Raw genomic sequence first — 57542 nt, forward strand, 5'->3', positions numbered from 1 at the left:
TCAGTAAACATACGAGCGGCTTTTACCGCGCAGGCATCAGAGCCATCTTGCGAATCCTGAAGAATGTCTTTTGCCGAACGCATGGCGACATTGAGCTGACCCTCAGTCATCCCAATCGCCTGATAAAGCACCGGCAGCCCGGTGCCGCTTAGAAACATCTCGGCTTCGATGGCCAGCGTATCACTGAAGAAACACTCTGGTACGATCTGACGTGCGGCGTTAAAAACCTCGACCTCATCCAGATGGCGCGGCGATAGACCCATATGGCCCCCCTCGCCAGACACAGTGTGAAAATGACCCTCGGAGTAGAGCAGGGCGCCTACGCCCAATCCTGTCCCCGGCCCGACGACCAAGCGCGTTCCCAGAGGCGGAGATGCCTCACCCTGCAGAACTTCGACATCATTCTGGGTAATTTCGGCAACTGACCAAGCGGCTGCTGTGAAATCGTTTATGACATAGGTGTGGTGCGCGCCTGTGGCTTTGGCCAGAGCGCCCTCGGAGAGATCGAGATTGGCGTTGGTCAGACGAATTGTGCCATTCTTAACGGGTCCTGCACCTGCGGCGACAACCGCGCGCGGCTGGGTGCCAATTTCGTCACATAATTCATGAAGCGCCTCCTGCAGATCGCTGACGGTCCCGGTGGGGTGCTTGCGCAGATCAGTCAGTTCCCCCTCAGTCACGACGCCAAGTCTTGTATTGGTGCCACCGATATCGGCAACAAGGTTCCAATGCGCGTGCAGCCCTCCTTTGGGGCGAACCCATGGCGCAGGTTGGCTGCCAACATTCAGGAGTAGCTGAAGCGCATCGGCTGTGCTGCTACTCTCGTATTCAAAGAAAGCCCCTTGAATCAAGCTGCCCTGTTTCAGAGCGATGTGTATCGCATCCAATCCATGGGTCAGGTCTGAGGCATCATTCGAAGCCACATTGATGAAAACCGGCAATGGCTTTTTGTGTTCAGGAATTATGTTCAGTACGGTGTCAACATCGACGTCCTGACTTACTGTCACGCTGAGCCAGTCAATCGGTTCTGCGATGGTTGCGAAATCATCTGACCAGTTGTCGGGAAGGTAGTCCTTCAATCGATCCAGCAGCACCTCGGGGTACTTCGCGTTCAGAATTGAAGCGAGCAAGACTGGTTCAAGCTCTGCACCTAGGTTGGTCAAACCATAGCTGCGCATTTCTTGACGAGCAGCGCCTTGAGCAAGAAGTTGATGGTGCAGACTGCGCGCTTCGATGCGTGGGCTGCCTTGGTTTTTTGTCCTCAGGCACGATGTTGAGACCTTGAATAGGTGATCGCCCATCCGCGCCACGATTGTTTCAGCGAAATCCGAGAAATATGCGGCTATTTCTCGATTGCACCAGCCGCCAATGTCTTCCAGTGCTGGGGGTAACTCTGAATGATCTAGCACCACACATGGCCGGAGGTTCAGAGACAGAATTTGATCGATCCGCTGTTCGCACTGATCCAACGCATCAGTATCAGGTGTGCGACCATCTGGCAGGATATCAATCCAACGGATCGACATGCGGTACATATCCAACCCTGTGACCATTTCAGCAGGGGCATTCGCCCCAAATAGGAAGCCATCGGTATAGTCTGAACGGGTGTATTTCATTGTCGCAACCTGTTGGAGCCATGACCTGCGTCATGCCCTGTATCAGGTTATGTTAGCGGTATCTATATTAACGTTGATATGAGCCGTTTTTCCTGAACAGGACATCACAACCTTCGATCTGAAGGCCGTTCCACGAAACCGGATGCGCATTGTAATTAATCAATACCTCATGCGACTGCGTCTCGCGCCGTCGTAGTCCAGCAGGCATTGGGTGGAGCACAAGATTGGTGTCCTGAGCAGCCATCGTAATGACCCGATCCCAAAGCACCTCATCCGGGAATCCGGCCAGATACCAAAGCCCCGCTTCACCGTGCAGGGCAGGGGTGCCATCGGTGAATGTTAGCAGGGTCTTGGCTTCACCCGACAAACGTTCAACCCAATGTTCCGACTTGCCACCCCCGTCGACGGTGCGGACCACACTGGGTGGTAGCGTTTCGATCAGGTTAACATGAGTATCAAGATAGTTGAGGCCGGGACGCCCCTCGCGAGGGATTTGAAAGTCTTCCGTGATTGCTCCGCTACGCGGACCCAGAATGGCCAGATCACAACCCTGTATCAGTCGCTGTTCCAGATCGCCCAGTACAGCCACGCCCGGCGCGAGGATCAGGTTGTAGTGCTTTTCGCCGACCATAGACGGAGAAAGAAAGTCCACTGACAATCCGGCTCGTCGCAATGCGCGGTAGGCTGAGAACACCAACTTGAAATAGTCGAATCCGGCACCCTGAGGCTGCGTGGACCATGCCCAGTCCGACGCATAGTCGAACACAATCGCTACAGGCGCGCGTGCCGGATGGGCCTCGCCCAGTGAGGCCAGATCGACGGCAGTTTGGCGCGCCTCGGCCAATCCGGGTGCGTCGTGGCCATTTGGGGTCATCAGGCCGGCATGCATCTGTTCCTGACCGAACGGTGCTTGTCGCCAGCGGAAGTAGCTAACAACTTCGGCCCCGTGTGCCACGGCCTCAAGCGACCACAGGCGCACCATACCGGGCAGGGGGGCTGGGTTATATGGGGCCCAATTTACCGGGCCCGGTTGTTGCTCCATCACCCACCAGCGGCCATGACCGACAGCGCGGTATAGGTCGTGGTGAAAGGCCTGCATGTCGGGATCGCCCTGCTGCAGAAACGCGGTTTTGTGCGCCTCATCCGCTTCCAGACGATCTGACAGGAAGCCAATCGGATAGCTGTCCCATGTGGCGATATCGAGATCATTCCCGACATCGAAATGATCAAATTCCAGCACGCGACCCATATAATTGTGCAACAATGGTGCATCCGTCAGCGGGCGCAGCGCGTCGACCTGGGCCTTGTTGAACGCCACCACCCGATCCGAACTGAACCTGCGAAATGCCAGAACATGCGCTGGGTTGGGCTCGGTCACGGTTTGGTTCGGCAACTCGATCTGATCGAAGCTATTATACTCCATCGACCAGAACACATTGCCCCATGCTGTGTTCAGTGCCTCGATCGAGCTGTAGCGGTCCGCGAGCCAGCGGCGAAACGCTTTCAAAGCGGCGTCGCTGTAGCTGATTGTCGTATCGTGACAGCCATACTCGTTGTCGATCTGCCACGCCGCGATATGCGGGTTACGGCCATAACGCTGACCTATAATCTGTGCGATCCGCGTGCATTCGTTGATATAGCCTGCGTGACTAAAACAATAGTGTCGGCGCGAGCCAAATTTGCGCGGATCGTCATTGGCGTCCATGGCCAGCATGTCGGGATACTTATCCAGCATCCAACGTGGCGGAGTTGCCGTCGGTGTGCCCAGCACAATCTTCAAGCCCGCAGCGCCCAGGGTTTCAATCGCGCGATCCAACCAGCCAAACTGTAGATCGCCCGGAGTGGGCTCCATCCGGCTCCAAGCAAATTCTCCGATCCTGACCCAGGTCAGGCCGGTCTCGATCATGCGTGACGCGTCTTTGGCCCAATTCTCTTCGGGCCAGTGTTCAGGGTAATAGCAGACGCCAAGTTCTGGCTTCATATGATAACTCTGTGCTCCGCTTGACCTTCGCCAACATTTGCGGCGGCGAGGGTCATGCCGTTTGTTGGTGTTTTTGTCAGTGTGTCGGCTTCAAGCCCTTGTCGGGCGGAGGTGCAAAACAGCGTTGTCAGATCGTTGCCACCAAAACTCGGGCACGACGTGTGTTTGGCGTTGAAATGGACTGATTTCAAGAATTGACCGGCTGGCGTATAGGCCGCGACTCGGCTTGCACCCCATTGAGCGATCCAGATATTGCCGGTGCTGTCGACAACAGCCCCATCCGGGTTCAAGCCGTCGCTTTGCAGGTCAAGGAACACGGCGGCTTCGCCGATGGGCCAGCCAGTCTCCGCATCCAGTTCCCAGCGCATGACCTGTTTGGTCAAAGTATCGCTGTAATAGGCACAGGCGCGGTCAGGCGCGAAACAGATCGCGTTCGAAATCGTCACATCCCGAACCAATGGCCTTAGCTCACCTTTCCAATACCGGTAAATCGATCCGGCGCCCTTTTCAGCATTCTTGCCCATGGTGCCAATCCAGAACCCGCCCCAAGGATCGGCGCGGCCGTCATTAGATCGAGTCACCGGGTTGTCGGCCTCAATCGGAACAATCAAATCCTTGGCGTGGCTACCCAGCTCAAATCGCCACAGACCTGTCTCTGATGCGATCAGCAGGGTTTCGTTGTCGAGCCAACCAGCGGCGGAGACATGTTCTTCAAATTCCCAGACCCGAGCTTGGTTGCCTTCTCTGGACATCAGGCGATTGCTAAGAATGTCAAACCAGAAGAGTTGTTTTCGCTCCGGGTGCCACAATGGTCCTTCACCCAATTCGCAGGGGCGATCATCGTAAACGTGGCTCATTTCGTTGACTCGTCATAGGCTGCCACGATCTGCTGGGCGTGGTCTGATACTTCAGCAACAGACATGCCAGGCTTGTAAAGCGCTGAGCCAATCCCGAAGCCATCGGCACTGGCCTTGATCCATTGATCAAAATTCTCTGGGCCCGCGCCACCGACGGCATATACCTGCGTGTCAGGTGGTAGTATGGCCCGCATTGCGGCCAAGCCTGAGGGGCCAGCCATCGACCCGGGGAACAATTTCAACCCAGTTGCTCCAGCTTGTAGGGCCGTGAAAGCTTCGGTCGGGGTGAAAACGCCTGGCCAGCTTTGCAATTCAAGTGCAATAGCACGTTGGACTACCGATACATTGCAATTCGGTGAAACGATAAGTTTGCCGCCAGCGTCCGCTACCGCATCAACCTGATCAGGGGTAAGCACAGTTCCTGCGCCAATAAGTGCCCGATCACCGATATCCGAGGCTAGGATACGGATGCTTTCCAGAGGATCGGGTGAATTCAGCGGTACTTCGATCCGGTCAATACCCGCTTGCACCAACGCGTGCCCGACAGGCCCCGCCTCATCAGGTGTCAGCCCGCGCAAGATGGCGATTATGGGACGGCTCATGCGGTTTGCCTCGTGAGTGTGCGGGCCTGTGCCAGCCCCGCAAGTGTTGTCGCGGTTGCTTCAACGGTTTCGACCAATGCGCCTTGTTGCTGTAGTGCGGTGGCGTAGGCCTTGGTTAGACTTTCCGAGCCGATGACTGCCAATTGCTGACCCAGCCAATAGGGCCGCGATGCGGCAAGCTCTGCACCTATCAGGAAGCCCGAAAGACTGGCATGCGCGATGTTCTTACTCTGACCATGCAGCAAGTCAGCCGCCCGTAACCCAAAGAGTCGCGCAGCAAGCTGTTCAGGTTTCGATAGCGTATCCGCCACAGCGTCAATGAAGCTTGCTTCGTCCCATCCATCATCGATCGAATGCCGAAGAACGGATTGCCCGCACAGCAGATCAAACATCTCACCGGTCATAAAGGTTCGGAAACTGACAACTTCACCAGCACTGATCTGGGCCCATTTTGTATGTGTGCCGGGCAGGCAAATCACACCGTCCCAATTCTGATGCGCACTGAGGAACCCTGCGATCTGAGTCTCTTCACCGCGCATCACATCGGGGGGGCTGTTCTGCTTTAGTCCCGGAACTACGAAGGCCCGAATACGCGGATCGGTGTTTGGAACGCGGAAGGGTACGACCGGGATTGGCTCGGACGGCACGGCGGAATAGGGCGCCTCGACCCAGCCCTGCCGCGCACCAACCATTCCGCAGGCGATCACGTCTACTGGCTTCTCAGGCAGCCAGTCTTTGATCAGAGCCAACAGGGCTGCCTGAAAATCTCCCCCAGCCGTGCGCGACATACCATCCTGCGAAACCGCCTGAGCGATCACTCTTTCTCCCTGCATGGCCCAGACGCGCAGATGAGAGGTACCCCAGTCAACAGCGATCCACTCAACATTCATAGCGTTACCCCGTTACCACAACGCCGCCGTCGACAACCATGCATTGACCCGTCATGGCACGGCTTGCGCTTGAGGCCAGAAACAGGGTTGGTGCGATCATGTCTTCGGGCGTTAGATGTTCTTTCAGGCATTGGCGATCCAAATGCGCGGCCAGATCTTCGGGCGTTGCCCACATGTCCAGCTGTTTCTGCGTCAGAACCCATCCCGGAGCCAGTGCATTGACCCGGATTTTCTGAGGCCCAAGCTCGCGCGCCAAAGAGCGAGTCATACCGGTGATTGCCGCGTTTGAGCTGGTGTAGATCGGATAGCCTGCGTTCCCCATCATGTAACTGATTGAACTGAAATTGATGATCGACCCGCCGTTGTCTTTCATCTGCCGCGCGGCTTCCTGACAGGCAAAGTAATAAGCTTTGAGGTTCACCTCGATCATCCAGTCCCAGAAATCGGGAGTGGTTTCCTCAAGCGAGTGACGCTTGTCGTTGGCCGCGTTGTTGACCAGCACTTTCAGCGGGCCGTGGGCCTCGGCTGCTTTGGCCATGGTGGCATGCAACAGCTCGGTTTCGGTCATGTCACCCTGCAGGAAGAACGGTGCGCGGCCATGCTTGTCACGCATCTCTTCGACGAAAGCGCTCGCATCGGAACGACCTATGAAGGCAACATTTGCACCTTGGCCCATGAAGCCATCGGTTAGTGCCGCGCCAACACCCGATCCACCGCCGGTAATGTATACGGATGCACCGCGCAGGTCTTGAAATGTAGCTGGTTGATCCATCAGTGGCTCTCTCTCGTCACAAGGCGCGTGTCTTTGCCCACAAGAAAATCAAGGTCGGCGCCCTGATCGGCTTGCAGCACATGATCGATGTAGAGTTTCGCGTACCCGCGCGTGAAATGCGGATCGTCCGGTTGCCACAGGGCGCGACGGGCGTCCAGTTCCTTTTCGTCAACCAGCAGTTCCAGTTCGCCTTTGCTGGCGGACACTCGGATGCGGTCACCAGTTTTGACCAAGGCGAGTGTACCACCGGCCTGCGCCTCAGGGCTCACATGCAGGATCACCGTGCCGAAGGCTGTGCCCGACATGCGCGCGTCCGAGATGCGGATCATGTCGCGTACGCCTTCTTTGACCAGCTTCGCAGGGATAGGCATGTTCCCAACCTCCGGCATGCCCGGATAGCCCTTGGGGCCACAGCCTTTGAGCACCAGAATGGTCTCGGGTGTGACAGGCAGGTCGTCGCGGTCGATATTTGCTTTCAAGTCCTCGATGCTCTCGAAAACATATGCTTCTGCCTCGGTTTCCAACAGTGCGTCTGTGGCCGCCGAAGGTTTCACGATCGCCCCGTTGGGCGCAAGATTTCCGCGCAGAACCCGCAGGCCAGCGGCGGGTTTTACCGGATCGTCGAAGGGGCGAATGACATCTGTGTTGAAACACTCAGCGCCTTCATAATGCGCCGAGATATCCTTGTTCAGAACCGTTTTAGCTGGGCGCAGGAAAGGTTTGAGTTCGCTCAGAACCACTGGCACGCCGCCCGCATAACAGAAATCCTCCATCAGGTATTTGCCTGAGGGCATGCAGTTGACTAGCAGTGGGATTTCTGACCCGATTTCAAAGTCTTTTAACGTCAGATCGACGCCCACGCGCCCTGCCAGTGCCAACAGGTGAACCACCGCATTTGTTGATCCTCCGACGGCCGCATTGGCGAGAATGGCGTTTTCAAAGGCTTCCTTGGTCAGAATGTCCGAGGGTTTGAGGTCTTCGTCCACCATCTCGACAATTCGTTTGCCGGTCAGATGCGCCAGTGCCATGCGACGGGCATCAACGGCGGGCAGGGCGGCGTTGGTGGGCAGAGACATGCCCATCGCCTCAACCAGCGAGGCCATGGTACTAGCGGTGCCCATGGTCATGCATACACCCGCGCTGCGCGACATGCCGGATTCCGCGCTCATGAATTCCTGCAGGGTCATTTCTCCGGCACGAACCGCCTCGGAAAACTTCCAGACATCCGTGCCCGAGCCGATATCCTGACCCCGGTACTTACCGTTCAGCATCGGGCCTGAGCTGACCACGATGGAAGGCAAATCGACCGAGGCTGCCCCCATCAGCTGCCCGGGTGTGGTCTTATCACATCCCCCCAGTAGGACAACGCCGTCGATACCATAGGCGCGGATGGATTCCTCAACATCCATCGCCAGCAGATTGCGAAATAGCATGGCGGTGGGCTTCATCTGAGTCTCGCCCAGCGACATTACCGGGAATTCGACAGGGAAGCCGCCCGCCTCCCACACACCCCGTTTGACACCCTCGGCCAGGTCACGCAGGCCCGAGTTGCAGGGCGTCAGTTCTGACCATGTATTACAAATGCCAATGATGGGGCGTCCGTCGAACGCATGGTCCGGAAAGCCCTGGTTCTTCATCCACGACCGATGAATGAACCCGTCCTTGTCAAGTTTTCCGTACCAATGTTGAGAACGGCGTTTTTTGGTCATTTTTGGCTCTGTCTGTCTGGCTTGCGATGGAGTTGATTGTTTTTCGAATAGATGAAGATCAGGCCGCACGGGCTGATTGGCACCAATCGGGTAGCCAGTCGCCATGGGCGGAAAGCAGATCGGTGACGAGGCTGCGAATTTGGCGCAGATCCAACTCCGCCGCAGTATGGGGATCCATCATGGCGGCGTGATAGATGTATTCTGGGTTCTCTTCGGTCAGTGCACGAACCGTCAACTCTTGCACGTTGATCTGGGTCCGCATCAGAGCGATCAGCTGCGGCGGGATATCCGTAACCACGGAAGGTTGGGCGCCATTTGCGTCGATTAGACACGGAGTTTCAACCGCGGCTCCCAGCGGCAGTTGCGGAATTTGACCCGTATTCGGTAGGTTGCCGTAAGCTGTGTAAGGCGTATCTGTCACGATTGCGTTCATAATGTCGGCGGCAAATTCGTGGCTTCGGGTTACTTCGATATCCCGACCATCGGTCAGTGTCTTGGCTTGGTCCTTCCAATTGGCCACCTGCTCGACGCAACGGGTCGGGTATTCGTCCAGCGGTATGCTGAACTGTTCGATCAGGTCATTGCGTCCGTCTTTGATGAACCAAGGAACGTATTCTGCAAAATGCTCGGAACTTTCGGTGCAGAAGTAACCGAGATGATCCATCACTTCGTACCGGACTTTGTTCGGACAACGAGGCATGAGAAGCGGAGGCTTGGGCAGGTGCCCGGCGTGATAGCCCTGTCGCAGAGCAGGATAGATATCGCGGTCCTCATGCTCGAGTTTGAGAAAGAAGGCGACGTGGTTAATGCCTGCAACTTTGTAGCGAATATCCGCCTTGGGCAGATCCAGATCATGCGCCAGTTCCTCGACTGTGTTCTGGACAGAATGACACAGTCCCACATGTTTCAGAGCAGGGAAGCGCTCGGCCAGGGCCCAGGTATTGCCCAGGTATTGATGGCCATCGGATTCACGTATTGCAGTAGCGTCGCATTGGGGCAGAGTTGCATCATGTCCTGCGCGACACCCCACAGAACGGGCACAGTACGTAGGCCGCGCATGATACCGCCTACACCCAGCGTATCAGCGATGGTTTGGCGCAGGCCGTATTGTTTCGGGATTTCGAAGTCAATCACGGTGCACGGCTCGTATCCGCCGACCTGAAAGGCAGTAATCACGAAATCCGCGCCGTCCAGCGCCGGGCGGCGATCCGTGTGGGTCGAGACGGTCGCACCCGTGCCGACTGATCGGATCATGGCCTTGGCCACAGCCTCGCTCTCGGCCAAGCGCACCGGATCAATATCCATCAACGCAAAATGGCTGTCGGCGAGGGCAGGGGTGAGCAGGGCGTCACCCACGATATTCTGCATGAAGATCGTGGAACCCGCACCTACAAAGGTGATCTTGGTCATGAGGTAAACCTCTGGTTTAGCGTTATTTTACAGCACCGAGGGTCAGGCCCGCGATAAAGTGTTTCTGCATCAGGAAGAACATGGCAACAGGTGGTAGGGCTGCCACAATTGAACCGGCACTCATCAGCTGATAGGCGGCGCGGAATTGGGCGTTGAAGCTGGTGATCCCGGCGGTCACGGGCTGACTTTCGGCGCCTTGGGTCAGGACAACCGCCCAGAAATAATCGTTCCAGATGAAGGTGAAGATCAGCACGCTGAGCGCGGCAATTGCGGGCTTCATTAGCGGTAGGACCACATACCAGAAAATCCGCCATTCGCTGATACCTTCAACCCTCGCCGCCTCGATGAGTTCGAAGGGTAGGGCGCGGATGAAGTTGCGCATGAAGAGTGTGCAGAAGCCGGTCTGGAAGGCGATATGGAACAGAACAAGCCCGGTTTTGGTGTTGTAGAGGCCCAGTTCCAAAGTCAGATCGCGTACGGGGACCATCAAAATCTGGAAGGGGACAAAGTTGCCCGCCACGAACATGAAGAAGATCCAAAGGTTCGATTTGAACTTGTAGATTCCAAGCGCAAATCCGGTCATGCAGCTGAGCGCCACGGCTCCGATCACGGTGGGTACGGTGATCAGGAATGAGTTCAGCAAATATCGAGGCATGTCTGAATTAAAGAAGACCTGCCCATAGTTGAAAGCGCCCTCAAAGCTGGACGGCATGCCCCAATAGTTCGCGTTGGTGAAGTCTGCCGCCGGTTTGACCGAGAACAGGGCGACCGCCAGCAACGGCCCCAGCCACAGCAACAGCGCCAGAGGCAGCATCGCCTGATAGGTGATCTGGGCCGCGCGGGGTTGTTTTTCGATGGGTTTGGGAAACATCTCAGTGCCCCTTTTCTTCGCGATACATCGACCACAGGAAATAGGCGATGAAGCAGAGCATGATGAGGAACAGGATCACCGCGATGGCGGCTCCATATCCCATGCGGAAACCGTATTCGGACAGGGCGACTTCGAACATGTAATAGGCCAGCACACGGGACGACCCAAAAGGCCCCCCCTGTGTCATGATCGAGATCAGGTCAAAGCTGCGCAACGCACCGATGATGGTTACGACAAAAGCGATGAACGTCGCGGGTCGCAGTTGCGGCAGGATGATGTGCCACAGCATCCGCCCACCTTTTGCACCGTCAAGCCGTCCGGCCTCGATTTGCTCGGGGTCAACGGCGTTCAGGCCGGTGAGGTAGAGGATCATGCAATAGGCGGTTTGCGGCCAAAGGCCCGCGAAGATGATGCCATACGTGACGAACCGTTCGTCACCCAGCACATTCAGCGGGCCCATTCCAAACAGGCCGAGGAATTCGTTCAGCAAGCCAAATGTCGGATCATAAAACCACGTGAAAACAAGGCCAACGACGACCTGTGAGATAACGAAAGGGAAAAAGAACAGAGATTTATAAAGGCGGATGCCCCAGACCGTTTGGTTCAGGAACAACGCGATGAACAGGCCCGCAGGGATCGCCGCAAGATACAGGATCAGCCAGATCAGGTTGTTCTTCAGCGAGATATAAAAGGCGTCGCGGTCAACCCATTCCCAGTAAAGGTCTTCGTAGTTGCGAAAGCCCACATATTCGGCGGCTCCCAGCCCATCCCACTCGTAAAGAGACAGATTGAAGGACTGAAACACCGGGATGATCACATAGACCATGAAGAACAGCAGGCCCGGAGCCAGAAACAGCCAAGGCGCGATGCGCTGCTGGTTTCTATGGAACCAGCTTTCCTGTTCTGGGGTGTCAACTACAGCGGTCATGGAACATCTCTGGTTAGGGGGTGAAGGCGGGCTGAAGCCCGCCCTACGATTTTGAATGGTTTAAGGCCGAACTGAGTTCGGCCCTAATTACACTTAGTTGTCGTAGATGCGCTCACGCGCGCGTTCCAGCTTGGCCAGAATCTTATCCGCGTTGTCAGGCTTGACCATGAATTCCTGGAAGCCCTCCATCGAGACCTTGGCCATTTCTGCTGGTGCGTCACGGTCCCAGAACTGGGCAACACCGCCAGGGCTGTTGGACGACAGCATCGTGAAACCTTGCTGCAGGAACTTGTCATCATCTACCGCAGATTGCGCGTTCACAGGCAATTGGCCGAGGTTTGCACCGTTGTTGATTTCGGTCTGCTCGTCCGCGGAAACCGCAAAACGCAGGAACTCACGCGCGGCTTCCTTGTTTGAGGCATTCGCCGGAATGTGGAACGTGTCCGTCGGCGCATCTTCGGCCAGTTCGACATCGGGGTTGATGGCAACGAACTGGTAGAAATCCAGCTGATCGTCCGTCAGACCCGCCTCACGCAGGGGCGCCACGGCGAAGTTGCCCATCAGATAGGCCGCCGCCTCGCCGTTGACCATGAAGGGCAGGGCTTCCTGCCAGCTATAAGTCTGGTGATTGTCGATGAACGCGCCCATGTCGATCAGCTGTTTCCAGTTGGCGAAGGTCTGCCTGACCCGGTCGTCTTCCCAGCTGATTTCACCATTTGCGAGCTGGTTGTGGAAATCGAACCCGTTGGTGCGCATATTCAAGTAGTCAAACCAGCCACCGGCGGTCCACAAGAACTTGGTGCCGATGGTATAGCAGGCACGGCCTGAATCAACTATCTTCTGGCAATTGGTCAGCTCTTCTTCCCAAGTGGTTGGCTCGCTCAAGCCAAGTTCATCAAAGATGTCTTTGCGATAGTAAACCCCCCACTGATAGTATGTGTACGGGACACCCCATTGCTTTCCATCAATGGTCATCGCGCCTTTGGTGGATGCCAGATTGTCGGCGATTTCAGGCTCGGCCCACAGATCCGAGACGTCCTCGAACAGGCCCGCCTCGACATATGGCTTCATCCGGTTGGCAGCGTACCACGTGGCAACGTCCGGCGTGTCTGCCGTCAGGAAGTTGCGGATCTGGGTCTTGTAAGCCTCACGGTCGATCACGGTGGTCTCGATTTCCAGACCGGGATGTTCAGCCGCGAATCGCTCGATCATCGCTTCCATCGTCGCGCGCGGCGCCGGGTTGGATGTATCGAGGAAGATTCGCAGCTCGCCGGTCAGCTCAGCTGCAACAGGCGCAGCAAGTGCCACACTGGCAGCCAAAGCAGCTGCTGTGCGCTTGAACATGGAATGCATAGTTTCCTCCCTTAAGCTTCCATATTGGTTCCAAATATTGAAACCTTGTTTTATATATTGAAAACTACACATCGACTCGGCTAGTCTTGTCAAGACCCTCGTGCCCATAGCCGGGGGAAAATGGAGGAGAACAGGCGCCCGTGGCAGGTGACGGAACAATAGGAAAAGCATGTGATGTGTTGGAACAGGTCGCGGCCTTCGGGCGCCCTGTGCGGTTTGGGGAATTGCTGGAAAGCAGCAAATTCCCCAAGGCGACGCTGTATCGCTTTCTGCAATCGCTGACCAATCAGGGCATGCTGCATTACGAACCGGAACGGCAAACATATTCTCCGGGGATGCGGTTGGTGCGGTTGGCTCATTCGGCATGGACCCAAAGCTCGCTTGCGCCCATTGCGCGGCCTTTCTTGGACGCCCTCAGCGCCGAGACAGGGGAAACGGTGCACCTGGCGCAGCTTGATTCCGGTCAGGTGCTTTACGTGGATAAACGCAATGCTCAGCGACCGATCGAGATGTATTCCGAGGCCGGCAAGGTTGGCCCGGCTTACTGCACCGGCGTCGGTAAGGCGATGATGGCTTATCTGGACGAGGCTCAGTTGGAGAAGACGATCTCGCAACAAAGCTTTCACCGGTTCACCGACAAGACACTGGCCTCGGAGAAGGCATTGCGAGCCGATCTCGAGCTGATCCGCAACCGGGGTTACGCGGTTGATGATGAAGAGCATGAGCCCGGCATCATCTGTATTGCCTGCCCGATCCTGACCTCCGGGGGCCGCATGTTAGGGGCTCTATCGGTGACGGGATCGACCGGAAGGATGGATTTCGAACAATTAAAATCTTGGGTGCCACGCGTCCGGCGCGTCGCTGAACAGATTGGCACAGAAGCACAGGCGTGGCGGTTCCCCGAGGGCCAACAGAATAGGATGCAAGCAACATGACAGGTGTAACCCTGAAAGGCGCGATCAAACGGTATGGCCAGACTCAGGTCATTCACGGGATCGATCTGCAGATTGAAGATGGCGAGTTTTGCGTGTTCGTGGGCCCTTCGGGCTGCGGCAAGTCTACGTTGTTGCGGATGATCGCGGGGCTTGAGGAAACCTCGGATGGTGAAATCCATATCGGCGCACGTGAAGTCACGCACGTCGACCCGGCCAAGCGGGGGGTGGCGATGGTTTTCCAGACCTATGCGCTCTATCCGCATATGACTGTGGCCGAGAATATGGGCTTTGGCCTGCGGATGAACGGTGTCGCCAAAACCGAGATTGACCAGAAGGTTCAGGAAGCGTCGAATATCCTAAAACTCGATCAATATCTGAAACGCAAACCCAAAGCGTTGTCCGGCGGTCAGCGTCAACGGGTTGCGATTGGGCGCGCTATTGTGCGCGGCCCCGAGGTGTTCCTGTTCGACGAGCCGCTTTCGAACCTTGACGCGGAATTGCGGGTTGAAATGCGGGTCGAGATTGCGCGGCTTCATCAGGAAATCGGCGCAACGATGATCTATGTTACGCATGATCAGGTAGAAGCGATGACCATGGCCGACAAGATTGTGGTATTGCGCGACGGCCGGATCGAGCAGGTGGGTGCCCCAATGGACCTGTATCGTGACCCCGATAACAGATTCGTGGCGGGCTTCATTGGCTCTCCGGCCATGAACTTCTTAGAGTGCGATGTCGTGGATGGCATGGTGCGGCACCCTGCGCTGACTGATGCGATCCCGGTCACCGAAAGCGTTCCGAATGGGGCAACGAAAGTGACTCTGGGCATTCGCCCCGAGCATATTCAGGTGGATCGAAACGGTGACACCTGCACAGTCGATCTGACCGAAGCGCTGGGTGGGGTATCCTATTCCTATCTGCTTACGCCCAATGGCGATAAGCTGATTGTGGAAGAGCGGGACGACCAGCGCAGTACGACCGGTGACCGTATCGGGCTTTCGATTCGGCCCGAACGCGCGATGCTGTTCGATCCCGAGACGGGTCAGCGGCTGCGATAGGGCTTGCCAGACCGAAGTTGTTTTGCATGACTGCGCATTAACCAGCGGCTTTCAGGAGGCCATATGCGCAGTTCCAAAACCATCCATGTGATCTCGGCCCACGCCGAAGGTGAGGTAGGCGATGTCATCGTCGGAGGGGTCGCCCCGCCTCCGGGCGAGACCGTGTGGGAACAGAGGGCCTTTATCGCCGAAGACCAGACCCTGCGGGATTTCATGCTGAACGAACCCCGCGGCGGTGTCTTTCGCCATGTGAATCTGCTGGTGCCACCAAAAAACCCCGAGGCCGATGCTGCTTTCATAATCATGGAGCCGGAAGACACGCCGCCGATGTCCGGTTCGAATTCCATCTGCGTCTCAACGGTTCTGCTGGATAGCGGCATCCTTCCGATGCACGAACCTGAAACCCATCTGACATTGGAAGCTCCCGGAGGGCTGGTTCGCGTTCGCGCCGAATGCCGAAATGGCAAGGCAGATCGCATCTATGTGCAGAACGTGCCAAGTTTCGTCGACAAGCTGGATGCCCGGATCGAGGTTGAGGGCATCGGGACGCTGCGCGTAGATACCGCGTTTGGTGGCGACAGTTTTGTAATTGTCGATGCAGCTGATCTGGGTTTTGACCTGACGCCTGATGAAGGCGCTGATCTTGCCAGAACCGGCGCGCGTATCACCGATGCGGCCAATGAGCAGCTTGGCTTCAATCACCCCACCAAAGACTGGAATCACATTTCATTCTGCCAAATCGCAGGCCCGCTGAATCGACAAGGCGATATCCTCACCGGTCGCAATACCGTCGCCATCAAGCCCGGCAAGCTGGATCGTTCACCCTGCGGCACTGGTGCCTCGGCCCGAATGGCTGTTTTGCTGGCCAAAGGTCAGATGTCGATGAATGACCGCTATCATGCGCGTTCGGTTATCGACAGTGAGTTTCGCTGCCGCATCGTGGATCAGCTCGATCTGAATGGGCGCGTGGCGATCACACCGGAAATCTCGGGGCGGGGTTGGATTACGGGTACACACCAGCACATGCTGGACCCGGAAGACCCTTGGCCCGGTGGCTACCGCTTGAGTGATACTTGGGGTGCATAAGTCGGGGCCAAAATTGACCCCGTACTTTGGTTGATCTTCAGCTATCGAGGTTGAACATCAGTCTTGCAGTCACTGGTACGGTACGGGTGATGCTGGGAAGTTGCGCCAGCTCCATTAGCTTGTCGACACCCGCTGAAACGCCCGCATCCTCAGTGCTGATGAAGATCATGTCGTTGGTTGACACCATGACAGTGTCTTCGGCCACGCGCAAAATGAACATATCGGTGTAGAACTCAACCTCGGTCCCGGCCAGAGCCAGTTTGGCATCCACTTCAACCGTGTTGCTGGAACCCACATCCAACTTGGATACCTCATACAAATCAATCTCTGCGGTCAGTGTGGCTGTTGCTGCCTTGCGGAACACATGTTCGATCATCCGCTCGTTGCGGATATCGATATTCGTTTCGACCGAGGACAAGTCGATATCAATCTCAACTTTGCCATCCTCGCTGACATGGCCTGATAGATTGGTGAAGGAATTGACCTCGCCCACATCGTCGATCTTAACCGTGCCATAGGCAAGATGAGAAGCGTCGGGGTTCAGCGTCCAATCAGCGGCCAGCGCAGGACCTGCAACAAAAGCCGACGCAATCGTGATTGTTTTGAACAGAAGTTTCATTTCATTCCTCCAGAGTCTATGACAGTTCAGACCAAGCGGGCCCGGTCCCATGACAAAGCAAACACACACAGGTCGCGATTTATTCGATGAGTGTTGAGATGAGCACCGAACAAGCCGTGCGCGGCGCGATCCAGACCCATTCGAAACGGGTCTGGCGGTTTGGATTGGCGCTGTCGGGTGCATCGGATGTAGCGGACGATTTGCTGCAGGCAACGGCATTGCGTGCGTTGGAAAAGCACCATCAGGTCACCTCGTATGAACGGTTGGACAGTTGGCTGATGACGATCTGCCGCTCGATCTGGTTGAACGAGATACGGGCACGGTCTGTGCGCAAGGCGCAAGCATTGTCGGTTACACCTGAGGCGGAATTGGTTGCACACGGGCCCGACTCAGAAACGAATATTTTCGCCGCTCAGGTGTTTACTCAAGTGATGCAACTGCCAGAGGCGCAGCGCGAAACGGTGATGCTTGTATTTGTAGAAGGGCACAGTTACCGCGAAGCTGCGGCCATGCTGGATGTTCCCATCGGCACAATCATGAGCCGGTTGTCCAACGCCCGGCAGAAACTGAAAACCGTAATGCAGCACGAAGCGGACGACGCGGTGCAACGGAGTGGCAAATGAAGTTTTCCGACGAAACACTTCTGGCCTATCTGGAGGGCAGCCTTGATGAGGCCGAAGTCCACGCCATCGAAGCGGCCGTGGCAGAGGATACGGGTCTTGAAGCCCGCTTGATGGCGTTGGATCCGTTTGCCCCTGTTGTGCAGCAGGTTTTTGATGACGTCCCGGCTGAGGTTCCTGAAATTGATCTGCCTGCGCCCACTCCGCAGCAATACAAATCAGGACCTCTTCGATTGCTGGCGGTTGCGGCTTCGGTTGCCGTTATCGCAGTATCCGCAACCTTCTGGGTGACGCGTCCGAAGGCTTTGGGCTGGGCAGAGCAAGCCGCAATTTATCAATCACTCTATTCAGCCGAAACGATTGCTGATCTGGATAACTCTCCGCAAAAACTGGACGCGCAATTTGCTCAGGCTGAGGCTCAGCTCGGCCGACCCTTAAATCGGGAGGTGCTGGAAAATCTTCCCGGCCTCGACCTGAAACGCACACAGGTTTTATCATTCAAAGGCAAGCCATTGGTTCAGGTTGTCTTTGCTGACGCGCAGGGAAATCCATTTGCGTTCTGCGTGATCCGGCAAGGTCCAAATGCCCCATCGAAGGCAGTCAATCTTGCAGTGCTGAGCGGCCTATCAACCGCGACATGGGCAAAAGATGGGTATGGTTATATGCTGTTGGGTGGCGATCGCGAGACAGATCTGAGTGGAGAGCTGCATGCTCTGACCGCAGCCTTTGCGGGTTGACTATCGGGATTTCGGGAAACCCCTTGTGAACTGCGGCAAATGCTCGAAGAATGCCAGATATGAAGCCGATCCCTCAAGAACCGGACCCAGAAGATGATGAGGCCTTGGACGCAGGGCCGCGCAGCATCTATGACACCGATCCACCGGATGAAGAGGATCTATGGTTTCTCCCTCCAGCGGATGAAGAAGATCCTGAAGAATTTCTTCCGTTTGTCTCAAGGCCTGATCAAAGCCTCCTTTTTGATCCAAGGGATTGGCGCGCGGCTCAATCTGAACTGTCCGCTGAACTTGCTGATCTGGCCGTGACTTTCGGGGCGCTGGATGAACGTTTGCGCGCAGGGCCGAAAGGATGGGGTCACCGTCTGGCCTTGATGGAAGTGTCGGATTTGGGTTGGTGGACCGGAGACCGGATCAGTGTCGACCGTCTCGCGCTATGGACCGGATTACGGATCGGTGCGACGAGTGATGACGTTCAGGCTTTGTACCGGGCAGGCTGGGCGGTGCGGCGACTATCCTCGGGTGCTGGGCCATCAGAGGGAGGATGGGACGCTGGGTTGACCGCTTTTCTGGATCGTCAAGCCCAGGGCATCGAGGACGCCCCAGAGACCGTGATAGATCTGGCCGAAGTGATGCGGAATGTAGCTGCGTTACACCCGGTGACTCAGGCTGCAATCGGGTTCCACGCGTGGCGCGCTCTCTCTCCGGGCATAGGACAGGATACCGAAGCTGCCGTTATTGCAGCCCGCCATGCGGCATCGATGGGGCGAGGTGGCGCATTGTTCATGCCGCTTTCCTTGTCAGGACCGGGTGCGTTGCGCGGTGCAGGCTCATTGGACGAGAAGCTATCCGCCTGGATAGGCGGGGCAGGTCAGGCCTCGCTTGCAGCTCTGCTGCATCTGGACCGGATCAGCGCCTGGGAAGGACGTGCCCGTGAGGCTGTATCAGATCTGAGTGGGCGAACTCCACCAGTGTTGATCGACGCGCTGACAGCTTGGCCGATGGTGTCGGCACCTTTGGCCGAAGAGCTGACCCAAGCCTCGCGCGCGGCCATACAGCGAAATCTGGACAAATTCAGCGACAGAGGATTGATCCGCGAGGTGACAGGGCAGGGCCGTTATCGAGTCTGGACAGCGGCATTATAACCGATCTTTCGAATTCCCCGTTAGCTTGCATTTGGCCGAGTCTTGCTGTTTCTGGAAGAACAACAGGCGAAGTAGAACCATCGGGGCGCAATCATGAGCAAATCAGCACTGATAACCGGTATTACGGGTCAGGATGGCTCTTACCTGGCCGAGCTGTTGCTTGCCAAAGGCTATGACGTTCACGGTATCAAACGTCGCGCATCGTCTTTCAATACGCAGCGGATTGATCATATCTATCAGGATCCGCATGAACCAGATCCCAGACTGCATCTGCATTATGGTGATCTAAGCGATACCTCGAACCTGACCCGGATCATTCAGGAAGTGCAGCCCGACGAGGTCTATAATCTCGGCGCGCAATCCCATGTTGCGGTGAGTTTTGAATCGCCGGAATACACTGCGGATGTGGATGGGTTGGGTACGCTACGCCTGCTCGAAGCGATCCGGTTTCTGGGGCTTGAGGGCAAGACCCGGTTTTATCAGGCCTCTACCTCAGAGCTCTATGGTTTGGTGCAGGAAACACCGCAACGCGAGACAACGCCTTTTCACCCGCGCTCACCCTATGGGGTCGCCAAGCTGTATTCCTATTGGATAACAGTAAATTATCGAGAGGCTTACGGGATGTATGCCTGCAACGGTATTTTGTTCAATCACGAAAGCCCCCGGCGTGGTGAGACCTTTGTGACTCGTAAGATCACTCGTGGCCTTGCAAACATCGCGCAAGGTTTGGATGACTGTTTGCATATGGGTAATATCGATAGTTTGCGCGATTGGGGGCACGCGCGGGACTATGTGAAGATGCAGTGGCTGATGCTGCAACAGGAGACGCCCGAGGACTTTGTAATCGCCACCGGCAAGCAGTATTCCGTGCGCCAGTTCATCGAATGGTCTGCCAGCGAGCTGGGTTTGGTGCTAGAGTTTTTAGGGGAGGGTGTCGAGGAATTTGCGATTGTTCGCGAAGTAGTGGGTGATAAGGCGCCTGCCCTGAAAGCTGGCGATATCGTGATGCGGATCAACCCGCGTTACTTCCGACCGGCCGAGGTTGATACGCTGTTGGGAGATCCGTCCAAGGCCAAGCAAAAACTAGGTTGGGAACCCGAGACCTCTGTGCAAGATCTATGCGCCGAAATGGTTGCCGAAGATTTGGAAATCGCACGGCGCAATGCCCTGCTCAAAGAACACGGGATGGCTGCGCCTGTCACGCGGGAAAACGGCTGAAATGGGCGGTTCGCGCAGAATATATGTAGCGGGTCATCGCGGCATGGTCGGAAGCGCGATTCTGCGAAGGCTGCAGCAGCGCCAGCAGGCAGGTGAAAAACTCGAGCTAATCACGCGGACGCGGAGCGAATTGGATCTGACCGATCAGGTTCAGGTTCAGAATTTCATGCGTGCAGAACGTCCGGACATCGTGATTTTGGCCGCCGCCCGTGTTGGCGGTATCTATGCGAACAACACATATCCGGCGGATTTCATCTACGAAAACCTGATGATCGAATGCAATGTGATCCATCAGGCGTTTTCGGCGGGTATAAAACAGCTGCTGCAACTTGGAAGTTCCTGCATTTATCCGCGCGCAACACACCAGCCAATGTGCGAAGACGCGCTTTTGACCGGGCCGCTGGAGCCGACAAATGAACCTTACGCCATCGCCAAGATTGCCGGGATCAAGCTTTGTGAAAGCTATAACAGGCAGCACGGCGTCGACTACCGGTCCGTCATGCCGACCAACCTTTATGGCCCCGGAGACAACTTTCACCCTGAAAACAGTCACGTGCTCCCAGCACTGATCCGACGTTTTCACGAGGCACAGCGTGATGGGCTAGATGAAGTTGTCATATGGGGAACCGGAAATCCGCGACGCGAGTTCTTGCATGTTGATGATATGGCCGAGGCGTCGTTGTTTGTATTGGACCTGCCGCGCGAGGTATATGAGGCAAACACTGATCCAATGTTAAGCCACATTAATGTGGGTACGGGCAGCGATACATCGATCGCAGACCTCGCAACGATCATTACGGGTGTCGTCGGTTTCACTGGCCGGATCACGTATGATCCAGACAAACCGGATGGCACGATGCAAAAACTGATGGATGTATCGCGCCTCGCAGGTATGGGTTGGAGTGCTGGCATCAGTCTTAACGACGGAATTCGCCAGACCTATGCGTGGTTTCTAGATCAATCAGAAACCGATCTGCGCGAAAGGTGACCGCCCGCGCAATGGCCCGGACGGTCTGAGCTGTCAGAACCAGCGGCCGATGGCGATCATTGATGGTTCAATATTTGTGGCATCCAAAATTGCCGCCAGCACCTGGAATGTTGCTTGTGTTTCAGATGGCGTGTCAAATCCTACAAACCGACCGAGCCCGCCACCATTCCCGCTAAGGGCTGGTTTACTGCCAGCGGCAAAAGCGATGGGAAAATCCCAGTTGGCAGAACCGCTGGTGAACAAGGCACCGGTTGCGGTCGTACATCCGACAGCATCAAGAGTTGTTGTACAAATTTGGGTACCGTCAGCAAATCGCGTGTAGTCTCCATTTGTATTACTGCCATGCTCGATCACAGCCCCAGAAGGTACACCACTGTTTTGTGACACTGTGCCCAGTACGTTGCCCGGTCCGTATCCATAATCTGCCCGCATCAGGCGACCAGGCGTGGTGTCATTGGCGCTGCTCTGTATGGCTGCGCCACCCGCTATACCAGATGAGGCGTCAAACCGTAGTGCTTCAACCCAGCTCCCGCCATCTGGCGAGACTTTGATCGAGAACTCCGTGTTGCCAGAAAGGCCCATCTCGGCGTGACCGGTCCAGTTGGATTGAAACAAAAGCGAGGCCGTGTCGCCGTCGCTGGCTTTGTTGACCTTCAACTGATGACCACCACCTTCATGGGTTAGCAACGTCGCAGGGCTACGCACCGCCAGCCGATTGGTGCTGTCGGATCCGGTTGCGACGCCAATTCCTGGCAGATTCTGCAAATCGACAGGCGGGTCGATCCAGGCGGATCCGTTCCAGATTTTCAACTGCTCCGAGCTTTGGTCCCAGGCCCGCCACCCCAATTCCGGCGCTAAGAAATGCCATCCGTGGTCCAACCAAGCTGCCAATTGGCCGTCGTGACCAGCCCAAGTCCCCGTAGGCGCCGTGCCGAGTGCATGCGTTTCCCCCTGATCGGGCGCAGCGGGCGGTATTGTCGCGTCGATGGAGACTACGCTCAGTTGGACTACAAGATCGAGTGTACGCAGCGCCTCGTTATGGGTCACGTGTTTCTGGGCCTGAGATGGTTGAATAAAGGGCAGGTTCAAACGAGGTGAGTTCTGTGGCACGGGCGTCCTCCTGAGATGTCGCTTTGACAATGATCGCGCGCCACCCTGCCTCAATCGGAGTGAAGCCCACCTGACGAACCCGGACGCTGGGTTTTTGATTTGTTAGGATTTGAGAAATGTCAAAAACCGCCTGCATTGCAGATAGCGGGATTTAATCAGAGATAAAGGGCTACTAGCACCTACTGACTTAGGTCAATTACGCGCATATACATCTTCATAGCGAATAATGTCGTCTTCACCCAGATAGGTCCCGGTTTGTACTTCGATCAGGACCATGGGGACTTTGCCGGGGTTCACCATCCGGTGAACCGCACCCAAAGGCACATAGACCGACTGGTTTTCTGACACCAGCTGAACATCGTCATTTATCGTCACTTCGGCGGTGCCCTCCACGACGATCCAGTGCTCGGACCGATGATGGTGAGATTGCAGACTCAGCGATGCACCGGGATGGACATGGATACGCTTGACCTGGAACCGGTCTCCGATGACGAGGCTTTCGAACCACCCCCAGGGTCGATGATCGACGGGCAGGGATTCCGCCTGCTTGGCGCCTTTTGCTTTCAAGGCTGCGACGGCCTGTTTGACATCCTGCGCGCGGTCCATGCTGGCCACCAGAACCGCATCGGGCATCGCGACTGCAATCACGTTTTCCAGCCCCATCGCTACGACCTCCTGTGCAGGAGATTCTGAGCGCACCAGCACATTGTGGCAATCAATGGCAGTGACTTCACCGGCGGTAGCGACCCCATTTGCATCAGGGTTGCTGAGCTCCTGCACCGCCGACCAACTGCCTACATCTGACCAACCGGCTGCATAAGGAACAACGCTGAGGTTGCTGGCCTTTTCCATAACCGCATAGTCGATCGATATGTCCTGAACTGAGTTCCAAGCGATGGGGTCAAGCCGCAGAAAGCCCAAGTCAGACTGCGCCTGATCAACAGCGTTCTGAACCGGAGCTACAAGATCCGGCGCATGTTGGTCATAGGCCGCAAGGATATCGCGGACCGCAAACAGAAAGATGCCGGAATTCCAAAGGTAACTACCTTCGGAAACCATCGTTTCGGCGCTCTTCAGGTCGGGCTTTTCAACAAATCGATCGAGATGAATCGACGCACCCGACGCGTCGGGAATCTGCCGAAGTTTGAGATAACCATATCCAGTCTCTGGCCGGTCAGGCGTGATTCCGAATGTAACAAGGTCTCCGCGCTCATCGATCGTACGGATACCTTCCGCAACTGCCTCGTGAAAGGCCTGAGCATCCGGAATGACGTGATCGGACGCCGCCACCAGCATCAATGCATCGGGATCGCTGGACGAAAGGTGCAGAGCTGCCGCCAGGACAGCCGGAGCGGTGTTGCGCCCTTCAGGTTCGATAAGGATCGGGCCTGGGTCAATTCCAACGGCCATCAACTGCTCAGGTACAACGAAACGAAATGCTTCATTGGTTAACAGCAACGGCTTTGCGTAAGGCGTTTCGACGGGTCCTTTAAGACGCTTTGCACATTGCTGCAAAAGGCTGGTTGCACCAATCAGCGGCACGAATTGTTTTGGGTAGCTTTTGCGTGACAGGGGCCATAACCGTGTTCCGGAGCCACCACATAAAATTACCGGATAGACGGTCCTCATGCTGCCCTCGCTCTCTGTGTTCTTGGGGTCGAGCTATTGCAATGAATGCCAACTGGTTGAAGCATCTTACCTATTGCGCGGCCTGGTCCGACGAAACGATATCATGCAGATACTGACTTAAATCATCACGAAGATCGTCGCGGGCCAGCGCAAACGATACCGTGGCCTGAAGGAAACCGGCCTTTGAGCCACAATCAAATCGTTGGCCTTCGAATTTGTAACCAAATACAGGAACGCCATTTCCGATATCCTCGGCGATCGCGTCAGTCAGCTGGATTTCGCCTCCGCTGCCTTTCTTCTTCTGGTTCAAATTGTACAGTACCGAGGGGCCCAAAATATAACGACCAATGACGGCGAGATTTGATGGTGCCTCCTCAGGTTTTGGCTTTTCAACCATACCCTTGGCTCGGACAACCGCACCGACATTTTGGCCTGTATCCAAAATACCGTAAGAGCTTGTCTTTTCGTTTGGAACTTCCATCGCAGCAACCATATTGCCGCCGGTTTCCTCATAGGCCTCAACCATTTGCTGCAGGCAGGGTTTGCCAGCAGCAATAACATCATCGGGCAGCATTACCGCAAAGGGCTCATCTCCGATCAGTCGCCGTGCACACCAAACTGCATGTCCAAGCCCCAGCGCCTTGTGCTGGCGAATATAGGCGATCGCGCCGCTTTCCATATTGGTCGCGTTCAATATCTCAAGCAAATCGTCTTTGCCCTTCAACTTCAAGTCCTGCTCCAACACAAGGTTGTGGTCAAAGTAATCCTCAAGCGCTGACTTCCCGCGTGACGTCACGAAGATAAACTCGGTGATCCCGGCTGCCCGCGCTTCGTCAATTGCATATTGAACCAGCGGTCTATCGACCAAAGTCATGATCTCTTTTGGCACCGATTTGGTCGCCGGTAAAAAGCGCGTCCCCATACCCGCGACGGGGAAAATAGCCTTTGTGACTTTGCGTGCCATGTTACCTCATGATTTCCATAGTCTGCCCGTGCGCTTTGTAGGCGCTGGGGTCCTCACATAAAACTTAAATTCGCATCAATCAATCTCACCCGACAGTAGTGCAGCGGGCACGATGGAATCTGCCATTAACCTGCACACAGAGTCAAAACGAAACACACCCAAACGTGGTTCTAGCCAAGGTACACAGAGTACTTGGTGCGCTGAAAAGTAGGATTCGCGCCCCTGAAACCTTCAAGCTTCGGGGCGCGAATAGTCAGGAGTTAGCCATAATCGCATCAAGCGGATCATGTTCGGCAACGAAATGGTCAGGAGCAATTTCGCTAAGCCGCGGAACATAGTCCGTTTCGCCCGAGGACAACTTGCTGGGTAAGAAACGCAATGTGGCCTTGGGATCCATTGGGGACGGTAATTCACCCGGTAATTTAAGCCTTTGACGGTTACGCTCAACATCCGGATCAGGAATCGGAACCGCCGATATCAGGGATTTGGTGTAGGGGTGTATTGGTTCAGAACATATCACTTCACCATCGCCCAATTCGACAATGCGACCCAAGTACAAAACCATGATTCGGTTAGACACTGCGCGTACAACTGACAGGTCATGACTAATGAAAATCATCGACAAACCGAACTCTTGTTGCAATTCTCGCAACAATTCCACGATCTGAGCCTGAATGGACACGTCCAGTGCCGAAACGGCTTCATCGCAAATGATCAACTTTGGTTTGTTGATCATTGCCCGAGCGATTCCGACGCGCTGATTTTGCCCACCTGACAGTTCATGTGGATAACGGTTGATCATATTGGTTGGCAGGCCAACACGTTCCATCATCTCGGCGACCAGGTCCTTGCGTTCGCGTTCCGTCAGGTCTGGGCGATAGGTTTTTAATGGTTCCGCGATTGAGGCCGAAATTGTCATCCGTGGATCAAGGCTGGCGAGCGGATCCTGGAATACAATCTGCAAATCCTTGCGGTATTTGTTCAACTCGGACCGTTTCAACCCGACGATCGGATGGCCCAGCCAGCTGACGTTGCCCGCACTGGGTTCGATCAATTGCAGAACCGCCCGCGCCAGCGTGGACTTGCCGCAACCAGATTCACCCACAACGCCCAGCGTTTCGCCCTTGCGAATATCAAAGCTGACACCATCCACGGCCTTGAGAGGCACCTTGTGGCCGAACAATCCGCCCGGAACATGGATTGGGAAATGAACCTTGACGTCGTCAACGCGCAGCAGCGGCTCTTCGGTATTGCCCAAGGCTTTGGGCGCGTCACCGGCGTCGATGCGAGGCATCGCCTCAAGCAGGGTGCGCGTGTACTCGTGTTGCGGTGCGCGAAAGACTTCACGGGTTTCCCCGGCCTCGACAAATTGACCAAGGCGCATGACCTGTATGCGGTCGCACATCCGCGCGACGACGCCCATGTCATGGGTAATCAAAGCAATGGCTGTGCCTTCGTCTTTTTGAAGTCGCACCATCAGGTCCAGAATGTCGGCCTGTACGGTGACGTCTAGCGCCGTTGTGGGCTCATCCGCGATCAGCAATTTCGGGTTGCACAGCATCGACATCGCGATCATGACCCGCTGGCGCATCCCACCCGACAGCTCGTGCGGGTACTGATCCAGTCGCCGTTTCGCCTCGGGGATGCGGACGCGGTCCAGCCATTCAAGGCATCGCGCTTTGGCAGCCGAACCCTGCAAACCCTTATGAACTTGCAACACTTCGCGCATCTGTTGACCGACCCGCAAATGCGGGGTCAGGGCGGTGAGCGGGTCTTGAAAGATCATACCGACATCATCGCCGCGGATGCGGTTCAGCTTGTTCACTGGCAAGTTCAGTATTTCCTGACCGTTCAGCATGGCAGACCCCGTTGCGCGGCCAGCCGGAGGCAATAGCCCCATCGCTGCCATGAAGGTCTGGCTTTTGCCCGACCCGCTTTCGCCGACGATGCCCAGACACTCGCCTGGATTGATGTCGAAACTGATGCCCTTGACGGCTTCGACGATGCCATCTGGAGTATCGAACTGCACGCTCAGGTCTTTGATGGAAAATAGACTCATATCAGCGATCCTTCGGGTCCAGCGCGTCACGCAAACCATCACCGATGAAAAACATGGTGATGATGATGGCGACGTAGAATGTCAGGGGATAAAGAAGCTGCCACAAAGTGCCATAGCCCATAGTCCCGGCACCTTCGGCGATCAGGCGGCCCAAAGAGGTGTAGGGTTCAGAGATCCCGAGACCTAAAAACGAAATGAAACTTTCAGTCAGGATCATTTCGGGGACCAACAGCGAGGCGTACACGATCACAACGCCCAACAGGTTGGGCAGAATGTGGCGATACATGATGGTAAACTCACTGACACCGGCGGCACGAGCGGCTTCGATGAATTCGCGGTTCTTCAGCGTCAGGGTTTGCCCCCGAACGATCCGCGCCATGGTCAGCCAACCGACTGCACCCAACGCGATGAACAGCATGAAAAAGGACCGCCCCGCCACGACCAGCAGAAGGATGATGATCAGAGTTGCCGGGATCGCCAGAAGTATGTCGACAAAGCGCATCATGGCGCTGTCGGTACGCCCTCCGATATAACCAGCGGCAATGCCATAGCAAGTGCCAACGATCAACGCAGTTGCAGCCCCAATCAGACCAACCAGTAGCGATGTGGTGGTCGCCTGAATGACACGGCTGTAAAGGTCGCGCCCCAGATCATCGACACCGAAATAGTGACCAGTCTCGATCGAGGGCATTCCCATGCCGCGTACGTCACCCATAACGTTCCAGTCGATCTCTTCGTTGGACCAGGCTGCAAAATATGGTCCGATAATCGTGAACAGCACGATCAGACCCAAAACAAAAACACTGGCCATTGCGGCCTTGTTGCGGACAAAACGCATACGTGCGTCCTGCCAGAGCGAGCGCCCCTGAATGACCGTGTAATCTGTGATTTCTTCGGCCAGATGGGCGGCTTTTTGAGATTTTCCTAGCATGAGCCTGCCCCTCAGTAACGAATTTTTGGATCAAACCAGGCATAAGCCAGGTCGGTCAGAAGGTTCACGACAACGGTCAATGCGCCATAGAGAATGGTGACCCCCAGCAGCACCGCATAGTCACGCGACAGTGCAGAGCCCACATAGGCCTGACCAAGACCACCGGTCGAGAAATAGATATCGACAAAGACTGAACCCGTAAGCACGTAGACGAACACCGGCCCGAGATATGAGACAACCGGCAACAACGTAGGTTTCAACGCATGACGCCAAATTACGGTTCTGGTCGGCAAGCCCTTGGCGCGCGCGGTACGGATGAAGTTCGAGTTCAGAACCTCGAGCATCGACGAACGCGTGATCCGTGCAATCGAACCCATATAGGAGGTTGCCAGCGCAATCACCGGCATGACCAGATATTGCCATTGGCCGCCGTTCCAGCCGCCTCCCGGCAACCAGCCCAGCCACAGGGTGAAGGTCAGGATCAGGATCGGCCCCATGATGAAGTTTGGCAGAGCTTGCGCCGCGATACCAAGGCCGACGGCGAAATAATCGATCCAGCTATTGTGTTTGATCGCGGCTGCGATCCCAAGGCTTACACCAACGGCTGTTGCGACAAGAAATGAAAGCGAGCCATAGGTCAGAGAAATCGGAAACCCTTGGGAGATGATGTCGTTGACGTCCCTATCCTTGAACTTGAAGGACGGGCCGAAATCAAAATGCACGACGATGTTGTACAGGTAGTCCCAGAGCTGTTTCCACAACGGTTGGTCCAACCCATAGCGCGCCTCAATATTGGCCAGAACCTGCGGCGGCAGCGGCCGTTCTGAGGTAAATGGCCCACCGGGTGCTACGTGCATCAGGAAAAAACAGGCGACGATCAGCAACAGGATTGTCGGAATGGCGATCAGCAGTCGCCGCAGACTGTAGGCAAGCATTTCATGCCCCCATGTTTATTGGCCCTGCCCCGGATACCTCCGGGACAGGGCGTGGTTCTATGGCGATTATTCGGCGACCTTGTACAGGTTCTTCGAATACCAGTTCTGCTCGACGTTGTTGACGGGCCAGTTCCCTACATCGCTGTCCATCATGTAAACGCCTGCATAGTGATAGATCGGGATTACAGGAGTTTCCTGTGCAATAATCCGCTCTACTTCGGTATAAAGCGGTGCCGGATCATCCGAAGTTTTGGCTTCGGCCAGCAGCTCATCAACGCGTGCGTTGTTGTACTTACCGTCGTTGTAACCGGAATCCGATTGCAGCAGATCAAGGAAGGTCGAGGCTTCGTTATAGTCACCACACCATGCGCCACGAGCCAGTTCGAAGTTCTGGTTACCGCGCTCTTCCAGGAATACTTTCCACTCCATGTTTGCCAGTTCGGCATTGACGCCGAGCTTCTGCTTCCACATCTGGCTGAGTGCCACGGCCACTTTCTTGTGCGCCTCTGAGGTGTTGTAAACCATCTCGAAGCTCAGCGGATTATCCGGACCATAGCCCGCTCCCGCTAGCAACTCTTTTGCAAGCTCATCGCGCTCAGCCTGGCTCATCGAAGCCATCTCCACGTCCGGAACCGTAAAGTTGGCAGTGGCGGCGGGTGCGAACGTGTAAGCCTGGGGCTGACCACCGGCCATCACTTTTTCAGTGATGATCGCGCGATCCACGGCCAGCGACAGGGCCTGACGGACGTTGGGGTCCTTGAACGCTTCGGGACCGCTGTCAGAGACATTGAAGGTATAGTAATAGTTGCACAAACGAGGGAAGCTGATGGCTTCATCCGGATGCTCCTGCTGCAGGCGCGGGAACTGACCAGCAGGAACTTCGGTGCGATCCAACTCGCCCGCAAGGTAGCGGGTCAGGGCGACATTCTCGTCATTGATGACCAATGCCACAACTTTTTCGATAATGGTGTTGTCATTGTCCCAGTACATCTCGTTGCGCTCACGCACCGAACGTTCCTGTGGCAGATGCTCGGTCAGGACATAGGCGCCGTTCGATACGATGTTTTCCGGCTTGGTCCATGCATCGCCGAATTCTTCAATGACTTTCTGCGGCGCAGGGAAGGTTGTCGAATGCGTGGTCATCTGAGGGAAATAGGGGAGGGGCGTGCTCAGTGAGACTTCTAGAGTGTGGTCGTCAATGGCTTTGACACCCAGATCATCGACTGATTTTTCACCCGCAATGATCTCAGCCGCGTTTTCAATCGACATCAGTTCCATGAACCACGCGTAGGGCGATGACAGCTCAGGATCGACAGCACGTTTCCATGCAAAAACGAAGTCACCTGCGGTAACCGGATCTCCGTTTGACCATTTCGCGTTATCGCGGAGGGTAAACGTATACACATCCTTGGTGTCATTGACCGAGTATTCGGTGGCAACGCCGGGGACCAGATTACCATCTTCGTCCTGGTTCATGAGACCTTCGAACAAGTCGCGCACGATTTCGGCGCCCGACACATCTTCAACCACTTGCGGGTCGACCGAGCTGTGCTCATCCAGAATGCGATAGATAAACGTCTGATCATCCGCCAGCGCTTCGCCGGTTTCGGGGTGGGTTCCTGCGGCGATTGCTGCGCCAGTTATGATGGTCGAGGACAACAGCCCCGCCAATGAAGTACGGACAATTTTGTGCATGTGATTACTCCCATTATTATGTGGCGTCGGGCTATCCTGCTATTGCAGCGGATACCCATCTACCTGTGTGTCTCCGACAATTGCCGTGCGTTCACCTTGATCTAGATCGCGGCAGAGTCCAAATTTCAGACCATTTCCATTGGGCAGCGTCGGAAAGCCGATTGCGAAAGTTCTCTTTCACTGCTGCAAAATCTGCTGGTTTTTGGAGAAAGGTAAAGGGTTTTAAGTCGCATTGCCGGCTCAAAGATCGATTGAAACCGTAACGTAAGGGAGCATCGAAAGATTATTCTGAAACGCTTTGCTTTGGTGACATTTTCGTGAAGTCATACAAATTGCAAAGGGCGAATGGGTTTTCGTCAACACGCGCAAATGGCGAATCAGGGCAAATTTCAGGGCTTCAGCGCTGCCTTCAAACGGTCATTTGGAAAACACGTCGGCGCACGGCCTGATGCGGCTTGCCAGCGACCGATCGAACGCCGGGTTTTATATCCAGGCAGACCATCGATGCCGCCGACATCATGACCCTGTTCAACAAGCACTTGCTGCATTGTTACGATATCCGACCGATAGAGGTTGCCGACGTCACCCCAGCGCCCGTGAAAATCGCCGACACCGTATTTGATGCGATCGCCGACATGGCCCACAAACAAAGCGTAGAGGTCACTGGTATTATAGTCTTTGAGGACATAAAAATTAGGCGTGACGATGAAAGCCGGACCGCTGCGACCTGCGGGCATCATCAGATAACCTTCGGCAGCCAGTTCGTGCGCTGGAAAAGGTTTGCCAGAAACACGGCTGACGCCCATTGCTGCCCAATCCCTGATAAGACGCCCTTGATCAGGCCCCTCTAGGGCGCATGAAACGGTATTGGGCAGATTAACCTCAAATCCCCAATCGCGATCCGCAATCCATCCGTGCTCTTCAAGATAGGCTCCAATCGACGCAATAGTATCTGCGGCTGAGCCCCAGATGTCCGCCCTGCCATCGCCGTCGCCATCGCGCGCATAAGTCAGAAAATTTGTTGGCATGAATTGTGGCTGACCCAATGCTCCTGCCCAACTGCTCTTTAGCTCTCTTCCTTGCGCATGACCCGCTTCGGCAATTTGCAGTGCTGCGATCAGTTCTGCGGTGAAATAGTCGGCGCGCGTGCTCATGAACCCTTTCGTGCTCAGAACCTGAAATGCATCGTGTCGGATTGGTACCTGACCATATCCACTCTCGCGTCCCCAAATGGCCAGAATGATGCGTGCGGGCACACCGGTTTCAGCTTCAACGCGTGCCAGGGTTTCTGCGTGACGTCTGGCCATTTTACGGCCGACCGACGTGGCGCCCTGTACGGATCCGGCATTAAAATACCGACCCGGCGAGCCAAACTCGGCTTGACGCTGCACCTTTGGTGTTTTTCGAGGGCTGCCCGGTGGCACCAGATCCGGAAGATCCCAATTTAGTTTCACCCCATCAAAAGCTTGCCGAAAAGTTTGCTTGGAAACACCCTTTGCCTTTGCTTGTGGCCAGACGGTTTCTTGCAGCCAGCTCTGAAACTGACGTTCAACAAAAACACGATCCTGCGCCAACAAAGGAGCTGCCAGAACAATCAGGAAGAGAACAGCAAAAACGAAACGCATGGAACCGATCTTGCGCGCCCGTGACGTGGTGTCAACAAGCGCCTTTAGGAGCAAAATTGCAAAAGTCCTTGAGAAAATCCGTGACTCTGTCGATAGTTGCCAGGAACCCCCGCCGTAAGAGGATCATCAGGCGTGACCTTTTCCCGGATGTCTTCGATCGCAGTGTCCGCTCTGGTGACGATAGTTGCGCTGTTGCTGACAGTGCAGGCAGCTGGGGCAAGTGATAGTTTCATCGACCCACAGGGGCCAATCGCCGAGATCCAAAAAAAGCACCTTCTGCGAGCGACCGCTCTGATTCTGATTGCGGTGATCCCGGTTTTGGTCTTGGTGCCGCTGGTCGCCTATCGGTATCGCCGACGTAAAGGTGGAAACGCATATTACAAACCGCACTGGGATTTCTCTGCAAAGCTTGAGGTATTGATGTGGGGTGTACCGGTGCTGATTGTGGCGATCCTGTCATTCTACCTTTGGAAAACCACATACCGTCTCGATCCCTATGCAGCCCCTTTCGGGGAGGAACCTGCCTTGCGGGTGCAGGTGGTTGGCCTCGATTGGAAATGGCTGTTCATCTACCCCGATCTTGGAATCGCCACAGTCGGAGAGTTTGGCATCCCCATCAAAAAGCAGGTCGCGATTACGCTGACGACCGACACAGTGATGCAATCGTTTATGATCCCTGCATTGGCTGGGCAAATCTACGCCATGCCAGGCATGACAACGCAACTGCATGTGGTGGCCGACTCGCCCAATACGATGCAGGGTGAGAACACGCAGTATAATGGTCGCGGGTTCACCAAGCAGAAATTTCTAACACAGGCTATGCAACCCGTAGATTTCGAGGCCTGGGTCGCCAGCGTCCGGGCGCATGGTATTCCGTTGACAGAAGACACGTATCAGACACTGGCCATGCGCACGGATCGGGACGAAGTTCAGGCGGCGTTAGGAACCGAACTCATGCCGCTGAACGCGCTTTATTTTACACTGGAAGAAGGTGATTTGTTCCGCTCGATCCTGCATCGTTACCACAGCGGGGAGCCTCTTGCGCTTGACCAGCAACCCGGCACCACTGCGTTCGGGTCGGAGGCAAAACAATGACTTCAGTCGAGACTGGCATTTTGGGTCGCCTGAGTTGGGATGCGTTGCCGATCACCGGGCTCATCCGGACGCCCGATGCCAATGAAATCATCGCCAACGCTGCGGCTGGTATAGTGATAGTGGGCGCTTTGACGGTGCTGTTCCTGCTAACGTGGTTTCGTCTTTGGAGCCCTCTCTGGCGGGATTGGTTGACCAGCGCTGATCACAAGAAAATCGGCATCATGTATATCGTCTTTGCCATCGTCATGCTGGCAAGGGGCGTGTTGGAAGGTGTTGTGATGCGGGCCCAACAGGCGGCAGGTCCGGGCGATGGATTTCTGAAGCCCGAACATTTCGCCGAGCTATTCAGCACCCACGGCACCATCATGATCTTCTTCGTTGCCGTCCCCTTTGTCTTTGGAGTGGCAAACTATCTGGTTCCGTTGATGATCGGCGCGCGGGACGTTGCATTTCCGGTTATGAACCAAATCAGCCTTGGCCTGACGGTATCGTCCGGCATGATGTTGATGGTCTCGCTGGTGGTTGGCGAGTTTTCGACCGGAGGTTGGACCGCATATCCGCCTTACACAGGCGCCGCGTTCAATCCCGGCGTCGGGCCGGATTATTGGATTTGGGCCATTGTTGTCTCGGGCGTAGGCACCACTCTCACTGGTATCAATTTTGCCGTTACAATTTACAAGCTGCGTGCACCTGGGATGAAATTCATGCGGCTGCCGATGTATTGCTGGACGATCATCTGTAGCTCAATCCTGATCGTCTTTGCCATGCCGCCCCTTGGCGTGGCGGCGCTGTTGCTGGCCGCTGATCGGTATCTGGATTTCCATTTCTTCACCAATGATCTTGGTGGAAACATGATGAACTATGCCAACCTGTTCTGGCTGTTCGGTCACCCAGAGGTCTATCTGCTGGTCTTGCCAGCATATGGTATCTATTCCGAAGTCTTTGCCACTTTTTCGGCTAAGCGTCTCTATGGCTACAACTCGCTGGTCATTGCCACCATGTCGATTGCAGTATTGTCTTTCACAGTATGGCTGCATCATTTCTTCACCATGGGCCAAAGCGCGCTGATCAACGCGGTATTCGGCATTGCGACTATGCTGATCGCGATCCCAACCGGCGTGAAAGTCTATGACTGGATGGCCACGCTCTATCGCGGGCGGATACGGTTTTCCGTTCCGATGCTCTATGGTCTGGCCTTTTTGATGCTGTTCGTGATTGGTGGCCTTAGCGGGGTAATCCTGGCCAATCCGACGATTGACTATCAGGTCCACAACACGTTGTTCCTTGTGGCGCATTTCCACAACGTCCTCTTGCCCGGGGTACTGTTTGCGCTGCTCGCAGGCTATAATTACTGGTTCCCGAAAGCCTTCGGTTTTCGTCTCAACGAATTCTGGGGACGCGTCTCGGTCGTCTGCTGGACCGTGGGTTTCTTGCTGACTTTTATGCCGCTTTACTTTGTTGGTTTGATGGGAATGCCGCGCCGGTCCTACAGTTGGGAGGACCCGAGCTTTCACCCCTACATGATCATTGCCGTAGTTGGTGCATTGGTCATCACCTGCGGGTTGTTCTCGATCCTCATTCAACTTTGGGTCAGTATCCGCAATCGTGAACAAACCCGTGCTCCGATAGGTGATCCGTGGGATGGGCGTACACTGGAATGGTCTATCCCGTCTCCGCCACCGCCCTACAACTTTGCCATCATCCCGGAGATCACCGACCGCGACAACTTTGCCGCCGCCAAAGAGCGTGCTGCAGCTTATCCAAAACCTGAAGCCTATGAAGATATCGAGATGCCGCGCAATACCGGCATCGGGTTCATCCTCTGCGTTCTCAGCGGTGTCTGGATGTTCGCACTGGTTTGGTGGATTTGGTGGCTGGCGCTCCTGATGACGATTACTATCATCCTGGCAATTATCATCTGGAGCTTTGATACCAGCACCGAAATCATCATTCCTGCCGAAGAGGTCCGCAAAGACCATGAAGCTTGGCTGGACCTTGTCCATAGCACTGCAGCAGTGGATCGCGATTATGAAATTGCCCCAGAAAATCGCGGTCTCGCACGCCCGGATATGGAGGCCGTGACATGAGGCGCGCACCCACGCAAAGCTATCCGGGCATCAACCTTGGCGAAGGCCATGCGAGCGCCCACAAAGCCACCGAGGTTGTCACTTTTGGCTTCTGGGTCTTTCTTATGAGCGATCTGGTCTATTTCGGCCTGATGTTCGCGATCTACATCACGATGATTGATGCACAGTCCGGTGGGCCCGGACCACATGAATTGTTTGATCTGAAAAGCATCTTTGCTCAAACCCTGATATTGTTGACCAGCAGTCTGACCGTAGGGCTGGCGATGCTGGCGTTGAAATACAACTTGCCGCGGGCGCGGATCGTTCTGTGGTTTGGGGTAACACTGATGCTTGGGCTTAGCTTTCTGGTTCTGGAGATCCGTGATTTTCTGAACATGGCAGCCCAGGGCGGTATCCCTCAGCGCAGTGGATTTTTGTCGGCTTTCTATGGCCTTGTGCCACTGCACGGTCTGCATGTCGCATCGGGGTGTCTGTGGCTGATCGTCTTGGGCATTCAGCTAAGAATGTTCGGACTAACTGACTTGTTGATGTCCCGTATGGTGCGACTGGCATTGTTCTGGCACTTCCTTGATCTGATCTGGGTCGGCATCATCACAATTGTGTATTTCGGAGGGCTGACCTATGGATAGACGCGCTGACCTGCACAAGCGAGAGCGTCGCCGATATGTTATCGGATATGGTGGGTCTCTTCTGCTGACGCTGGCGGTCTTCTTAATCGCTCACCGATACGGGATTGAAACCAAAGGGGTCTATCTTAGCATCGGCCTACTGGGCTTGGCACAGTTGGTTGTGCAGTTGGTGTACTTTCTTCATATCGACAGGCGGCGCAGCAGCCGAGAGGATCTGGACCTGATCCTTTTCTCAACGCTGGTCTTATTGATTATCATCGGCGGGACGGTCTGGATTCTAGGTAATTTGGCCATTCGGATGCACATGCAGATGATGTGATCCGCCAAGCCCTGACCCGCTTGTAGCCGCATTAGGAATGGTTCTTCGCACCACTATCATTGGTTCCATAACCGGTAACTCGATTGGTCAGGCCATCAGGACCAATCCTAACCAAAGCGCGATCCAGCATAAAACCAGACTGAGAATAATGTTGCCAGCTGCGAATGCGAAGGTTCTTTCACGGTTCAACTGCAGTGACTGGTAAGCAAAGCTGGAAAACGTTGTGAAGCCACCGCAGAAGCCAAATACCAATCGGTTCTGTTGCTCGCTCATTTCGATTTCCCCGCCGAGATAACCAACCCAGAGACCAAGCAACAGGCTGCCTGCCACATTCACAATCAGTGTAGCGTAAGGCAGATCGTGGGTCACCTGAAGCGTCAACCAGTGGCGCAGTACGGCACCTGCTCCTCCTCCCAGCGCAAACATGACGTGCAGATGCAGGTCGTTCATTCTGGATGCCTCCAAGGCAAATACTTTCGACCCAACGCTTCACCCAAAGCCGCTACGGTTAAGCCAATTGCGATTTCTGCCCCGAAGGCGGTGATGACGTACCAACCGGTGGTTTCGGCCAAACGCTCCAACTCGGCTACAAATGAAGAAAAAGTAGAAAGGCCGCCACAAAACCCAACAGCACCCAAGTGCAGCACATGTGCATGAACTTTGTGGCGGATAGAATAAAGCCAGCCAAGGATGAAGCAGGCCATAATGTTAATACCGAACGTCTCTGTCAGGAATGGAGCCCCGGGTATCGGCACCGTGAACAGTTCGCGCAGCAGCGAACCCGCAGCGCCACCAACAAAGACGGCTGCGTACATCTGGGCACTACGCCTGAGGGCAGGTGCAGTTTGTGACACTTAGATTGATCCCGCTCTTACCTGTGTCTTATCCCGCATATAGATTGCGAATGGACCGATCAACTGCCCTTGCTAACTCAACCGTTACTAACGACCGATTAGCAAGGTCTTGCAAATTCAGTTGAATCTGGTTCACGTTTAAAAACATCTGCCGGGCTTCGGGCCCACGATCCAGCCGAGGATACACAGCTCTTTACGCCACCCAGGGAGGTCAGGGATGATTGTTCGCAGACTATATTATGTGCTCAGCTTTGTGGTCCTGCCACTTACCCTATTGTTGGGGTATTTCTGGTCCCCTGCGAGTTGGCTGTTGGTCATTCTGATCTCGTACGCGATTGTAGGAATGTACGATATGCTGACGACCAAGCATAACGTATTGAATAACTATCCCGTTCTCGGCCACTTCCGCTATATGCTGGAATTTGTCAGCCCCGAAATCCGGCAGTATTTTGTGGAAACCAACGAAAGTGGCCGACCATTCAATCGGATTATCCGCAGTCTGGTCTATTCCCGCGCCAAAGGGCAGGTGGATACACAGGCATTTGGGACCCAGTACGACATACTGAGTGTCGGTTATCATCGTTCAAATCACTCGCTTTCGCCAAAACATGTCGATGAAAGTGAGGAGCGGATTATGCTTGGCGGGCCTCAATGCGACAAACCCTATAACGCTTCGCGCCTGAATGTTTCAGCGATGAGCTTTGGTGCACTCAGTGCAAATGCGATCCGGGCACTGAACGGTGGTGCTAAGGATGGCGGGTTTGCACATAATACCGGCGAAGGAGGGCTATCCCCGCACCATCTGGCTGAGGGTGGCGACATCATCTGGCAAATCGGAACAGGGTATTTTGGATGTCGCACCGCCGATGGGGGGTTCGACAAAGACAAATTCGCCGAAAAAGCCAAAAAGGATGTGGTGAAGGCAATCGAGATTAAGCTTTCACAAGGGGCAAAACCGTCTCATGGAGGGGTATTGCCGGCCGCAAAGGTGGACGAGGAAATCGCGGAAATCCGAGGTGTTCCTGTGCATCAGGATGTAATTTCACCCCCGATACACTCGGCGTTCGATGGGCCGACAGGGTTGATGCAGTTTGTTCAGCATCTGCGGGAAATGTCTGGCGGTAAGCCGATTGGCTTCAAACTGTGCATCGGCCAACCTTCGGAATTCATGGCGATCTGTAAAGCCATGTTGGAAACCGGCATACTGCCCGATTTTATTACCGTTGATGGTGCGGAAGGAGGGACCGGCGCGGCGCCGGTTGAATTTACCAACCGTCTGGGGATGCCCCTGAACGAAGGGTTGATCTTTGTAAACAATTGCCTGCGTGGGATTGGAGTGCGCGACAAGGTGCGCGTGATTTGCTCGGGCAAGGTTGCGACGGGTTTCGACATGGTCGAGAAAATGGCCTTGGGTGCTGATATGTGCAACGCGGCGCGGGCGATGATGTTTGCCGTTGGGTGCATTCAAGCACTGCATTGCAATACCAATCGGTGCCCTTCGGGCGTGGCGACGCAGGATCCGATCCGGGGCCGAGCGGTAAACGTGCCGCAGAAACGTCAGCGTGTGCACCGGTTCCATGACGCGACATTGGAAAGCTTCCGCGAGATCTTGGGTGCTATGGGCAAAGCCAAGGTTTCTGAATTGCGACCCAGCGATATCCTCCGTCGCATGGCAGATGAGGGAGAACGATCTTACGCTGAGCTTTACAGCTTTCTGGAAGAAGACGCATTGCTGGGCAAAACCGTGCCGCGGGAATATGCTGCGGACTGGCAGGCAGCTTCGGCCAGCCAGTTCTGACAACCCCTAGCTTGGGCTTGATCGTGGGTTGTTCTGCACGTGAGTATTAATTTTGCGGATACTCCATTCAACCGCATCCCGCATGGTCCGGCCCAAGGCCACATCAAATGCTTCGACTAGATCAGGGGTCTGATCAGTCGTGGCCATTACGTTTTCCCTGAACGAGCTGGAGGCGATAATCTTGTCCTCGTACTCATCGATGATTTTGATGTTGATGCGAACTTCCACGCGCACCGTTTTTGAGTCTCCGGTTTCGCTGACGACTATGCCCTGAAACTCGCGCAAATCGGGTGCAATCACATAATCAGCCCGCAGGCCAACCGTCGATCGCCCCACGGCCGCAACCTTGCCGGAGTTTTCATAGCTTTCGACCATCAGCGCCTGAACGATCAATGGCGCGCGATCCACCCAACGGGCCCGAGGCAGGTATTGAACTTGCAGCAAAGTTGGCTGAACGGCGATCTGATCGGTGTTTACCGCTGCCGTCGCTGTGGGTTCCTCAACAACGATCTGTTTCTGTATGCGCGGCAGCGAAGACGAGAACGTGCTCTTTGGGGTTAGCAAATAGAGATCGTTGGGCTTTGAGGCTTGCCGCAGCGTTCCTAGGCCAGTGCAACCCGTCATTGCGGCCAATATCAGAGACAGTGTTAAGGGCCGTATCATTGACGAAACTCCGATGCTTGGGTGCCTAACAAAAAGCGGGCGGGGTCGCGTTCGACCTTGTCGACCAGTCGGTCGAGACTAATCACCAGACGCTGCGATTCCTCGATGAAGCGGATAAACTGAGGCAAGCCAACGCGCAAGAAATCCGAGACCTGACGGCGGTTATCCTGAACGACACCATCGATCGTGCCCAACAGATCTGACGCCGATTTAGAAGCGCTCAGGATGTCGTCTGATATTTCGTCGATTTTTTCGGTGATGTTCGAAACGGTTTCCGCGACTTGATTGGCGGCCTTACTTACATCGGCTGCGACCGGAGAGATATCCTCGTCCATCACGCGATTGGCCGAGTCGAATGCCCGCTCGGCCGAGTCTAGCGCCCCTTTGGCCGAGTTCATCGTGGATGTAACCGATTCAAGGGTCGTGTTTGCGTTCAGAACAGTTTCACCTATCACGCCAAGTGTCAGGCTGCCCTCATCTGACAGTCGGGTCAGCCTTTCGGCAAGGATTGAACCCCGCTCGATAAATGGTCGAATCTCCTCCTGAATTACGTTTTCAGCGCTGGCAATGGCGGTGTTTGCAGTCTCGAGAGTTGCTTTGGCAGTTTCTGACGTCTCTTTGATGCTCTTGAGCGTATCGGTTCCTGTACTCAACGTTGTTTCGGCCGTGTTCGCCAACGTATCCAATCTCTTGGTGAATTCGCCAACATCTTTGGCGGCACCGCCCAGATCGGACGAAAGCGACTGGAAATCCGTCAGTGTTTTATCCAGTTTGCCCGACGCTTCCGCCAGATTGTTCAGGATATCCGACACCGCCTTGCGATTGCTCTCATCTACAACGGAATTGAGGTTCTCCAGCAGGGTGACCGCCTTTTCCAGAACCTCTGGTGCGCCTTCCAGTAAGGACTGGATCGAGCTGCGCTTACTTGTGATGACGCTGTTCTGAGGCAATTTCTGTGCGGTTGGTGATCCACCGGACAACTCAACATATGCCACGCCGGTGACGCCCAGAGACTGCAATTGCGCGATGGTTTCCTTGGTGACGGGGATGCCTGCATCAATCTCAAGTCTAACCCTTACTTTCGAGGGGTCATCTTTGTCCAGATCCAGGGAAATTACCTGTCCCACCGGCAAGCCGTTATAGTTCACGCCACCAGCGGCAGACAGGCCCGAAACATTGTCAAACAAAACATCATAGTAAGCGTATTGACGGGTTACTTCGAATTTGGCGAGCCATAGGAAGAACCCGAAGGCGCCAAGAATGCCTGCCAAGGTGAACGCACCAATCAGGATATAATTCGCTCGGGTCTCCATCGCCTCTACCTGTCCTGCCCCTTCTGTTGTGCCGCACGGGCGCGGGGGCCTGTGAAATATTCCTGAACCCAAGGATGGTCGACCTTGGTCATCTCTTCTATCGGACCTTCAACCAGCACACGCTTTTCCGCAAGTACAGCGATGCGGTCACAAATGGCGTATAAACTGTCCAGATCATGCGTCACCATGAACACAGTCAGACCTAGCGCGTGCTGAAGTTCACCAATCAATTCATCATAAGCGGCAGCCCCGATCGGGTCCAACCCAGCGGTTGGTTCGTCCAGAAACACGATTTCGGGATCCAACGACAGGGCGCGGGCCAACGCGGCGCGTTTTCGCATACCCCCGGACAGTTCCGAGGGGAACTTGCTGCAACTTAGCTGAGGTAGTCCGACCAGACTGATCTTAAGCCCCCCAAGCGCGGCCATCAGTTTTTCACTTATGCCGGTATGTTCACGCAGAGGCGCCATCACGTTTTGCAGCACGGTCAGCGAGGAAAACAGCGCTCCGTCCTGAAAGGCGACACCCCAGCTTTTTTCGATGCGCTGACGCTCTTCTTCGGGGCCGTTCAGGACATCAACACCCAGAACTTCGATGCTGCCCGACTTAGGCTTGTTCAACCCAACGATCGTGCGCAATAGCACCGACTTACCGGTGCCCGAGCCACCGACAACACCCAGAACTTCACCACGCCAGACATCCAGATCAAGATTGTCATGGACCACTTGATCTCCAAACTGATTGGTCAGATGGCGCACACGAATAACGGCTTCACGTTTCGTATCGGATTGGGTTTTGTTTTGCAGCGCGGCCCCATCCATCTCATATCCCCATTTCTGAGAAAAAGATCGAGAACAGCGCGTCTATCGCAATTACCATGAAGATCGATTGCACGACCGAGGCTGTCGTCCGCTGACCAACACTTTCGGATGAGCCTTTGACCTGCATGGCTTGCCAGCAGGCAATAACTCCGATCACCAACGCGAAGAAAGGAGCTTTGATCATTCCAACGGCAAGTTGTGCCACCCCAGTATTTTCCTTCAACCGGGTCAGGAACATGCCGGGGCTCACTCCAAGGTCGATCCAACTCATCAAAGCGCCACCGATTAAACCTGCCATGTCGGCCACAAATCCCAGGATTGGCAGCATGATAAGCAAGGCTACGACACGCGGGATGACGAGAACTTCGATCGGGTCAAGCCCGAGTGTCCGCATCGCATCAATTTCTTCCTGCACCTTCATGGAGCCGATTGAGGCGGTAAAGGCCGATCCAGAACGGCCTGCGACTATAATAGCGGTTAGCAGGATACCCAGCTCTCGCAGGATAGAGATTGAGATCAGCTCCACTACAAAGATCTCGGCCCCAAACTGTTTTAACTGAGTCGCGCCCCAACGCTAAGACAACCCCAATCAAAAGCCCATCAAGGAAACGATCGGCAGAGCTTTGAAGCCGACCTGCTCCATCTGCGAGAACAATGCAGCACGCCGCAACCGCCAGGCATGATCAAAGTTCGAACCAAGCGATGCAGGGTAAGGCCCAAAGCCGACGATCGACAACGTGTCTTGCAGGCACCAAAAGTCTTTTGACCGACCCGAGCAACCCAGTTCACAAAACCCTGCGGCGGCAGCTCCTCTCCGGCCGCATCGGGTATGTTGTGCGATACCGTCTCGATCAACGAAGAATGCGCTGGGGCCACCCCTTCAAGCCGAACCGGTCCCATTGGAACTCATCCGTCGTACGAGGTTGGCAACAAGCCATGCCCTCCGGTATCCAAAGACTCGACTTGTGACATGTCTATCGTAGCATCTTGCCCGTTGGGCGTAAGAGCCGCAAAATCCCCTTCAACACGATCCAACAATTGCGTGCGCAAGTCCCCCGATATCCGTATGCAAACGCCGGTTGCGCTCGTCTCAGAATTTATCGTCGGCCGTGTCATAGCCGTATGTGATGGCAAACACTTGGGGCCTGCAATGGATTTGTTCAAATAAGCTAAGATTTTACCCTCACGCATGGCGAGTGTGCGACAGTGAAATTCGGGGCGAAGATTGCTAAAGAAACAGTGCAACTGGTCGAAACCTGTCATTTGAATACCAAGAATCTGCCGGGCAAACCTCGAAAGGTATTGATAGGCGTGCGGGAGCAAAACAGGTTAATATTCAGATAATTATGGACAAGTATCCTTCTTGAGGTATCGTGTGCTGGAAATTTCAAATTGTGGTTGAGTTTGTCGAATGGGCAGCTTGGTCGGCAAATAGATTAGCTTGTAGGGCGCATTTCTGCCTCGCCACCGCCGCTTGCACCACATGCCTTTTGCGCACGAACTGAGAGGTGGATGATGGTCAATTGGTTGGTGAATATTCTACAGAATTATCCTGAGCTGGCGGTATTTTTGTCGATCGGTATCGGTTTCTTAGTCGGCCCGTGGAAGGTGATGGGATTCAGCCTGGGCACAGTCACCGCAACGTTGCTGGCGGCTGTGGTGATTGGTCAAGCCCAGATTGACATCGACTCGGCCGTTAAATCGACATTCTTCATTATGTTTATATTTGCCGTGGGCTACGGTGTCGGACCGCAGTTCATTCGCGGTTTGAAGGCAGACGGCGCGCGCGAGGTGCTCTTTGCGCTCAGCGTACTTGCGCTTTGCCTTGTTATCCCGATCATCGCAGCCAAGGTGGCGGGGCTAGAGCTTGGTTATGCAGCGGGGCTTTATGCCGGATCGCAGACGATTTCGGCGGCGATTGGGGTTGCCACTGACCAGATCGGTCAGCTGGGCCTGTCTGCGGAACAGGCCAAGACCTATGCCAACCAGATTCCGATCGCCTATGCGGTGACCTACATCTACGGCACAATCGGGTCGGCCATCATTTTGGCCAAGATCGGCCCGCGCCTGATCGGCGTCGATCTGGTCGCGGCCTGCAAGGAGTATGAAGCAAAGCTAGGTGGCACAGCGTCGGTGGAAACCGGTGATGGCATCGTCTCAGCCTATCGCGCGATTGAAGCGCGGGCTTTCCAGATCCCAGAAGGTAGCGATCTGCTGGGGCAACCGGTCAAAGATCTGATGCCCGGTATCCGCATCTATGCCGAACGCCTTAGACGCGATGGGAAGATCATTGAGGTGGACGATAACACCGTATTGCAGGTCGGAGATGTCGTGATGTTTTCAGGCCGCCGCGCTGATCTGGTGGGGCTGCTTGAGTCCAACCTCACAGAAGCTGATGCGCCTGATCTGCTGAGCATCCCATCGGAAAAGCTGGATGTTCTGATCACCAGTAAAGAGGTGCATAACAAAACGCTGGAACAGCTAAGCAAACTGTCGATCGCGCGGTGCATTTACGTCTCGAAACTGATGCGTAACATGCAGGACTTGCCGCTGTTACCCGGGACAGTCGTGCACCGCGGTGACATCGTCACAATTCAGGGCAGTAAGCGGCATGTCGAGGCCGCAGTTGCCCAGATCGGTTATGCGGACCGCCCGGTCGACACCACGGATCTGGCCTTTGTAGGCTGGGGAATTTTCATCGGCGGTGTCATCGGAACTCTGTCAGTCATGATGGGTGGTTTCCCGATCAGCCTTTCCACTACCGGAGGCGCGCTGCTGGCTGGGCTGGTGCTGGGCTGGCTGCGCACGGTCCATCCGACTTTCGGGCGCATCCCGGGTCCGGCGCTTTGGTTGATGAACACTCTGGGTCTGAACGTGTTTATCGCGGTGATAGGGATCACCGCAGGGCCGGGATTTGTCGCGGGGCTGCAACAGGCTGGTATCGCTTTGTTGCTGTGGGGGATCGTCGCGACTTCGCTGCCGATGATCTTTGCGGTCTATGTCGGGCATTACGTGTTCAAATTCCACCCGGCTATTCTGTTTGGTGCCTGCGCAGGCGCACGCACCACCACTGCCGCACTGGGTATGATCCAAAGCCGCGCAAAGTCGCATCCCGGCGCTTGGCTACGGAATGCCGTATGCGATCGGGAACACATTGCTGACCATCTTCGGGATGGTCGTCGTTTTAGTCCTAAGTTGATTTGGAAAGGTTATCGTTATGGATAGAGTAACGCTGCACGATTACGAAGCGCTCAGCCCGTTTCAGATCAAGGATGAGCTGATCAAGCTGGCTTCGGCCGAGGCACGTAAGGCCAACAGCGCCTTTTTGAACGCAGGGCGCGGGAATCCCAACTGGGTCGCCACCCGCCCGCGCGAGGCGTTCTTTGCCCTTGGTCAATTTGCAATAACTGAATCCAAACGCGTGATGGACCATCCTGCTGGTTTAGGCGGAATGCCTGCGCAAAAAGGCTGCCATCAACGGCTGCAGAGTTGGGCGTCTGATCATTCTGAAACACCGGGCGTCGACACGCTGCTTGAGGTCGTGGTGCATGCCATTTCCGCATTTGATTTCGATGCGGATGAGTTTGTGCATGAGCTTACGGATTCGATCATCGGTGACAACTATCCAGTCCCCGACCGCATTCTAAGACACAATTCCGCCATCGCCCATGAGTACTTGATGTGGTCCATGTGCCGAGGCCACCGGCCTGACGCTCAGTTCGATCTGTTCGCAGTCGAAGGCGGCACGGCGGCGATGTGCTACATCTTCAAGTCTCTGAAAGCCAATCGGCTGCTGAACCCCGGCGATACCATTGCGTTATGCACACCGATATTCACCCCCTATCTGGAAATGCCAGAGCTGGAGGATTACAGCCTTGAATCTGTCCATGTGGAGACCGACGAGGAAGACGGGTTCCAACTGACCAACGACGCTGTGGAAAAGTTGAAAGATCCCAAAGTAAAGGCGTTCTTTCTGGTCAATCCCGGTAATCCGTCTTCAGTTGCGCTCAGCACCGCTTCGTTGCGCAAGTTGTCGGATTTAGTGGAAAATCACCGTCCTGACTTGATCGTGCTGACAGATGATGTCTACGGCACCTTTGTGCATGATTTTACCTCGGTCATGGGCCATCTGCCGCGCAATACGATCGGAGTATATTCCTATTCGAAGTATTTTGGCTGCACCGGCTGGCGGCTTGGTGTGATTGCCGTAGCGCAAGACAATATCTTCGATCTGAAACTGGCGGATCATCCGGACGAGATCAAACAGGCCTTGGACAAGCGCTATGGCACACTCAGCCTGACGCCACGGGATATCCGCTTTATTGACCGGTTAGTGGCCGATAGTCGCGATGTCGCTCTAAACCACACGGCGGGTCTATCACTGCCGCAGCAGGTTATGATGACTCTGTTTTCGCTGTGCGAATTGGTCGATAGCAAGAAAATCTATCAGACCGCCTGCATGGAACTGGTTCATCGCCGTTTTAAACTCCTGACCGAAGCGATGGGGATCGAGGTGCAGGCAAGTGCGCACTACGACGCATATTACGGCATCATCGATTTTGAATACTGGCTGCGAAAATATGTCGGCGAAGATGTCGTGGCATGGATTAAACAGAATGTTCACCCGTTGGATATCGCGTTCAAGCTGGCCGAAGACTATGGCATCGTTTTGCTAAACGGCAGCGGATTTGATGCACCCGGATGGTCGGCCCGCGTTTCCTTCGCCAACCTGCCGGATGAAGCCTATTCGCAGATCGGAACAGCTGTTCGATCGGTTGCGCGGGGCTACGTGCAGGCCTACCGCGCCGCGAACAATTTGCCGCTGCATGGCTAGATCAAATTCCCTACACCTGTGCCTGAACTGGTGTTACCCATAGGCGCAGGGGAGGATGAATTTGGAGATATCTGAACAACGCATTAAGGCGATGACAACGGCTGGCCTGAACCTGATCGGGCAAGCGCTGTCGATCTATGACAGTCAGTTGCGCCTTGTAGTCAGCAATTTGAGATTTCAGGAAATGTTCGGATTGCCGGATGAACTTGTCGAACCAGGTGCATTGTTCCACGACACCATTCACTTTCTCGCCAGCCGTGGCGAGTACGGCCCGGACGGTGATGTCGCCGAAATGGTTGAGACCCGTGTCGCTCAGGCCTTGGCGTTCGAGCCACACTACATGGAGCGTACTCGACCCAATGGCCAAGTGATCTCGGTCGAAGGTGCGCCCTTGCCGAATGGTGGTTGGGTGGCTGTTTACACAGACATTACGCGCACCAAACAGGTCGAAGAATTGCTGCGAACCCGCTCAGAAGAACTGTCCGGCCAACTTTTAGGACACGCCGAAGAGCTTTCCGCAACCAACCGCAAACTTGCAGCAACTATTACCGCTTTGGAAGAAGCCAAGCGTCAACTGACCGAGATCGAGGCGCGCACGCGGATGACAACCGAGATGATGCCGGCTCATATCGCGCATCTGGATACTGATGGACGATACGACTACTCAAACCGCCGCCTCAGTTCGGTTATGCCCGGCCGCCCGTCTGACATTCTAGGCCTTCACATATCAAAGGCCTTGGGGCAATCGGCCTATGATCGGGTAAAACCGCATCTGGAACAGGCGTATGGCGGCCAACCTTCGGTTTTGAGTTTACCGAGGATCAGGATCGCGCCGCATTCGCGTGTCCTTCACGCCAGACAAAGCTGGTGGTGTTTATGTCATGTCGGTCGATATTACCGAAGAGACACAAGCTCGTGTCGCCCTTCAGCAAACGCGACGCAGAGCGATGGCGGCGCAAATGACAAGTGGGCTCGCGCACGATTTTTCGAATTTATTGACCATAATACTTGGCATGCAGGCGCGTCTGGAGAAGATGGATTTGCCTGAAGAAGCAGACCAACTGATCGCCGCCACGCAACAGACCGCACGGCGAGGCGGGCAATTGTTGAACCGCATCGCAGACATGACTGGCAATCGCACACCCCAACCACAGGCGACGGATATGCGCGGGCTACTCGAGGACTTGCGCATTCTGGCCACACCTTCCTTACCGCGCGGAATGGGACTGTCAGTCGTAAATACTCTGCCCAACAAGCCGTTGATGCTTGATCCAGGTATGGTGCAGGATGCTCTACTAAATCTCGTGCTGAATGCCCGAGACGCCTGTGGTACGTCCGGTCAAATTACCATCAGTGTGCATGCGATCGGAACCATTTGGATCGAAATTACGGTCTCGGACACGGGTTCAGGCTTTACTCCGGAAGCGCTGGAGCAAGCATTAAATCCGTTCTTTACCACCAAAGGCAGCGATGGATCGGGGCTGGGGCTTCCGATGGTTTATGACACCGTAAAGCTCGCCGGGGGCGATCTGAATTTACGGAACACGCCTTCTGGTGCATCGGTTGTAATTCGCCTGCCTTTCCGACCAGCGGCGCCCTCTCAGGCGGGTCTTGTACTTTTGGTTGAGGACAACGATGAATTACGCAGCCAATTTCGGGAAATTCTGATTGGATTGGGCTGTTCCGTCATCGAAGCGAGCTCGGTTGAAGAAGCACTTACTTTGACGTCCGATATTGAAGATATCACGCTGGTGCTATCAGACATCCGGCTTGAGGGTCAAGGCACCGGTATCGATATCGTCGACCATCTGAGTGGTGCTTGCCTTGCATCCTGATGACATCCCTACCGATTTCCGATCCGTTGCATCATCAAGCGCTGAAACGCGCGCCTGTCCTGAGCAAACCTTTCACACCAGAGCAGCTTTCCGCTTTGATCCGTATCGAGGCCGCATAGATGACGCAACCATTGGTGACCATTCTTGATGATGAACCTGAAATACGGCACATTTTGACAGGCGCTCTCGAAGATGCGGGTTTTCGAACCCAAAGCTTTGCGCGCGCGCGTGAATTCGAAGCGTCGTTGAAGCGGGTCACGCCAGATGTCTGCCTTGTGGATTTGTCGCTCCCTGATACTGATGGACTGGCACTGGTACATCGCCTTGCGCTCGAGCAGGGGGCCGCTGTCATTATCATCTCTGGCCGGGCACAGGTGCAGGATCGAGTGACAGGGCTCGAACTTGGGGCGGACGACTACATAACCAAACCTTTCGACCCCGCAGAGGTCATTGCGCGTGTTCGCGCCCGCTTGCGGTCTACTGGTCCTGCTGTGCAAAACTCAGATGCCGCCGAATTCAACGGATGGACCGCGCATTTTGACCGATATGTTCTGATTGATGAAAATGGTGCGGAAACACCATTCAGCCACGCCGAAGGTGAGGTTCTGCGCCTCTTCCTCGAAAGTCCCAAACGCCTTATCAGTCGGGCCCGTATGCAAGAGATTTTAGGTGGTGGCGCTGGTGACAGCTTTGATAGGGCGATGGATGTACGTATCTCACGGTTGCGGACAAAATTGGGAGAGGACCCCAAAAATCCGCGCCTGATCAAAACTATCTACGGGGCAGGGTACATCTTTCTAGGCGACGTTGCCTGGCGATGAGCATCCCTTTCAAACAATTGTCAATTTACCGCCACGACGAATGAGCCAGCATTTCTTGAGACGAGAGCTCATTCGCGAAGGGCCCGGTCCTTGATCTTCAATACCGGTTGGATCAGGTAATCCAGCACCGTTTTTCGGCCCGCAAGGATATCAACTTCCGCGATCATTCCGGGTATGATCTCGACCGCCATACCAGATCCGTCTAGCATGGTGTCCAAGGTCTGAATTTCAACTGCGAAGACCTCTTCTTCACCCGTTCAGTACGCGTTACTGCGTCAGCTCCAATGCGAATGATCTCACCGTCTAAACTGCCGTATCGAGAATAATCGTAGGCCGTAATCTTTATTTTAACCTGTTGTCCTGCATGCAAAAATGCGATGTCATCGGGGCGAATGTAAGCTTCCACCAACAATCCGTCGTCCAATGGGACGATTTCGATCAATTCTTCACCGCTGCGCGCCAGACCTCCGATTGTCGTACTGTGGATGCGATTTACGATGCCTCGAACCGGAGCACGAATCTGCGCGCGCGACACCCGGTCACGTAGCGAGGGCAGGGCAGGTTGCAACGCCGACAGCTCAGCCGTAACCAATGCCAAATCCGTAAGTGCAGTGCTGCGAAATCTGCTGCGCGTTGCGCTTACTTTTTCATCTATTTCGTTAAGACCGGCCTTAAGGCGGCTTATCACCGCCTCAGCCTGGCTTTCGGCCAGTCCATTCTGCCTCACTCCGACGCAATGCAAGCAATGTAGTTACAGGTTCCATGCGTTGCTCAACCAGAGGCTCCATCATTGCGCGCTCTTCAGCCAGAACATTCAATGTTTCCATTGTTGTAATCTGATCCACCAAACCCTCCTCGTACTCGCGCTGTCTTTGCTCGTGTTGTCTCGTCAGAATTGCAATCTCGGAGGCAAGTTCAGCTTGCCTCCCCCGATACAGCGCTGTTTCTGATCGTACGACGCTTTGAGCTTCGCTCAACAAGGGTTCGCCAAACTGCAGATCACTCCCGTCTATTTCCGCCTGCAGTCGCTGGGCACGCGCCATTAAAGCATATGCGCGTTGTTGTTCCTGAATTAACTCACGTTCAATCTGGTTACTGTCGAGTTCCATCAACAACGCTCCGGCTTCGACCAGCTGCCCTTCATATGCATGCAGAGATTGCAGAACCCCCGGCTCGGTGGCTTCAATAACCTGAATGTCTCCGGAGGGTACTATGCGGCCGTCGGCGCGTACAACATCGTCCAACTCTGTAAAATTTGCCCACGCAACCGCGGTGATGATGCATCCCACAATCAGGAACAGTAACACGGATCCCCGGAGCGGTGCCTGCCCCTGCATTTCGCGCGCGAGCTGTTTGAATTCAGGATGCCGCAACATTCAGATGCCTCCCGGGATTGCGAACATGTTGCGCAAGAACGCCCTTGGGTCCATCCATGCCGACCTTGCCATCCTCAATCACGATGACGCGGTCCACCAGTTCCAACAAACTTGTACGATGTGTCACGATCACCATCGTGGTGTGTTGCGTTGCAGATTTTAACCTTTTGATTGTCTCCGCCTCGGATTTGATATCCATGGCACTTGTCGGTTCATCCAACACCAACACCGGGGGGCGGCCGATGAGCGCCCGAGCCAGAGCAACTGATTGTCTCTGACCGCCTGACAGGCCTTCACCACGTTCGGCGATTTGTTGGTCGTAACCGCGCGGGTGCTTGGCGGTGAAATCCTCAACCCCGCTACCTACCGCGCGGATTACATCGCTATCGCGCGGACGTATCATACCGCTGGCAATATTGTCCCTGATTGAACCAGAGAACAGCCAAATATCTTGCAGGATCGAGCCAACGTTGTGACGCAATTCTCCGAGATCGATTTGGCGGATGTCCAGCCCATCGAGCATTACAGATCCCACGCGCGGCTGATATAAACCCAGCAGCAATCGCGCAATCGTACTCTTGCCCGATCCAATTTGGCCAAGGATAGCGACTTTTTCACCCGGTTCGATGGTGAAGGAAACACCTTTAGCGTATCGTCTGTTTGCTCGGGGTAAGTAAAATGGACATTATTAAACGCGATGCGCCCGGAAATCTCGGGTCGGCTCACCCATGACCGGCCCTGCGGCCGTTCGTTATCTGCCTGCATAAGCTTATCGAGATTGCAAAAAGCACTACGCGCATGATTGATGCGCGTAAGTGTCTGAGCCAACTGGCCCAATGGCGCCAAAGCCCGTCCAGTCAGCATAACTGATGCTACAAGCGCTCCCATGCTGGTTTGGCCATCTGCAATAAGAAATACGCCGTAGAACACAATCAACACTTGCGCGGCTTGTTGAGTAAGCCCAGTCAGGTTCAGTGCGAATTGGGTAATGGCGCGACTACGCGCCCCATGCTCCGACTGGCGCGCGATTGCATTCTCCCAGCGTGTTCGCATTTTCCGACCTGCTGCTGTGGTCTTGATCGTCTCAAGACCAGTTGCTGTCTCGACCAGCACAGATTGTTTTGACTGTCCATCGGCAAAGCTGTTTTCCGCCAGCCGTGACAACATTGGTTGGACGGCCAACCCGCTCAGCAAAACAACCGGTACGGCAAGTGCTGGAACCAGCGCCAATGGCCCCCCGACGAGGTAGATGGTAAGGATAAAGACGGCGATGAACGGCAAGTCCACAACTGCAACCAAAGTGGCCGAAGTAAAGAACTCACGCAGGGTTTCGAATTCTCTTATCGTGCTGGCCATTTCACCGACTGAACCTGGCCGTGCGGTCATGCGGATATTCAGCATCTGGTCGAAGATGCGCCGCCCCATGAACTTGTCGGCTTGTTGTCCGGCGCGGTCAATGAAACCGGCGCGCAAGAGCTTAAGCGCAAAGTCGAATATCAAAGCCAAGCACACGCCAAAAGTCAGAGCTAAGAGACCTGTTGCTTCGTTCGGCAACACCGGTCGTAGACAATCATTATGAAAACTGAAGTCGTCAGCCCCAGAATATTCGCCATCGCAGCCGCCAACGCGACCTGAAAGTAGGACCAGCGATTCACCGCGAGCGCGGACCAGAACCAGTGCCCTTCGTGCCTCGCGTCAGAGGTTCCGACCTCGTCATCGTGCGACCGTCGAAAAAGTAAGGCATAGCCTGTATATGCTTCCTGAAAGTCTCCCTCAGAAATTTCTCCGACGCCATCGCCTAACGCTGGATCAAAGAGTAAGAGATCACCCGATTGCGAGCGGCCATGATATACGACGGCACGATCATCATTCAACAACAGGATCGCTGGCGCCAGTGTTGCGTCAAATGCGTTGATTTTTTGTGCTCCAAAACCAACCTGCATTCCGGCATTTTGCGCCAAGGTTATCGCGTCGCGAACGGTTAGATCATCCGCCTCACCCGACCGTGCGGCAGACAGTGTCGAAATTGTCAAAGTGCGTTCGAGCGTGGCTGCTACATTTAACAAGCAAGATTCTAGCGGTGTTAAAGAACCATGGGTAACTTTCATGTGAGCCTATCCCAATAGTTTAATTTGACGATCACCGGATCATTCGAATTTACGGATCGGCTCGCAGTTGTTACCCGCTTTTCACAATTTAGGTTTGGCGCTGTTTTCTGAGTAGAAAAAAGCACGGTCGCCAGAAACGGTAGATTTGATAGATAGTTAGCCCATCTCATTGATCGGCTCTGCGTTTGTGTGATCATGGGCTACATCATTGGCCATCGCGGTTAAGAACCCGTTTAGAGTGTCGCTCGAAGACGAATGATTGTATTCTGAGCCTCTCTGCGCTTGTGCTAGCCATGCACATTGCGACAACGAAATCTGATGAGCGTGGATAAGTTCAAATGCATCATTTTTTATCAGCGTCAGATTGAAAACATCCGGAACGCGATTTAGTTTTTTTCTATCGATGCCCCAACATGCTGGGGGCAGAGCGATCCCTTCAAAATCCTGAAGGGGAATGAAAAGCTCCATTTCTGCAAGCAATGTGCAAAGGCGGTGGGTTGTGATTGCTGCGGCTTCACGATGTTGCAAAAACTGCAACACGTCCTGGAGGTCCTGAGTCAGTTTATTTTGATCGGTAAAAAATGGATTATCTTGTGGATCGCGCGTCAACAATCCAGAGTTTTCATCTACGTACAGGCACAACTTTTGCACCGCAGGAACGTCGGAATTTCTAGAAGGCCCTGCGTAAAACGGGTAGGAACGAAGCGCTGACGGTACATACGGCGCACGCCAATGCCCATTTGGATCGACAAAGGGTGACGCTATGCCAGCAGCGACTGAAAACAGCGCCGTCGGTATGAAATCATCCCCCTGCCGCTGGAACACAATGGGGAACGCAGACGCAATCCGAGATATTTCTGAAACGACGATCGGACATCCGGCCATTCCTTGGGCAAATCCGAAAGACGTGAAACGACGCCAGAAAAAGTTGCGATGACGCCCAACATGTACGGGGACAAGACCATTCTCTGTCATACAAACCTCTTGTAAGGATAAGGCGAGATCAGCTCAGGTAATCTCGCCAAATGCCTATCGGCGATTTACGCAGAAGTGCCGGTCGGGTCGGTCAACAGGACGTTGTCTGATGTCAACGCACTTAGGTCCGCAAGCCCTTCAAACTGCGCCAGTGTTTCTACCGACGCTGAACCCGGCTTGAATAATCGACTTTGACAAGAAGGCTGTCAGAGCCATCTGTTGCAAGAAGATATATCTCGTCTCCGGCCTGAGCACCTGTCAGGTTCTCTGCAGCGCTGGCAATCGTGTTGACATCCAGATCAGCAAGTGAAGTTTCCAAACCAACGAAGCCGGTGTTTGAGCCGATTGTGCCTCCTGCCATAAGCAACTCAACTCCAGTACCGTCACCGCGCAGCGTACTTGCATCGAGATTATGAAATAGCAGCGCGTCTGATACGCTCGCTGCCGGACCGAGTGTAAAGTTGCGAACACTATCCAGGCCATTCGCCGCCGGATCTGCATCAAACACAACAACGTCACGACCCGCGCCTGAGAGGTCAATCATATCGCTTCCATCGCCGCCATGGATGACATCGTCGACGTTTGACCCGATTAGATGATCAGCCCCAGCGGTGCCCAGATGAAGTTGCGACGGCCCGCCATCCGGTGTGGTCAACGTCAGCACTATCGGTTTGGTTGCATCCTGCACGGTCATCGTGAATGTAACAACTGGTTGCGACAAATCTCCATAGCTTGTCGCAGCTCCGGCGAAACTGATCGTTGAACCTCCGCTTGGGTTCGCAAGGAACAGGTTGAAATCCGCGTTCTCGATCTCGGACCCATTGTCATAAGTCGCAATCGAAGAATCAAAGCCCAGATCAGCTGTAAATGCCAGCCCGCTGGAAATATCGCGATCCGGGTCTGCGTAGATCTCAAATGTCACCGTCGATCCGCTTCGACCAACCTCAGAAATAGTATAAGCGGCTGGCACATGAGCGAAGGTTTCAACCGAAATTGGGGAGGGGTTCGGACCACCAGACACAGTTGCCTGTGCAGAAAAATCGAGAGAGTCTCCAGCATCGATCGAGGCGAAGGTTGCAGCGGACACTGCAAGGCTCCAACTTCCATCAGCGGCAACGGTTGCACTGCCGATGGAAACTGAATTTAGCGTGACATCAATCGCCTGACCTGGCGTTAAACCCGCAGAACCACCAGAGATCGTTAATCCAGTGTTTTGCACATCGGTTAATGAAACTGCTCCGTTCGTTCCGGGCGTATTGAGGCTCAGGATAGGACGGAAGTTTGTATCTAACGTTGCTGTTGCGTCAATTGCCGGATTCCCTGCTGCGTCCTGGACCGATGCTGTGATCTGAAAGCTGCTGCTATCTGCGAGCCCAAGCAAATCAGCAGAAGGGATAACCGTAGCCCAGCACCAGAAACCACCGAAGTATAATCCGCACCGTTCAGATTGACAGTAACCAACTGTCCATCTTCAGCGGAGGTGAAACCTGAAACGTTCAGATCAGATCCCTGTTCAATCACGTCCAGTATAGGACCCACAGTCAGAGGGTTCATCGTAATCGTAGGTGCATCAAGGTCCGTGCTGAAACTTGCCGAGGCGCTACTGTCATTCACAGCGGCATCGGAAACCAAAGCATTTACGGTGTATGATGCCCCATCTTGTAAACTGCTCAGGTCAGATGCGGCCGCGGTGTAAGTCCAGCCACCTCCACTGACAGGGGTGGAACCACTTAGCAAAACAGTGCCATCTGAAGCTACAATTTGAACAGTAACTTGTGTTCCATCACCGACGTTGGACGTTCCGGAAATTTCCAAATCAGTAACCTGCTCGGCGATGTTTATCACCGGACCATCGGATAGGGACGAAATCACCAATGCTGGAGGTGTGAAGTCAGTGTCGAAGCTGCCGGAAGCCTGCAATGACGGATTACCAGCCGAATCGGAGACATTTGCAGTCACGGATATCGTTGCGCCATCTGACAGCAGCGCCAAATCTGCGGTAGGTACGGTAGCAATCCAAGACCCTCCTCAATAACAACCCGTATAGGATTGTCCGTTGAGGGATACGGTCACCGTTTGGCCATCCTCAGCCGAAGTGGTTCCTGAGACGGTCAGGTCCGTATCACGCTCTGTCGCATTCATGACTGGGCCATGCGAGAAGCTGTCAATGTTCAATGTGGGCGCTGAAACATCTTTGGACAGGCCGACAACGTCCTGCGGAGCCGGTAGGCCGTCAGCGTCTGTAACATCGGCCGTCAGGTTGAAGCTTCCGCCATCAGCGAGTGCTATGAGATCTGCGCTTGAAATATTCACGCTCCAACTGCCGCCCGATACCAAATCTGTAAGTTTGGCCGTTCAGAGTGACCGAAACTTGCTGACCGTCAGATACGTTTCCTGTTGTCCCATTTACGGTCAGATCAGAACCCACCTCAGCTGTTCAGGACAGAACCGACGGATAGGGAGTAATTGCTATCGAAGGACCAGTGAGATCGACCGGTACAGAGACAACAATGGGTGCTGCAGAGTTACCCGCAGCATCGCTGATCGCAACAGAAATGGTGGCGGCACCCTGCGGCCAGCCCAGAAAGATCCGCATCTGGAATCGTCACCGACCAGCTGCCGCCCGAAGTGGTTCCGCCATAATCTTGGCCGTCGAAAGATACGGTAACGGCCTGACCGTTCTCGGCGGTGGTTGTCCCCGTCAGAACCAGATCGCCGCCAACATCCGCAAGATCGATGGATCCGCCGGCAACAGGGTTCAGAGTCAGAGTAGGAGCAGAGAAGTCTGTATCAAATGCATCATTTACCTGAACGGCGGGATTGCCTGCGCGGTCAGTTACATCTGCCGTTACTGCTATGTTAGCTCCGTCCGGTAAAGCCGCAAGATCAACGGCTGGTACCGAGACGCCCCAACTGCCCCCAGAAACTGTCCCTTGATAGGTCTGGCCACCGACTGTTACGGTGACAATTTGGCCATTTTCCGCATCTGTTGTGCCCGAGATTTCGAGAGCGCCATTCTGTTCTGCGCCATTCAAAACTTCGCCAGCTGAAAACGCTGTAATTGCCAATGTAGGCGGGACTGTATCGACGTCAAACTTTGCGGTATCCACCGATAGTTCCGTGCCCATTCCATCCAGATGACGAATTGTTACCGTTGAAACTCCTGAGGGCGCAGCCGTTTCGGCGAGTCAGCGAAACGCTCCAGTTTCCATTGATATCTGGTGTGACAGCTTTGGTGACGGAACCAATGGTTACTTCTACCGAAGTTGTGCCCACGGGGGTCGCTGATTTGCTGCTGATATTATTAAGTTCATTTGTCTGCAATCCCTGCAGGTTAAGGCTGGGTGGGCGAGGAGGTTCTGTGGCGACCGTAGCTGGCTCGGGGTCTTCATCACTCCCGCCCCCTCCGCGACCACCTCTGCCAGCAGCGGCTGCACCGGCGATACCAGCCCACCTAATGCAAGCGCGCCGCTCACCGCCTGCGGCGGCGGTCGCTCCGGCGGCTTCCGCTGCGAGACTGAATTGAGCAATTTCTGCGGCGACCCGTCGGCAAGCATCGCGCCGTTTTCCAGAATTTGAACGTTCTCGGCGGTGACAGCAATCGTTCGACCATCCGCCAAGCTTAGTTGGACATCACCATTTGCAAGCAATTTAATAGCCAGAACACCGGGGATCGA

The 57542-nt window shown here is 54.8% G+C and carries 54 protein-coding genes and 2 pseudogenes (1 of these 56 cut by a window edge); 17 read left to right on the top strand and 39 right to left on the bottom strand.

Annotated elements, in window-relative coordinates; all coding sequences use genetic code 11:
* The 12 genes from ACR3EJ_RS22930 to ACR3EJ_RS22985 all read right to left on the bottom strand — a co-directional run.
* Positions 1-1616: the 5' portion of a family 1 glycosylhydrolase gene (locus tag ACR3EJ_RS22930; RefSeq protein WP_170544078.1), read on the bottom strand. Its footprint begins 241 nt before the window's first position; 1616 of the gene's 1857 nt are visible here — the first part of the coding sequence; its start codon is at positions 1614-1616; the stop codon falls past the left edge of the window.
* Positions 1617-1683: 67 nt separating this feature from the next.
* Positions 1684-3597 carry a beta-galactosidase gene (locus ACR3EJ_RS22935; RefSeq protein ID WP_170544080.1) on the bottom strand — a complete coding sequence of 638 codons (1914 nt, stop codon included), beginning with the start codon at positions 3595-3597 and terminating at the stop codon, positions 1684-1686.
* A complete protein-coding gene (locus tag ACR3EJ_RS22940) occupies positions 3594-4454 on the bottom strand; it encodes an SMP-30/gluconolactonase/LRE family protein (protein WP_170544082.1) in 861 nt (286 codons plus the stop codon). Before ACR3EJ_RS22940 ends, ACR3EJ_RS22935 begins: the two co-directional genes overlap by 4 nt.
* Entirely contained in the window at positions 4451-5056 is a 606-nt protein-coding gene (locus ACR3EJ_RS22945) for a 2-dehydro-3-deoxy-6-phosphogalactonate aldolase (protein ID WP_170544084.1), read from the bottom strand. The genes ACR3EJ_RS22940 and ACR3EJ_RS22945 overlap by 4 nt, the downstream gene beginning before the upstream one ends.
* On the bottom strand, positions 5053-5946 hold the full coding sequence (locus tag ACR3EJ_RS22950; protein ID WP_170544086.1) for a 2-dehydro-3-deoxygalactonokinase: 894 nt from the start codon (positions 5944-5946) through the stop codon (positions 5053-5055). Before ACR3EJ_RS22950 ends, ACR3EJ_RS22945 begins: the two co-directional genes overlap by 4 nt.
* 4 nt (positions 5947-5950) lie before the next feature.
* Positions 5951-6718 (bottom strand): SDR family oxidoreductase, encoded by a 768-nt coding sequence (locus tag ACR3EJ_RS22955; RefSeq protein WP_170544088.1) that lies wholly within the window; start codon positions 6716-6718, stop codon positions 5951-5953.
* Entirely contained in the window at positions 6718-8427 is a 1710-nt protein-coding gene (locus tag ACR3EJ_RS22960) for an IlvD/Edd family dehydratase (protein ID WP_170544090.1), read from the bottom strand. Before ACR3EJ_RS22960 ends, ACR3EJ_RS22955 begins: the two co-directional genes overlap by 1 nt.
* Positions 8428-8485: 58 nt before the next feature.
* Positions 8486-9328, bottom strand: coding sequence for a family 4 glycosyl hydrolase (locus tag ACR3EJ_RS22965; RefSeq protein ID WP_480423601.1), 843 nt, complete (start codon positions 9326-9328; stop codon positions 8486-8488).
* 5 nt (positions 9329-9333) lie between these two features.
* Entirely contained in the window at positions 9334-9837 is a 504-nt protein-coding gene (locus tag ACR3EJ_RS22970; protein WP_480423603.1) for a family 4 glycosyl hydrolase, read from the bottom strand.
* A 22-nt stretch (positions 9838-9859) separates the two neighbouring features.
* Positions 9860-10708 carry a carbohydrate ABC transporter permease gene (locus tag ACR3EJ_RS22975; RefSeq protein ID WP_170475148.1) on the bottom strand — a complete coding sequence of 283 codons (849 nt, stop codon included), beginning with the start codon at positions 10706-10708 and terminating at the stop codon, positions 9860-9862.
* A gap of 1 nt (position 10709) precedes the next feature.
* On the bottom strand, positions 10710-11636 hold the full coding sequence (locus ACR3EJ_RS22980; RefSeq protein WP_170544094.1) for a carbohydrate ABC transporter permease: 927 nt from the start codon (positions 11634-11636) through the stop codon (positions 10710-10712).
* Positions 11637-11729: 93 nt separating this feature from the next.
* Positions 11730-12989: an ABC transporter substrate-binding protein gene (locus ACR3EJ_RS22985; protein WP_170544096.1), complete on the bottom strand. Its 1260-nt coding sequence runs from the start codon at positions 12987-12989 to the stop codon at positions 11730-11732.
* A 140-nt stretch (positions 12990-13129) separates the two neighbouring features.
* Between ACR3EJ_RS22985 and ACR3EJ_RS22990 the strand changes: the two genes are divergently transcribed.
* The 3 genes from ACR3EJ_RS22990 (at position 13130) to ACR3EJ_RS23000 (ending at position 16065) form a co-directional block, all read left to right on the top strand.
* Positions 13130-13924 (top strand): IclR family transcriptional regulator, encoded by a 795-nt coding sequence (locus ACR3EJ_RS22990; protein WP_170544097.1) that lies wholly within the window; start codon positions 13130-13132, stop codon positions 13922-13924.
* Positions 13921-14979: an ABC transporter ATP-binding protein gene (locus ACR3EJ_RS22995; RefSeq protein ID WP_170544099.1), complete on the top strand. Its 1059-nt coding sequence runs from the start codon at positions 13921-13923 to the stop codon at positions 14977-14979. Before ACR3EJ_RS22990 ends, ACR3EJ_RS22995 begins: the two co-directional genes overlap by 4 nt.
* Positions 14980-15042: 63 nt before the next feature.
* The gene (locus ACR3EJ_RS23000; RefSeq protein WP_170544101.1) at positions 15043-16065 is read left to right on the top strand and encodes a trans-3-hydroxy-L-proline dehydratase; all 1023 of its coding nucleotides are present in this window, start codon (positions 15043-15045) and stop codon (positions 16063-16065) included.
* 37 nt (positions 16066-16102) lie between these two features.
* On the opposite strand, the gene ACR3EJ_RS23005 is transcribed toward ACR3EJ_RS23000, so the two are convergent.
* The gene (locus ACR3EJ_RS23005) at positions 16103-16684 is read right to left on the bottom strand and encodes a YceI family protein (RefSeq protein ID WP_170544103.1); all 582 of its coding nucleotides are present in this window, start codon (positions 16682-16684) and stop codon (positions 16103-16105) included.
* 98 nt (positions 16685-16782) lie between these two features.
* Here ACR3EJ_RS23005 and ACR3EJ_RS23010 point away from each other — a divergent pair, with 98 nt between their 5' ends.
* The 5 genes from ACR3EJ_RS23010 to fcl all read left to right on the top strand — a co-directional run bounded on the left by ACR3EJ_RS23010 (position 16783) and on the right by fcl (position 21389).
* Positions 16783-17307, top strand: coding sequence for an RNA polymerase sigma factor (locus tag ACR3EJ_RS23010; RefSeq protein WP_480423606.1), 525 nt, complete (start codon positions 16783-16785; stop codon positions 17305-17307).
* A complete protein-coding gene (locus tag ACR3EJ_RS23015; protein WP_010441511.1) occupies positions 17304-18041 on the top strand; it encodes a hypothetical protein in 738 nt (245 codons plus the stop codon). Before ACR3EJ_RS23010 ends, ACR3EJ_RS23015 begins: the two co-directional genes overlap by 4 nt.
* A gap of 59 nt (positions 18042-18100) precedes the next feature.
* Positions 18101-19183: a helix-turn-helix domain-containing protein gene (locus tag ACR3EJ_RS23020; protein WP_170544107.1), complete on the top strand. Its 1083-nt coding sequence runs from the start codon at positions 18101-18103 to the stop codon at positions 19181-19183.
* Between the two features lie 93 nt (positions 19184-19276).
* The gene (gmd, locus tag ACR3EJ_RS23025) at positions 19277-20401 is read left to right on the top strand and encodes a GDP-mannose 4,6-dehydratase (protein ID WP_480423608.1); all 1125 of its coding nucleotides are present in this window, start codon (positions 19277-19279) and stop codon (positions 20399-20401) included.
* Between the two features lies 1 nt (position 20402).
* Positions 20403-21389: a GDP-L-fucose synthase gene (gene fcl / locus ACR3EJ_RS23030; RefSeq protein ID WP_170544111.1), complete on the top strand. Its 987-nt coding sequence runs from the start codon at positions 20403-20405 to the stop codon at positions 21387-21389.
* 33 nt (positions 21390-21422) lie between these two features.
* Here the strand turns inward: fcl and ACR3EJ_RS23035 are convergent, their stop codons facing one another.
* From ACR3EJ_RS23035 to ACR3EJ_RS23070, 8 genes are all read right to left on the bottom strand, one after another.
* On the bottom strand, positions 21423-22499 hold the full coding sequence (locus ACR3EJ_RS23035) for a DUF2793 domain-containing protein (RefSeq protein ID WP_170544113.1): 1077 nt from the start codon (positions 22497-22499) through the stop codon (positions 21423-21425).
* A gap of 192 nt (positions 22500-22691) precedes the next feature.
* Positions 22692-24128 (bottom strand): mannose-1-phosphate guanylyltransferase/mannose-6-phosphate isomerase, encoded by a 1437-nt coding sequence (locus tag ACR3EJ_RS23040; RefSeq protein ID WP_170544115.1) that lies wholly within the window; start codon positions 24126-24128, stop codon positions 22692-22694.
* A gap of 70 nt (positions 24129-24198) precedes the next feature.
* Positions 24199-25092, bottom strand: coding sequence for a UTP--glucose-1-phosphate uridylyltransferase GalU (gene galU, locus ACR3EJ_RS23045; RefSeq protein ID WP_170544116.1), 894 nt, complete (start codon positions 25090-25092; stop codon positions 24199-24201).
* 253 nt (positions 25093-25345) lie between these two features.
* Positions 25346-27151 carry an ABC transporter ATP-binding protein gene (locus ACR3EJ_RS23050; protein ID WP_170544118.1) on the bottom strand — a complete coding sequence of 602 codons (1806 nt, stop codon included), beginning with the start codon at positions 27149-27151 and terminating at the stop codon, positions 25346-25348.
* Between the two features lies 1 nt (position 27152).
* Positions 27153-28082, bottom strand: a complete 930-nt coding sequence (locus ACR3EJ_RS23055; RefSeq protein WP_170475103.1) for an ABC transporter permease subunit — start codon at positions 28080-28082, stop codon at positions 27153-27155.
* 11 nt (positions 28083-28093) lie between these two features.
* Entirely contained in the window at positions 28094-29017 is a 924-nt protein-coding gene (oppB, locus tag ACR3EJ_RS23060; RefSeq protein ID WP_170544120.1) for an oligopeptide ABC transporter permease OppB, read from the bottom strand.
* A gap of 66 nt (positions 29018-29083) precedes the next feature.
* Entirely contained in the window at positions 29084-30712 is a 1629-nt protein-coding gene (locus ACR3EJ_RS23065) for a peptide ABC transporter substrate-binding protein (RefSeq protein WP_170544121.1), read from the bottom strand.
* A gap of 389 nt (positions 30713-31101) precedes the next feature.
* Positions 31102-32337: a lytic murein transglycosylase gene (locus ACR3EJ_RS23070; protein WP_170544123.1), complete on the bottom strand. Its 1236-nt coding sequence runs from the start codon at positions 32335-32337 to the stop codon at positions 31102-31104.
* Between the two features lie 132 nt (positions 32338-32469).
* Between ACR3EJ_RS23070 and ACR3EJ_RS23075 the strand changes: the two genes are divergently transcribed.
* Genes ACR3EJ_RS23075 through ACR3EJ_RS23090 form a run of 4 tightly spaced genes read left to right on the top strand, consistent with a single transcriptional unit; the run spans position 32470 to position 36467 of the window.
* Positions 32470-33432 (top strand): cytochrome ubiquinol oxidase subunit II family protein, encoded by a 963-nt coding sequence (locus ACR3EJ_RS23075; protein ID WP_170544125.1) that lies wholly within the window; start codon positions 32470-32472, stop codon positions 33430-33432.
* Positions 33429-35519: a cbb3-type cytochrome c oxidase subunit I gene (locus ACR3EJ_RS23080; protein WP_170544127.1), complete on the top strand. Its 2091-nt coding sequence runs from the start codon at positions 33429-33431 to the stop codon at positions 35517-35519. The genes ACR3EJ_RS23075 and ACR3EJ_RS23080 overlap by 4 nt, the downstream gene beginning before the upstream one ends.
* On the top strand, positions 35516-36148 hold the full coding sequence (locus ACR3EJ_RS23085; protein WP_170544129.1) for a cytochrome c oxidase subunit 3: 633 nt from the start codon (positions 35516-35518) through the stop codon (positions 36146-36148). Before ACR3EJ_RS23080 ends, ACR3EJ_RS23085 begins: the two co-directional genes overlap by 4 nt.
* Positions 36141-36467: a cytochrome o ubiquinol oxidase subunit IV gene (locus ACR3EJ_RS23090; RefSeq protein WP_170475091.1), complete on the top strand. Its 327-nt coding sequence runs from the start codon at positions 36141-36143 to the stop codon at positions 36465-36467. Before ACR3EJ_RS23085 ends, ACR3EJ_RS23090 begins: the two co-directional genes overlap by 8 nt.
* A gap of 87 nt (positions 36468-36554) precedes the next feature.
* Here the strand turns inward: ACR3EJ_RS23090 and crcB are convergent, their stop codons facing one another.
* On the bottom strand, positions 36555-36917 hold the full coding sequence (gene crcB / locus ACR3EJ_RS23095) for a fluoride efflux transporter CrcB (protein ID WP_170475088.1): 363 nt from the start codon (positions 36915-36917) through the stop codon (positions 36555-36557).
* A complete protein-coding gene (locus ACR3EJ_RS23100) occupies positions 36914-37282 on the bottom strand; it encodes a FluC/FEX family fluoride channel (protein WP_170544131.1) in 369 nt (122 codons plus the stop codon). Before ACR3EJ_RS23100 ends, crcB begins: the two co-directional genes overlap by 4 nt.
* 256 nt (positions 37283-37538) lie before the next feature.
* On the opposite strand from ACR3EJ_RS23100, the gene ACR3EJ_RS23105 reads away from it, so the two are divergent.
* Entirely contained in the window at positions 37539-39119 is a 1581-nt protein-coding gene (locus ACR3EJ_RS23105; protein ID WP_480423613.1) for an FMN-binding glutamate synthase family protein, read from the top strand.
* Positions 39120-39125: 6 nt separating this feature from the next.
* Here the strand turns inward: ACR3EJ_RS23105 and ACR3EJ_RS23110 are convergent, their stop codons facing one another.
* The 4 genes from ACR3EJ_RS23110 to ACR3EJ_RS23125 are packed head-to-tail and all read right to left on the bottom strand — an operon-like array spanning position 39126 to position 42442.
* Entirely contained in the window at positions 39126-39782 is a 657-nt protein-coding gene (locus ACR3EJ_RS23110) for an ABC-type transport auxiliary lipoprotein family protein (RefSeq protein ID WP_010441473.1), read from the bottom strand.
* Positions 39779-41095 carry an MCE family protein gene (locus tag ACR3EJ_RS23115; protein ID WP_170544135.1) on the bottom strand — a complete coding sequence of 439 codons (1317 nt, stop codon included), beginning with the start codon at positions 41093-41095 and terminating at the stop codon, positions 39779-39781. Before ACR3EJ_RS23115 ends, ACR3EJ_RS23110 begins: the two co-directional genes overlap by 4 nt.
* A gap of 5 nt (positions 41096-41100) precedes the next feature.
* Positions 41101-41916: an ABC transporter ATP-binding protein gene (locus ACR3EJ_RS23120; RefSeq protein WP_170475076.1), complete on the bottom strand. Its 816-nt coding sequence runs from the start codon at positions 41914-41916 to the stop codon at positions 41101-41103.
* Between the two features lies 1 nt (position 41917).
* Positions 41918-42442, bottom strand: coding sequence for an MlaE family ABC transporter permease (locus ACR3EJ_RS23125; protein ID WP_480423615.1), 525 nt, complete (start codon positions 42440-42442; stop codon positions 41918-41920).
* A gap of 986 nt (positions 42443-43428) precedes the next feature.
* Here ACR3EJ_RS23125 and aspT point away from each other — a divergent pair.
* The 4 genes and pseudogenes from aspT (at position 43429) to ACR3EJ_RS23145 (ending at position 49406) form a co-directional block, all read left to right on the top strand.
* Positions 43429-45141, top strand: coding sequence for an aspartate-alanine antiporter (gene aspT, locus ACR3EJ_RS23130; RefSeq protein ID WP_480423617.1), 1713 nt, complete (start codon positions 43429-43431; stop codon positions 45139-45141).
* Complete coding sequence (locus tag ACR3EJ_RS23135; protein ID WP_170544142.1) at positions 45134-46750, top strand: bifunctional aspartate transaminase/aspartate 4-decarboxylase; 1617 nt, start codon at positions 45134-45136, stop codon at positions 46748-46750. Before aspT ends, ACR3EJ_RS23135 begins: the two co-directional genes overlap by 8 nt.
* Before the next feature lie 55 nt (positions 46751-46805).
* A pseudogene (locus tag ACR3EJ_RS23140) lies at positions 46806-48704 on the top strand (PAS-domain containing protein).
* Entirely contained in the window at positions 48705-49406 is a 702-nt protein-coding gene (locus ACR3EJ_RS23145) for a response regulator transcription factor (RefSeq protein WP_170544146.1), read from the top strand. It begins immediately after the preceding pseudogene.
* 68 nt (positions 49407-49474) lie between these two features.
* Here the strand turns inward: ACR3EJ_RS23145 and ACR3EJ_RS23150 are convergent, their stop codons facing one another.
* From ACR3EJ_RS23150 to ACR3EJ_RS23205, 12 genes and pseudogenes are all read right to left on the bottom strand, one after another.
* Entirely contained in the window at positions 49475-49615 is a 141-nt protein-coding gene (locus ACR3EJ_RS23150) for a hypothetical protein (protein ID WP_480423620.1), read from the bottom strand.
* Entirely contained in the window at positions 49609-50133 is a 525-nt protein-coding gene (locus ACR3EJ_RS23155) for a beta-barrel domain-containing protein (protein ID WP_480423621.1), read from the bottom strand. Before ACR3EJ_RS23155 ends, ACR3EJ_RS23150 begins: the two co-directional genes overlap by 7 nt.
* Positions 50099-50782: an HlyD family secretion protein gene (locus ACR3EJ_RS23160; protein ID WP_480423623.1), complete on the bottom strand. Its 684-nt coding sequence runs from the start codon at positions 50780-50782 to the stop codon at positions 50099-50101. Before ACR3EJ_RS23160 ends, ACR3EJ_RS23155 begins: the two co-directional genes overlap by 35 nt.
* The gene (locus ACR3EJ_RS23165; RefSeq protein WP_480423652.1) at positions 50766-51410 is read right to left on the bottom strand and encodes an ATP-binding cassette domain-containing protein; all 645 of its coding nucleotides are present in this window, start codon (positions 51408-51410) and stop codon (positions 50766-50768) included. Before ACR3EJ_RS23165 ends, ACR3EJ_RS23160 begins: the two co-directional genes overlap by 17 nt.
* Entirely contained in the window at positions 51305-52288 is a 984-nt protein-coding gene (locus ACR3EJ_RS23170) for an ABC transporter transmembrane domain-containing protein (protein ID WP_480423625.1), read from the bottom strand. The genes ACR3EJ_RS23165 and ACR3EJ_RS23170 overlap by 106 nt, the downstream gene beginning before the upstream one ends.
* Before the next feature lie 20 nt (positions 52289-52308).
* Positions 52309-52815, bottom strand: a complete 507-nt coding sequence (locus ACR3EJ_RS23175; RefSeq protein WP_480423627.1) for a cysteine peptidase family C39 domain-containing protein — start codon at positions 52813-52815, stop codon at positions 52309-52311.
* A gap of 231 nt (positions 52816-53046) precedes the next feature.
* Positions 53047-53865, bottom strand: a complete 819-nt coding sequence (locus tag ACR3EJ_RS23180) for a SapC family protein (RefSeq protein WP_170544152.1) — start codon at positions 53863-53865, stop codon at positions 53047-53049.
* Positions 53866-54022: 157 nt separating this feature from the next.
* On the bottom strand, positions 54023-54952 hold the full coding sequence (locus tag ACR3EJ_RS23185) for a hypothetical protein (protein ID WP_480423630.1): 930 nt from the start codon (positions 54950-54952) through the stop codon (positions 54023-54025).
* Between the two features lie 200 nt (positions 54953-55152).
* The gene (locus ACR3EJ_RS23190; protein WP_480423654.1) at positions 55153-55824 is read right to left on the bottom strand and encodes a hypothetical protein; all 672 of its coding nucleotides are present in this window, start codon (positions 55822-55824) and stop codon (positions 55153-55155) included.
* A gap of 21 nt (positions 55825-55845) precedes the next feature.
* Positions 55846-56007, bottom strand: a pseudogene (locus ACR3EJ_RS23195) (hypothetical protein); the annotation flags it as partial.
* A 383-nt stretch (positions 56008-56390) separates the two neighbouring features.
* Entirely contained in the window at positions 56391-56993 is a 603-nt protein-coding gene (locus tag ACR3EJ_RS23200; RefSeq protein WP_480423632.1) for a hypothetical protein, read from the bottom strand.
* Between the two features lie 129 nt (positions 56994-57122).
* Positions 57123-57542, bottom strand: a 420-nt coding sequence (locus ACR3EJ_RS23205) for a hypothetical protein (protein WP_480423634.1), incomplete at its 5' end; no start/stop codon positions are given.

It is taken from the genome of Ruegeria sp. AB11, from assembly GCF_056536325.1.

Excerpts from the sequence above, each read along its gene's own strand:
- ACR3EJ_RS23145 (WP_170544146.1), top strand. The coding sequence starts at position 48,705 with ATGACGCAACCATTGGTGACCATTCTTGATGATGAACCTGAAATACGG.
- ACR3EJ_RS23135 (WP_170544142.1), top strand. The coding sequence starts at position 45,134 with ATGGATAGAGTAACGCTGCACGATTACGAAGCGCTCAGCCCGTTTCAG.
- ACR3EJ_RS22945 (WP_170544084.1), bottom strand. The coding sequence starts at position 5,056 with ATGAGCCGTCCCATAATCGCCATCTTGCGCGGGCTGACACCTGATGAG.
- oppB (WP_170544120.1), bottom strand. The coding sequence starts at position 29,017 with ATGCTTGCCTACAGTCTGCGGCGACTGCTGATCGCCATTCCGACAATC.
- ACR3EJ_RS23200 (WP_480423632.1), bottom strand. The coding sequence starts at position 56,993 with ATGGGCACGGAACTATCGGTGGATACCGCAAAGTTTGACGTCGATACA.
- ACR3EJ_RS22995 (WP_170544099.1), top strand. The coding sequence starts at position 13,921 with ATGACAGGTGTAACCCTGAAAGGCGCGATCAAACGGTATGGCCAGACT.
- ACR3EJ_RS23110 (WP_010441473.1), bottom strand. The coding sequence starts at position 39,782 with ATGATACGGCCCTTAACACTGTCTCTGATATTGGCCGCAATGACGGGT.
- ACR3EJ_RS22985 (WP_170544096.1), bottom strand. The coding sequence starts at position 12,989 with ATGCATTCCATGTTCAAGCGCACAGCAGCTGCTTTGGCTGCCAGTGTG.
- ACR3EJ_RS23120 (WP_170475076.1), bottom strand. The coding sequence starts at position 41,916 with ATGGATGGGGCCGCGCTGCAAAACAAAACCCAATCCGATACGAAACGT.
- ACR3EJ_RS22940 (WP_170544082.1), bottom strand. The coding sequence starts at position 4,454 with ATGAGCCACGTTTACGATGATCGCCCCTGCGAATTGGGTGAAGGACCA.
- ACR3EJ_RS23005 (WP_170544103.1), bottom strand. The coding sequence starts at position 16,684 with ATGAAACTTCTGTTCAAAACAATCACGATTGCGTCGGCTTTTGTTGCA.
- ACR3EJ_RS22960 (WP_170544090.1), bottom strand. The coding sequence starts at position 8,427 with ATGACCAAAAAACGCCGTTCTCAACATTGGTACGGAAAACTTGACAAG.
- ACR3EJ_RS23115 (WP_170544135.1), bottom strand. The coding sequence starts at position 41,095 with ATGGAGACCCGAGCGAATTATATCCTGATTGGTGCGTTCACCTTGGCA.
- aspT (WP_480423617.1), top strand. The coding sequence starts at position 43,429 with ATGATGGTCAATTGGTTGGTGAATATTCTACAGAATTATCCTGAGCTG.
- crcB (WP_170475088.1), bottom strand. The coding sequence starts at position 36,917 with ATGAACGACCTGCATCTGCACGTCATGTTTGCGCTGGGAGGAGGAGCA.
- ACR3EJ_RS23055 (WP_170475103.1), bottom strand. The coding sequence starts at position 28,082 with ATGCTAGGAAAATCTCAAAAAGCCGCCCATCTGGCCGAAGAAATCACA.
- ACR3EJ_RS22980 (WP_170544094.1), bottom strand. The coding sequence starts at position 11,636 with ATGACCGCTGTAGTTGACACCCCAGAACAGGAAAGCTGGTTCCATAGA.
- ACR3EJ_RS23080 (WP_170544127.1), top strand. The coding sequence starts at position 33,429 with ATGACTTCAGTCGAGACTGGCATTTTGGGTCGCCTGAGTTGGGATGCG.
- ACR3EJ_RS22955 (WP_170544088.1), bottom strand. The coding sequence starts at position 6,718 with ATGGATCAACCAGCTACATTTCAAGACCTGCGCGGTGCATCCGTATAC.
- ACR3EJ_RS23090 (WP_170475091.1), top strand. The coding sequence starts at position 36,141 with ATGGATAGACGCGCTGACCTGCACAAGCGAGAGCGTCGCCGATATGTT.
- ACR3EJ_RS22935 (WP_170544080.1), bottom strand. The coding sequence starts at position 3,597 with ATGAAGCCAGAACTTGGCGTCTGCTATTACCCTGAACACTGGCCCGAA.
- ACR3EJ_RS23100 (WP_170544131.1), bottom strand. The coding sequence starts at position 37,282 with ATGTACGCAGCCGTCTTTGTTGGTGGCGCTGCGGGTTCGCTGCTGCGC.
- ACR3EJ_RS22975 (WP_170475148.1), bottom strand. The coding sequence starts at position 10,708 with ATGTTTCCCAAACCCATCGAAAAACAACCCCGCGCGGCCCAGATCACC.
- ACR3EJ_RS22950 (WP_170544086.1), bottom strand. The coding sequence starts at position 5,946 with ATGAATGTTGAGTGGATCGCTGTTGACTGGGGTACCTCTCATCTGCGC.
- ACR3EJ_RS23040 (WP_170544115.1), bottom strand. The coding sequence starts at position 24,128 with ATGAGGACCGTCTATCCGGTAATTTTATGTGGTGGCTCCGGAACACGG.
- ACR3EJ_RS23050 (WP_170544118.1), bottom strand. The coding sequence starts at position 27,151 with ATGAGTCTATTTTCCATCAAAGACCTGAGCGTGCAGTTCGATACTCCA.
- fcl (WP_170544111.1), top strand. The coding sequence starts at position 20,403 with ATGGGCGGTTCGCGCAGAATATATGTAGCGGGTCATCGCGGCATGGTC.
- ACR3EJ_RS23015 (WP_010441511.1), top strand. The coding sequence starts at position 17,304 with ATGAAGTTTTCCGACGAAACACTTCTGGCCTATCTGGAGGGCAGCCTT.
- ACR3EJ_RS23160 (WP_480423623.1), bottom strand. The coding sequence starts at position 50,782 with ATGTTGCGGCATCCTGAATTCAAACAGCTCGCGCGCGAAATGCAGGGG.
- ACR3EJ_RS23180 (WP_170544152.1), bottom strand. The coding sequence starts at position 53,865 with ATGACAGAGAATGGTCTTGTCCCCGTACATGTTGGGCGTCATCGCAAC.
- ACR3EJ_RS22970 (WP_480423603.1), bottom strand. The coding sequence starts at position 9,837 with ATGACCAAGATCACCTTTGTAGGTGCGGGTTCCACGATCTTCATGCAG.
- ACR3EJ_RS23085 (WP_170544129.1), top strand. The coding sequence starts at position 35,516 with ATGAGGCGCGCACCCACGCAAAGCTATCCGGGCATCAACCTTGGCGAA.
- ACR3EJ_RS23020 (WP_170544107.1), top strand. The coding sequence starts at position 18,101 with ATGAAGCCGATCCCTCAAGAACCGGACCCAGAAGATGATGAGGCCTTG.
- ACR3EJ_RS23010 (WP_480423606.1), top strand. The coding sequence starts at position 16,783 with ATGAGCACCGAACAAGCCGTGCGCGGCGCGATCCAGACCCATTCGAAA.
- ACR3EJ_RS23070 (WP_170544123.1), bottom strand. The coding sequence starts at position 32,337 with ATGCGTTTCGTTTTTGCTGTTCTCTTCCTGATTGTTCTGGCAGCTCCT.
- galU (WP_170544116.1), bottom strand. The coding sequence starts at position 25,092 with ATGGCACGCAAAGTCACAAAGGCTATTTTCCCCGTCGCGGGTATGGGG.
- ACR3EJ_RS23065 (WP_170544121.1), bottom strand. The coding sequence starts at position 30,712 with ATGCACAAAATTGTCCGTACTTCATTGGCGGGGCTGTTGTCCTCGACC.
- ACR3EJ_RS23000 (WP_170544101.1), top strand. The coding sequence starts at position 15,043 with ATGCGCAGTTCCAAAACCATCCATGTGATCTCGGCCCACGCCGAAGGT.
- gmd (WP_480423608.1), top strand. The coding sequence starts at position 19,277 with ATGAGCAAATCAGCACTGATAACCGGTATTACGGGTCAGGATGGCTCT.
- ACR3EJ_RS23105 (WP_480423613.1), top strand. The coding sequence starts at position 37,539 with ATGATTGTTCGCAGACTATATTATGTGCTCAGCTTTGTGGTCCTGCCA.
- ACR3EJ_RS23150 (WP_480423620.1), bottom strand. The coding sequence starts at position 49,615 with ATGCTAGACGGATCTGGTATGGCGGTCGAGATCATACCCGGAATGATC.